This window comes from Alcaligenes nematophilus, assembly GCF_026344155.1.
GTDB lineage: Bacteria > Pseudomonadota > Gammaproteobacteria > Burkholderiales > Burkholderiaceae_B > Alcaligenes > Alcaligenes phenolicus.
In genome coordinates this window covers 1-55822 of the sequence record NZ_JAPKMZ010000005.1, presented here as the reverse complement: position 1 = coordinate 55822, position 55822 = coordinate 1, and the positions used below count along the sequence as shown (strand labels likewise).

55 protein-coding genes and 1 other RNA gene (1 of these 56 cut by a window edge) are annotated in these 55822 nt (G+C 56.3%); 28 read left to right on the top strand and 28 right to left on the bottom strand.

What is annotated here, in order from left to right; all coding sequences use genetic code 11:
- The 4 genes from iaaH to OSH04_RS13955 all read right to left on the bottom strand — a co-directional run.
- Positions 1-248 carry the beginning of an indoleacetamide hydrolase gene (gene iaaH, locus OSH04_RS13970; protein WP_266108708.1) on the bottom strand. The gene continues 1171 nt to the left of window position 1, outside the view, so 248 of the gene's 1419 nt are visible here — the first part of the coding sequence; the start codon lies at positions 246-248; its stop codon lies beyond the left edge, outside the window.
- A 122-nt stretch (positions 249-370) separates the two neighbouring features.
- Positions 371-1516, bottom strand: a complete 1146-nt coding sequence (locus OSH04_RS13965; RefSeq protein ID WP_035273354.1) for a GGDEF domain-containing protein — start codon at positions 1514-1516, stop codon at positions 371-373.
- A gap of 132 nt (positions 1517-1648) precedes the next feature.
- A complete protein-coding gene (locus OSH04_RS13960) occupies positions 1649-1849 on the bottom strand; it encodes a hypothetical protein (protein WP_009454811.1) in 201 nt (66 codons plus the stop codon).
- 515 nt (positions 1850-2364) lie between these two features.
- Positions 2365-3066, bottom strand: coding sequence for a pirin family protein (locus OSH04_RS13955; RefSeq protein ID WP_060186610.1), 702 nt, complete (start codon positions 3064-3066; stop codon positions 2365-2367).
- Between the two features lie 97 nt (positions 3067-3163).
- Here OSH04_RS13955 and OSH04_RS13950 point away from each other — a divergent pair, with 97 nt between their 5' ends.
- The 4 genes from OSH04_RS13950 to OSH04_RS13935 all read left to right on the top strand — a co-directional run bounded on the left by OSH04_RS13950 (position 3164) and on the right by OSH04_RS13935 (position 7044).
- Positions 3164-4081, top strand: coding sequence for a LysR family transcriptional regulator (locus OSH04_RS13950; protein WP_266108707.1), 918 nt, complete (start codon positions 3164-3166; stop codon positions 4079-4081).
- A 61-nt stretch (positions 4082-4142) separates the two neighbouring features.
- On the top strand, positions 4143-4610 hold the full coding sequence (locus OSH04_RS13945) for a nuclear transport factor 2 family protein (RefSeq protein ID WP_266108706.1): 468 nt from the start codon (positions 4143-4145) through the stop codon (positions 4608-4610).
- 260 nt (positions 4611-4870) lie between these two features.
- Positions 4871-5857: a phosphate acetyltransferase gene (locus OSH04_RS13940; protein ID WP_009454816.1), complete on the top strand. Its 987-nt coding sequence runs from the start codon at positions 4871-4873 to the stop codon at positions 5855-5857.
- Positions 5857-7044: an acetate/propionate family kinase gene (locus OSH04_RS13935; RefSeq protein ID WP_115634351.1), complete on the top strand. Its 1188-nt coding sequence runs from the start codon at positions 5857-5859 to the stop codon at positions 7042-7044. Before OSH04_RS13940 ends, OSH04_RS13935 begins: the two co-directional genes overlap by 1 nt.
- 15 nt (positions 7045-7059) lie before the next feature.
- On the opposite strand, the gene OSH04_RS13930 is transcribed toward OSH04_RS13935, so the two are convergent.
- From OSH04_RS13930 to OSH04_RS13915, 4 genes are all read right to left on the bottom strand, one after another.
- Positions 7060-8361 carry a sulfate adenylyltransferase subunit 1 gene (locus OSH04_RS13930; RefSeq protein ID WP_266108704.1) on the bottom strand — a complete coding sequence of 434 codons (1302 nt, stop codon included), beginning with the start codon at positions 8359-8361 and terminating at the stop codon, positions 7060-7062.
- Complete coding sequence (gene cysD / locus OSH04_RS13925; protein WP_009454833.1) at positions 8361-9272, bottom strand: sulfate adenylyltransferase subunit CysD; 912 nt, start codon at positions 9270-9272, stop codon at positions 8361-8363. The genes OSH04_RS13930 and cysD overlap by 1 nt, the downstream gene beginning before the upstream one ends.
- Before the next feature lie 9 nt (positions 9273-9281).
- Positions 9282-10019, bottom strand: a complete 738-nt coding sequence (locus OSH04_RS13920; RefSeq protein WP_035273336.1) for a phosphoadenylyl-sulfate reductase — start codon at positions 10017-10019, stop codon at positions 9282-9284.
- 187 nt (positions 10020-10206) lie between these two features.
- Complete coding sequence (locus OSH04_RS13915) at positions 10207-11097, bottom strand: DMT family transporter (protein WP_226349426.1); 891 nt, start codon at positions 11095-11097, stop codon at positions 10207-10209.
- A 152-nt stretch (positions 11098-11249) separates the two neighbouring features.
- Between OSH04_RS13915 and OSH04_RS13910 the strand changes: the two genes are divergently transcribed.
- From OSH04_RS13910 to ahpF, 3 genes are all read left to right on the top strand, one after another.
- On the top strand, positions 11250-12686 hold the full coding sequence (locus tag OSH04_RS13910) for an aminotransferase-like domain-containing protein (RefSeq protein WP_083054464.1): 1437 nt from the start codon (positions 11250-11252) through the stop codon (positions 12684-12686).
- A gap of 191 nt (positions 12687-12877) precedes the next feature.
- The gene (ahpC, locus tag OSH04_RS13905; protein ID WP_009454841.1) at positions 12878-13441 is read left to right on the top strand and encodes an alkyl hydroperoxide reductase subunit C; all 564 of its coding nucleotides are present in this window, start codon (positions 12878-12880) and stop codon (positions 13439-13441) included.
- Positions 13442-13557: 116 nt separating this feature from the next.
- Complete coding sequence (gene ahpF / locus OSH04_RS13900) at positions 13558-15150, top strand: alkyl hydroperoxide reductase subunit F (protein ID WP_026485487.1); 1593 nt, start codon at positions 13558-13560, stop codon at positions 15148-15150.
- 1287 nt (positions 15151-16437) lie between these two features.
- Here the strand turns inward: ahpF and OSH04_RS13895 are convergent.
- Positions 16438-17346, bottom strand: a complete 909-nt coding sequence (locus tag OSH04_RS13895) for a LysR family transcriptional regulator (protein ID WP_083054460.1) — start codon at positions 17344-17346, stop codon at positions 16438-16440.
- 263 nt (positions 17347-17609) lie between these two features.
- Here OSH04_RS13895 and OSH04_RS13890 point away from each other — a divergent pair, with 263 nt between their 5' ends.
- From OSH04_RS13890 to OSH04_RS13855, 8 genes are all read left to right on the top strand, one after another.
- Positions 17610-19133 carry an acetyl-CoA hydrolase/transferase family protein gene (locus tag OSH04_RS13890; RefSeq protein ID WP_060186617.1) on the top strand — a complete coding sequence of 508 codons (1524 nt, stop codon included), beginning with the start codon at positions 17610-17612 and terminating at the stop codon, positions 19131-19133.
- Positions 19134-19279: 146 nt separating this feature from the next.
- Positions 19280-19915 (top strand): leucine efflux protein LeuE, encoded by a 636-nt coding sequence (gene leuE / locus OSH04_RS13885; RefSeq protein WP_026485490.1) that lies wholly within the window; start codon positions 19280-19282, stop codon positions 19913-19915.
- 63 nt (positions 19916-19978) lie between these two features.
- Complete coding sequence (locus tag OSH04_RS13880) at positions 19979-20965, top strand: diaminopimelate dehydrogenase (RefSeq protein ID WP_009454851.1); 987 nt, start codon at positions 19979-19981, stop codon at positions 20963-20965.
- A 134-nt stretch (positions 20966-21099) separates the two neighbouring features.
- A complete protein-coding gene (locus OSH04_RS13875) occupies positions 21100-21291 on the top strand; it encodes a YqaE/Pmp3 family membrane protein (protein ID WP_009454854.1) in 192 nt (63 codons plus the stop codon).
- A gap of 86 nt (positions 21292-21377) precedes the next feature.
- Positions 21378-22964 carry an ABC transporter ATP-binding protein gene (locus tag OSH04_RS13870; protein WP_266108700.1) on the top strand — a complete coding sequence of 529 codons (1587 nt, stop codon included), beginning with the start codon at positions 21378-21380 and terminating at the stop codon, positions 22962-22964.
- On the top strand, positions 22951-24012 hold the full coding sequence (locus OSH04_RS13865; protein ID WP_026485492.1) for an ABC transporter permease: 1062 nt from the start codon (positions 22951-22953) through the stop codon (positions 24010-24012). Before OSH04_RS13870 ends, OSH04_RS13865 begins: the two co-directional genes overlap by 14 nt.
- On the top strand, positions 24012-24929 hold the full coding sequence (locus OSH04_RS13860; RefSeq protein ID WP_009454860.1) for an ABC transporter permease: 918 nt from the start codon (positions 24012-24014) through the stop codon (positions 24927-24929). The genes OSH04_RS13865 and OSH04_RS13860 overlap by 1 nt, the downstream gene beginning before the upstream one ends.
- Before the next feature lie 24 nt (positions 24930-24953).
- Positions 24954-26033: a BMP family ABC transporter substrate-binding protein gene (locus OSH04_RS13855; protein ID WP_009454862.1), complete on the top strand. Its 1080-nt coding sequence runs from the start codon at positions 24954-24956 to the stop codon at positions 26031-26033.
- A gap of 229 nt (positions 26034-26262) precedes the next feature.
- Here the strand turns inward: OSH04_RS13855 and OSH04_RS13850 are convergent, their stop codons facing one another.
- Both OSH04_RS13850 and OSH04_RS13845 read right to left on the bottom strand, forming a co-directional pair.
- Positions 26263-27669, bottom strand: coding sequence for an MATE family efflux transporter (locus tag OSH04_RS13850; protein ID WP_035273323.1), 1407 nt, complete (start codon positions 27667-27669; stop codon positions 26263-26265).
- Positions 27670-27672: 3 nt separating this feature from the next.
- The gene (locus OSH04_RS13845) at positions 27673-28110 is read right to left on the bottom strand and encodes a PaaI family thioesterase (RefSeq protein WP_035273402.1); all 438 of its coding nucleotides are present in this window, start codon (positions 28108-28110) and stop codon (positions 27673-27675) included.
- Positions 28111-28255: 145 nt separating this feature from the next.
- On the opposite strand from OSH04_RS13845, the gene OSH04_RS13840 reads away from it, so the two are divergent.
- A complete protein-coding gene (locus tag OSH04_RS13840; RefSeq protein ID WP_009454874.1) occupies positions 28256-28747 on the top strand; it encodes a copper chaperone PCu(A)C in 492 nt (163 codons plus the stop codon).
- A 66-nt stretch (positions 28748-28813) separates the two neighbouring features.
- Here the strand turns inward: OSH04_RS13840 and OSH04_RS13835 are convergent, their stop codons facing one another.
- The 9 genes from OSH04_RS13835 to OSH04_RS13795 form a co-directional block, all read right to left on the bottom strand.
- Complete coding sequence (locus OSH04_RS13835; RefSeq protein ID WP_266108699.1) at positions 28814-29620, bottom strand: alpha/beta fold hydrolase; 807 nt, start codon at positions 29618-29620, stop codon at positions 28814-28816.
- Positions 29621-29710: 90 nt separating this feature from the next.
- On the bottom strand, positions 29711-30400 hold the full coding sequence (gene ybgF, locus OSH04_RS13830) for a tol-pal system protein YbgF (protein WP_022983212.1): 690 nt from the start codon (positions 30398-30400) through the stop codon (positions 29711-29713).
- Between the two features lie 216 nt (positions 30401-30616).
- A complete protein-coding gene (gene pal / locus OSH04_RS13825) occupies positions 30617-31120 on the bottom strand; it encodes a peptidoglycan-associated lipoprotein Pal (protein WP_009454878.1) in 504 nt (167 codons plus the stop codon).
- Positions 31121-31154: 34 nt separating this feature from the next.
- Complete coding sequence (gene tolB / locus OSH04_RS13820; protein ID WP_009454880.1) at positions 31155-32465, bottom strand: Tol-Pal system beta propeller repeat protein TolB; 1311 nt, start codon at positions 32463-32465, stop codon at positions 31155-31157.
- A gap of 15 nt (positions 32466-32480) precedes the next feature.
- Positions 32481-33599 carry a cell envelope integrity protein TolA gene (gene tolA, locus OSH04_RS13815; RefSeq protein ID WP_266108697.1) on the bottom strand — a complete coding sequence of 373 codons (1119 nt, stop codon included), beginning with the start codon at positions 33597-33599 and terminating at the stop codon, positions 32481-32483.
- Positions 33600-33649: 50 nt separating this feature from the next.
- Positions 33650-34096, bottom strand: a complete 447-nt coding sequence (tolR, locus tag OSH04_RS13810; protein ID WP_035273311.1) for a protein TolR — start codon at positions 34094-34096, stop codon at positions 33650-33652.
- Positions 34096-34770, bottom strand: coding sequence for a protein TolQ (gene tolQ, locus OSH04_RS13805; RefSeq protein ID WP_009454887.1), 675 nt, complete (start codon positions 34768-34770; stop codon positions 34096-34098). The genes tolR and tolQ overlap by 1 nt, the downstream gene beginning before the upstream one ends.
- A gap of 2 nt (positions 34771-34772) precedes the next feature.
- Positions 34773-35198 (bottom strand): tol-pal system-associated acyl-CoA thioesterase, encoded by a 426-nt coding sequence (ybgC, locus tag OSH04_RS13800; protein ID WP_035273401.1) that lies wholly within the window; start codon positions 35196-35198, stop codon positions 34773-34775.
- 66 nt (positions 35199-35264) lie between these two features.
- Positions 35265-37001, bottom strand: a complete 1737-nt coding sequence (locus tag OSH04_RS13795; protein ID WP_060186622.1) for a proline--tRNA ligase — start codon at positions 36999-37001, stop codon at positions 35265-35267.
- Positions 37002-37065: 64 nt separating this feature from the next.
- On the opposite strand from OSH04_RS13795, the gene OSH04_RS13790 reads away from it, so the two are divergent.
- The 3 genes from OSH04_RS13790 to OSH04_RS13780 are packed head-to-tail and all read left to right on the top strand — an operon-like array spanning position 37066 to position 39819.
- Complete coding sequence (locus OSH04_RS13790; protein WP_009454891.1) at positions 37066-37632, top strand: RNA pyrophosphohydrolase; 567 nt, start codon at positions 37066-37068, stop codon at positions 37630-37632.
- The gene (locus OSH04_RS13785) at positions 37613-38299 is read left to right on the top strand and encodes a response regulator (RefSeq protein WP_022983208.1); all 687 of its coding nucleotides are present in this window, start codon (positions 37613-37615) and stop codon (positions 38297-38299) included. Before OSH04_RS13790 ends, OSH04_RS13785 begins: the two co-directional genes overlap by 20 nt.
- Positions 38296-39819 (top strand): sensor histidine kinase, encoded by a 1524-nt coding sequence (locus tag OSH04_RS13780; protein ID WP_137431226.1) that lies wholly within the window; start codon positions 38296-38298, stop codon positions 39817-39819. Before OSH04_RS13785 ends, OSH04_RS13780 begins: the two co-directional genes overlap by 4 nt.
- A 1-nt stretch (position 39820) precedes the next feature.
- On the opposite strand, the gene OSH04_RS13775 is transcribed toward OSH04_RS13780, so the two are convergent.
- Positions 39821-40744 carry an NAD(P)-dependent oxidoreductase gene (locus OSH04_RS13775; protein ID WP_247966492.1) on the bottom strand — a complete coding sequence of 308 codons (924 nt, stop codon included), beginning with the start codon at positions 40742-40744 and terminating at the stop codon, positions 39821-39823.
- 224 nt (positions 40745-40968) lie between these two features.
- Between OSH04_RS13775 and OSH04_RS13770 the strand changes: the two genes are divergently transcribed.
- The 4 genes from OSH04_RS13770 to OSH04_RS13755 all read left to right on the top strand — a co-directional run bounded on the left by OSH04_RS13770 (position 40969) and on the right by OSH04_RS13755 (position 46062).
- On the top strand, positions 40969-42006 hold the full coding sequence (locus OSH04_RS13770; protein WP_009454900.1) for an ABC transporter substrate-binding protein: 1038 nt from the start codon (positions 40969-40971) through the stop codon (positions 42004-42006).
- Between the two features lie 83 nt (positions 42007-42089).
- Positions 42090-43175: an ABC transporter ATP-binding protein gene (locus OSH04_RS13765; protein WP_022983206.1), complete on the top strand. Its 1086-nt coding sequence runs from the start codon at positions 42090-42092 to the stop codon at positions 43173-43175.
- A 12-nt stretch (positions 43176-43187) separates the two neighbouring features.
- Positions 43188-44873: an ABC transporter permease gene (locus OSH04_RS13760; protein ID WP_266108696.1), complete on the top strand. Its 1686-nt coding sequence runs from the start codon at positions 43188-43190 to the stop codon at positions 44871-44873.
- 154 nt (positions 44874-45027) lie between these two features.
- Positions 45028-46062 carry an NAD(P)/FAD-dependent oxidoreductase gene (locus tag OSH04_RS13755; protein ID WP_266108695.1) on the top strand — a complete coding sequence of 345 codons (1035 nt, stop codon included), beginning with the start codon at positions 45028-45030 and terminating at the stop codon, positions 46060-46062.
- Between the two features lie 190 nt (positions 46063-46252).
- On the opposite strand, the gene OSH04_RS13750 is transcribed toward OSH04_RS13755, so the two are convergent.
- Positions 46253-47758: a tripartite tricarboxylate transporter permease gene (locus OSH04_RS13750; RefSeq protein WP_022983204.1), complete on the bottom strand. Its 1506-nt coding sequence runs from the start codon at positions 47756-47758 to the stop codon at positions 46253-46255.
- Between the two features lie 17 nt (positions 47759-47775).
- Positions 47776-48234: a tripartite tricarboxylate transporter TctB family protein gene (locus OSH04_RS13745; protein WP_009454910.1), complete on the bottom strand. Its 459-nt coding sequence runs from the start codon at positions 48232-48234 to the stop codon at positions 47776-47778.
- Between the two features lie 340 nt (positions 48235-48574).
- On the opposite strand from OSH04_RS13745, the gene OSH04_RS13740 reads away from it, so the two are divergent.
- The 3 genes from OSH04_RS13740 to ssrS all read left to right on the top strand — a co-directional run bounded on the left by OSH04_RS13740 (position 48575) and on the right by ssrS (position 49531).
- A complete protein-coding gene (locus tag OSH04_RS13740) occupies positions 48575-48979 on the top strand; it encodes a hypothetical protein (RefSeq protein ID WP_035273300.1) in 405 nt (134 codons plus the stop codon).
- A gap of 3 nt (positions 48980-48982) precedes the next feature.
- A complete protein-coding gene (locus OSH04_RS13735) occupies positions 48983-49294 on the top strand; it encodes a cell division protein ZapA (protein WP_009454914.1) in 312 nt (103 codons plus the stop codon).
- A gap of 53 nt (positions 49295-49347) precedes the next feature.
- A non-coding RNA gene (gene ssrS / locus OSH04_RS13730) (6S RNA) lies at positions 49348-49531 on the top strand.
- A gap of 54 nt (positions 49532-49585) precedes the next feature.
- Here ssrS and lgt read toward each other — a convergent pair.
- On the bottom strand, positions 49586-50383 hold the full coding sequence (gene lgt, locus OSH04_RS13725) for a prolipoprotein diacylglyceryl transferase (protein ID WP_026485505.1): 798 nt from the start codon (positions 50381-50383) through the stop codon (positions 49586-49588).
- Between the two features lie 84 nt (positions 50384-50467).
- On the opposite strand from lgt, the gene OSH04_RS13720 reads away from it, so the two are divergent.
- Together OSH04_RS13720 and msrA are read left to right on the top strand one after the other, a co-directional pair.
- A complete protein-coding gene (locus tag OSH04_RS13720; RefSeq protein ID WP_035275678.1) occupies positions 50468-50836 on the top strand; it encodes a c-type cytochrome in 369 nt (122 codons plus the stop codon).
- Entirely contained in the window at positions 50833-51363 is a 531-nt protein-coding gene (gene msrA, locus OSH04_RS13715; protein ID WP_060186626.1) for a peptide-methionine (S)-S-oxide reductase MsrA, read from the top strand. The genes OSH04_RS13720 and msrA overlap by 4 nt, the downstream gene beginning before the upstream one ends.
- Here msrA and OSH04_RS13710 read toward each other — a convergent pair.
- The 4 genes from OSH04_RS13710 to OSH04_RS13695 form a co-directional block, all read right to left on the bottom strand.
- On the bottom strand, positions 51360-52340 hold the full coding sequence (locus OSH04_RS13710; protein ID WP_266108694.1) for a hypothetical protein: 981 nt from the start codon (positions 52338-52340) through the stop codon (positions 51360-51362). The two genes, msrA and OSH04_RS13710, sit on opposite strands and share 4 nt — an antisense overlap.
- A 230-nt stretch (positions 52341-52570) precedes the next feature.
- Positions 52571-52735 (bottom strand): hypothetical protein, encoded by a 165-nt coding sequence (locus OSH04_RS13705; RefSeq protein ID WP_009454924.1) that lies wholly within the window; start codon positions 52733-52735, stop codon positions 52571-52573.
- 11 nt (positions 52736-52746) lie between these two features.
- Positions 52747-53853 (bottom strand): YeeE/YedE family protein, encoded by a 1107-nt coding sequence (locus tag OSH04_RS13700; protein WP_060186627.1) that lies wholly within the window; start codon positions 53851-53853, stop codon positions 52747-52749.
- Between the two features lie 11 nt (positions 53854-53864).
- Positions 53865-54830: a sulfurtransferase gene (locus OSH04_RS13695; protein ID WP_009454928.1), complete on the bottom strand. Its 966-nt coding sequence runs from the start codon at positions 54828-54830 to the stop codon at positions 53865-53867.
- Between the last annotated feature and the right edge of the window lie 992 nt (positions 54831-55822).

The window sequence follows — 55822 nt, the reverse complement described above, 5'->3', positions numbered from 1 at the left end:
GTGGTGTTCAGGTTGTCTTTCATCACCAAAGGCACACCGTCCAGCGCCAAGGCTTCGCCACGGGCGCGGCGTGCGTCAGACTGATCGGCCTGCTGGTAAAACAGCTCTGAATCCAAATGTGCCAGACCGCCCAAATGGGCCATTTCTTGTGATTGCTTGAGCAGCTCGTCGGCAATCTCACGGGCGCTGAACTGGCTTTTTTCCAGACCTGCCAGCAGTTCGCTGGCGCTAAGTTCGGTAAGTGACATGGGGTCTCCTGGGGAGGCGTGAACGCCCCCGGCTTTTGCTGTGATAGTCCTATCAATCAGCCTCTAACGGGGCTGTCTTGAAAAAAGAGACTGTAAGGGTATCAGCAAGCAGGAGGAATAACTCAGGACGCCTTCCAAACGACCTTGTTGCGGCCAGCATGCTTGGCTTCGTACAAAAGCCGGTCAGCTTGCTCAATGGCCTGGTTGATGTCGCCATTGCTGTTTAGCTGAACCACACCGAAACTGGCCGTCAGCGTATGCGCCGTGGCGGGGATATGCAGATTCATCACACTGCTGCGCAAACGCTCGGCAACCAGCACGGCGGTATGCAAGCTGGTGCTGCGTATCAGCAAGACAAACTCCTCGCCCCCAAAGCGGGCTGCCAAATCGTCCTGGCGAACCGTGCGAGCCAGTAAGGCCCCGAATTCCTTCAAGGCCCGATCGCCCGCCACATGGCCCCAGGTGTCATTGACCATCTTGAAGTGGTCCAGATCGCAGGTCATGACCGCCCAGCCGCTATGTCCATACAGCTCCAGCCGTTTTTTGACCTGCTCGAAAAAAGCACGACGGTTCAACAAACGGGTCAAAGGGTCCCGGCTGCGCTCATGATCCAGCGTCTGCACAATCGACATGGCCGTACTGGTCAAAATAGCCAGCGCGACCCAAATGCTGATGAACATATTGGTCGCCAGCATCAAGAGCCAAAAACCGGAGCGGGTCAGCTCTGGCTGCATCTCGCGAGGGATCAGTGTGGCCAGCGCAAATACACGAACAAAGGCATAAAGCAAGGCTGTCAGGTAAGAGGCCCGCAACAGCGTTGCCAAAGGAATCGTGCGTGACCTGCCGGACAAGATCGACTTGATGGGCAAAGCAACCAACAAGGCCAGGCCCCAGTTCAGAATTTGTAAACGCAGCCAGAGATCATCATCAATCTGGGAAAAATAAAAAAGCAGCCCCAGCGTGACGAGGACGATTGCTCCAGCCAATCTGGGATGAGCACGTCCGCCAAAACGTAAAGCGACCCCATGAGACAAAGCCCAGACACCATATAAATACATAGCCGACAAGGGCAGAGTCCAGCGGGCGAGTTGCTCATTGGGCATCAGGCTATGGATCCCCATAGGAATAGCCGTGGAGATATACCCCGAGGCAATCCAGAGCAGGTAACGGTGATCGCGTAGACGGCTCCAGCAGTAAATCATCGCGATGCCCAGCAATGCCGCGCAGGCAGGGACGATCAGAACGAAATACTGGTTGGGAGAGGACACGGTGTGTTCGCGTGCATTAAGAAGAGTTGAAAACTGGCGTTACAACAATTGTAACGATATTGCTGCAGGGCAGACGCTTATCGATTGAGAACAAACAGTTTAATCAGAGAAAAGAAGAAGTTTTGATCTGCTTTATGAGCCGGTTTCCGTTAAGGGAAGGCTGCGCAGAATGAGAAGGACAGACAAGGGGAAGGATTGTTTACCTAAGCTAAACAAAAAATCAGGAATACTTTTCAAAACCACACCGAAAACAGACAGTTGAGACAGCCCACCTCCAACTGTATTTTTCATGGCAGGAAATTGAGCCACGAAAAATACCCCTGAATCCATCATCAATTAGCTCATATAGCGGCATCACAGTTACGTTTCGCCCTTAAATTGCTCATGATGCCAGCCACTTGGAGCCCTGCCTGGGTGTCGGGGCGATTCAGAGTACTTGCTGCGGTCAGGAGATAGCGTAGGGATGCAAGCGCCCTGTTGTTTGACCGGGGCGCTTGTGGTTCGTCCGGGGGACGAACCACCCCGGGAGTTCAGGGTGCGCCCGTAGCTATCTCCTGACAAGGGCACCGGTGCGCAGCACCGGCAAGTGCTCAGCCCGGACACCCAGGCAGGGCTCCAAGTGGCGTCTTTCTGCCAAGGTGGAGTACTGAACAAACAACATTACGCCAGCAAACGGCAAGGCAACCCAAGCGTTCTATTGGGTTGTTTAATTTCCGAGCTGACATATGACCTTAAAAAGACATATATCTTCTCTTACCTGCGTTTATTTTCAGAGCACCAGAACAGCAAAAAGAAGCGGGGGGAGCGCTCAAACGGCCCCCCCCATCTTCAAAACAGCCCTTCCGCAATTACTGCGCCGTCTCAACCAGCACCAGCTCCGCATCCTCCAGCGCCTGAATTTCCAGCGTCGTTTCATTGCGAATCGCCGCCCCATCACGGGCATTCAACTCCAGACCATTTACCGAAACCCGCCCTGTGGCAGGCACCAGATAAGCCAGATGCTCGGCAGGCAAAGACAGAGTCGTGCTTTGACCTTTCTTCAAGGTCGCTCCCAGCACACGGGCCTGGGCACGAATCGGCAAAGCCTCTGCGTCACCTTCAAAACCACTGGCCAGAGCGACAAACTGCCCCGAACGCCCATCCTTGGGGAAAGGCTTGGCCCCCCAGGCTGGCGGTAAACCACGACGCTCTGGCTGAATCCAGATCTGGAAGATCCGTGTCGTCCCGCTTTCCAGGTTGTACTCCGCATGGCGAATACCCGTGCCGGCACTCATCACCTGCACATCACCGGCTTCAGTACGACCCTTATTGCCCAAACTGTCCTGGTGGCTGATCGCCCCTTCACGCACATACGTAATGATCTCCATATCGGCATGATCGTGAGGTGGAAACCCGGTGTTGGACGCAATCGTGTCGTCATTCCAGACACGCAGGGCACCCCAGCTCATGCGAGCGGGATCGTAGTAATTAGCAAAAGAAAAATGGTGCTTGGCGTCCAGCCAGCCGTGGTTGGCGCCGCCCAGTTCATTAAAAGGCCGATGTTCAATCATGATGCGCTCCTTAATATTGGATACTAAAAAGAATTCTAGGCGTCTTGCTGATTGAATAAAATAGAATCAATAGCATAGAATTCATTCCAAAAACGACATGAAAACATTACCGGATCTACAAGCCTGGGCCATCTTTGCCACTGTGGCGGAAACCGGCTCCTTTGCCCAGGCAGCCGAAGTTCTGGGCCTGTCACAACCTACTGTCTCCAAGGCAATCACCCGGCTGGAAAAACAGCTGCATGTGTCCCTGTTCCACCGTACCTCCCGACGCCTGTCCCTGACAGAAACCGGGCAGGCCAGCCTGGAACAGGCCCAAGCCGTTCTAGCTGCCGGACAAAACGCGGAAGCCCTGGCACGCGACCAGAAAGAAAGCCTGCAGGGACGTATCAAGATTGCTGCCCCCATGTCCTTCGGGCTGGAGAATCTGGCCCCTTTGCTGCCCGCCTTCATGGAAAAGCACCCGGCCGTGCTGCTGGATCTGCACTTTAACGACGCTCAGGTGAACATCGTGGAACAAGGTTTCGACATGGCCTTGCGTATCTCGACCATGGATGATTCCAGCCTTCTGGTGCGCCGTCTGTGCAATTTGCGCCTGCGGCTGGTTGCCGCCCCCAGTTACCTGGCCAAGTACGGCAGACCCTCACACCCCAGCGACCTGGCTCAGCACATGAGCCTGCGCTACGCCTACGAGCGACGCGGCAGTGTCTGGCGCTTTCAGCAAGGGCAGGAGTATTACTCCCAAACCGTGCCCTGTGCTTTGCAAGTCAACAATGCCCAGGCCCTGATCCCACCCTTGCTTGAGGGCCTGGGGCTTAGCGTGCTGCCTCAATTCCTGCTGGGCGATATGGTCGAGCAAGGCCAGTTGGAAATCGTGTTACCGCAATGGGATTTGCCCAGCCTGACCTTGCATCTGCTGACGCCTCCGGGCCGCTCGCGCTCGGCTCGTGTGCAAGCTTTTATCGATTTTCTGGTCGCGGGATTTGAACAGGCCGCCTGGGCCGATACCGGCCAGTAAGAGACTGCTTACGTTTTGCCGCTAGACTGTCTGGTCCACTCTTGTTTTCTAGGAGACCACTATGGATACACGTCCTCCCTTGCCACCTTTCGATCTGGAGAGTGCCCGCCAGAAAGTGCGTGCCGCCGAGGATGCCTGGAATAGTCGTGACCCGGTCAAGGTTTCGCAGGCATATACCGTGGATACGCGCTGGCGCAATCGCAGCGAGTTTCCGCAGGGGCGAGATCAGGTTCAATCTTTTTTAGAACGCAAATGGCAAAAAGAGCGTGAATACCGCTTGATTAAAGAAATCTGGGCCTGGCAGGAAAATAGAATTGCCGTGCGCTTTGCTTATGAATGGCAAGATGAATACGGTCAGTGGTGGCGCAGTTACGGAAATGAAAATTGGGAATTTGACGAGCATGGCTATATGGCGGTGCGCCATGCCAGCATTAATGATGTGGCCATTACAGAATCCGAACGCAAGTTCCGTTGGCCCTTGGGGCGGCGCCCCGATGAGCATCCGGGTTTGAGTGATCTTGGCCTTTAATTAGACCTAGGTGGCTGATCCTGGATACGCTCAGATTGCGGTGGTTCGGGACGAATAAGCCACCACGGAAATAAAAATCCGGTTTGCATTTGGCTAAACCGGATTTTTTTAATATTTAATCTTTATGCTTCATTCTTCATGGTCTGGAAAGAATAAAGAGCGAAATATTGAAGTTTCCCTGTTCGCAATCAAAGACACACGCTTGGATAAATGGTTTAGTGTTGGGTTAGCCTTCGTTCATCTCCAAGGAGTCTTCTATCATGAATCACCCTGCTGGCCCGGATACGGCCGCCGTGGATCGCACTGGGCCTTCCAGTCATTATTCCCGATTGATCGAGCAAGCTCGCAAAGAGCACAGTCGAATTTGTGTGGTGGCTCATCCCTGCGATGATGTGTCCCTTGGAGCCGCCTTGCAGGCACGGGCCCAAGGCCTGTTCGAGATCGTGCTGGTTGGCCCGCAGGCCCGTTTGCATTCCGTAGCGGCAGAGCATGGTTTAAGCCTGGAAGGGGTCACCTTGATTGATACCCCCCACAGCCATGCCTCGGCAGAGCGAGCCGTAGAGGAAGTGCTGGCCGGCCGTGCCCAGTTGCTGATGAAAGGCAGCCTGCATACGGATGAGCTGATTCAGGCCGTGCTGTGCACCCAGGGCAAGGGCTTGCGGACTGGTCGCCGTTTGAGCCATGTTTTCATCATGGATGTGCCCAGCTATCCGGAGCCCTTGTTTGTGACGGACGGTGCCATCAATATTTTCCCCGATCTGAGCACCAAAGCGGATATTGTGCAAAACGCCATTGATCTGCACCACGGCCTGGGCTTGGGCAAACCGTTGGTCGCCATCCTGTCTGCGGTCGAGCAAGTGACCGAAAAAATCCCGACCACGCTGGAAGCGGCGGCCTTGTGCAAGATGGCTGATCGCGGCCAGATTACGGGCGGTGTGCTGGACGGCCCCTTGGCGCTGGATAACGCTATCAGCCCCGAGGCGGCGCGCATCAAAGGAATTGTGTCGCCCGTTGCGGGCAAGGCGCAGATTCTGGTGGCCCCCGATCTGGAGGCCGGCAATATGCTGGCCAAAAATCTGACCTTCCTGTCCGGCGCCCAGGCTGCCGGTATCGTGATGGGGGCTCGTGTGCCTATCATTCTGACCAGCCGAGCCGATAGCGCCCAGACCCGTATGGCCTCTTGCGCCGTTGCCAGCCTTTACGCGGGCTATCTGGAACGTAAAGTTGCTGTGGAGGCTGCGCACTAATGAGCGAGCAGATTCTGGTCATTAACGCAGGCAGCTCCAGCCTGAAGTTTCATATGTACAAGGTCCAGCCGGGCGACCATCTGGATTTTGAGTTTGGCGGTCAGGTTTCGGGCATTGGCAGTAGCCAGCCAGCCTTCAAAGTTAAAGATGCCCAGGGCCAATCCATGGTCAAGCAGGATCTGGATGGCGAGCAGGCCAAGGACCTGCATACAGCGCAGGCTTTGGTGGCGCGCTGGCTGCTGGAGCATGTGGATGGTCGGCCTATTGCCGTTGGCCACCGTATTGTGCACGGGGGCGCCCGCTACGACAGCAGCGTTCCCTTGACCCCGCAGGTGCTGGAGTATCTGGACAGCCTGTCACCTTTGGCACCACTGCATCAGCAGAACAATCTGGCTCCTGTTCGCGTGATCTTCGAGCACTACCCGGAGATCTTCCAGGTAGCGTGTCTGGATACGGCCTTCCATCAAGGACATGCCCCGCATTTGCAGCACTTTGCCTTGCCTGGTCGGTTCTTTGAACAGGGCGTGCGCCGCTACGGTTTCCATGGCTTGTCCTATCACTATATTTCCCAGCACCTGCGTCGCGAAATTCCCGAACTGGCTGACGGGCGCGTCGTCGTTGCCCATCTGGGTTCAGGTGCATCGGCTTGCGCCTTGAAAGAAGGCCGCAGCGTTCACACCACTATGGGCTTTACGGCGCTGGACGGCTTGCCTATGGGGACTCGTCCGGGGCGTCTGGATGCCGGTGTCGTGCTGTGGATGCTGGAGCAGGGCATGGAGCACGACGAGATCCAGTCCGTGCTCTACACCCAATCCGGCCTGAAAGGCTTGTCCGGCGATCAAGCGGATATGCGAGCGCTGGAAGCTTCCGATGATCCTCGTGCCAAGCTGGCGGTGCAGTACTTCTGCTATCACACGGCAGAGAATCTGGCGGGCTTGTGCGTTGCCTTGAAGGGGCTGGACACCTTGGTCTTCACGGCGGGGATTGGCGAGCACAGCCCGTCTATTCGGGCAGGCATCGCCAAGCACCTGGAGTGGATGGGGGTGGAGATTGATCCGGCTCGTAATCAGGCAGGGGAAACCGTGATTTCTACCGACAGCAGTGCCGTGCGTGTATTGGTGATTCCAACCAACGAGGAACTGATCATTGCTGAACAGTCCCTCGCCTTGGTGCGTGCCAAACAGTAGGCCCGCTACACGTTTTTAGGCGGTTTTTTGAACCAGACCGGCAGCCACGGTCTGGTTCGTGCTGGGGTCGATCAAGATAAAGGAGCCCGTGCTGGAGTGATCCTGATAATCGTCCAGCACCAGCGGGTCACGGCTGACCAGACTGACACGACCAATATCATTCAGGGATAAGCTGCCAGTGGCTTGCTGCTCTTGCAGGCTATGTACATCGCGCAAGGCATGAACGGCTTGCACCTTGGCTTGGGTCAGGCGTGTGCCTTGTTTTAACCAGTAAGAGCGGGTGGTGTTCAAGGCCTGCTCGTCCAGCCAGCACAGCTGCGCATCAAAGTGTTTGCTGGTGCTTACTCCTTCATGGGCCAGTGTCAGCAAATCGCCCCGTGAAATGTCCAGTTCACGATCCAGCACTACAGTCACGGCGTCCCCGTCGCTGACAGAAGTTTGTTCTGTGCCCGCGCGAAACAGCTGTGTGATCACCGCCGTTTTTCCGCTAGGCCATACCTGAACGCTATCGCCCACCTGGATGCGGCCGCCACTGAGCTGACCGGCGTAGCCACGGAAGCCATCAGCACGGCTGCCGCCATGCCGCGCCACCCATTGCACAAATAGACGGGCAGGGCGCTGAATGTTCTCGCGCAGATCCAGCGATTCCAGTAAAGGCAACAGCGGCAAGCCTTGATACCAAGGCGTGTGTGGCGAAGCCTGGGTGATGTTCTCGCCCTTCAGGGCCGAGAGCGGAATGATATGAAAGTGTTCAATCCCCAGCTGGGTAGCCAGTTGGCGATAGGCTTCATGGATACGGTCGAACACGGCTTGGTCCCAATCGACCAGGTCCATCTTGTTCACCGCCACCACGATATGGCGTAGGCCCAGCAGCTTGGCAACGGTGCTGTGGCGCTTGGTCTGGGTCAGCAGTTCACCGTCCTTGGCGCGGTGCGCATCAATCAGAATGATGGCGGCCTGGGCGGTGGAGGCGCCCGTAATCATGTTGCGGGTGTACTGCTCGTGACCGGGGGTATCGGCCACGATGAATTTGCGTTTGGGGGTCGCGAAGTAGCGATAGGCCACGTCAATCGTGATGCCTTGTTCGCGCTCGGCTTCCAGGCCGTCGGTCAGCAGGGCCAGATCGGGTTCGGCGTCCTCGCCACGCTTGTATTTGGAGCGCTGGATGGCCGCAATCTGGTCGGCAAACACGCCCTGGCTGTCTACCAGCAAGCGGCCAATCAAGGTGGATTTTCCGTCGTCCACGGAGCCAGCGGTAATCAGGCGTAGCACGCCTTGATCGGCAGCCTGCAGCCAGGCGTCATTGACTGTGTTCATTAGAAATATCCTTGTTTCTTGCGGTGTTCCATGGAGGCTTCGGACGTCTGGTCATCCATGCGGGTCGCACCACGCTCGGTAATAGTGGCCAAGGCGGTCTCAGCAATAATGTCTTGCACGGACGCGGCGGTAGAGAGCACCGGGCAGGTGCAGGAAATATCGCCTACGGTGCGGAAACGCACATCGCGCCATTCGGAGGTTTCCCCATCCAGCAAGGGAGTCAATGGCGTGATGGGTACGATCAGCCCCTGACGCTCCACCACTTCGCGCGAGTGGGTGTAGTAGATGGATGGCAGATCAATGGCCTCACGCTGGATGTATTGCCACACGTCCAGCTCGGTCCAGTTGGAAATCGGGAAGACGCGCAGGTTCTCGCCCTTGTGAATACGGGTATTGAACAAGTGCCACAGCTCGGGGCGTTGCGCTTTGGGGTCCCATTGGCCGAATTCGTCGCGAAAAGACACGATGCGCTCTTTAGCGCGGGCTTTTTCTTCATCACGGCGGGCGCCACCGAAACAGGCATCAAAGCCAAACTCGGCAATCGCTTCCAGCAAGGTGACGGCTTGGGCCCCGTTGCGGCTGGCGGTTTCATTGCGCAGCACCACGGTGCCGCGCGCGATGGAATCCTCCACGCTGCGCACAATCAGTTCGGCGTTCAGCTCGGCGGCGCGGCGATCCCGAAATTCGATCACTTCCGGGTAATTGTGGCCGGTGTCCACATGCATCAAGGGAAACGGCAGCGGGCCGGGCGCAAAGGCTTTCTGGGCCAATTGCAGCAGCACAGCGGAGTCCTTGCCGCCGGAGAACAGCAGCACGGGTTTTTCAGCTTCAGCCGCGATTTCACGCAGAATAAAAATGGCCTCGGCTTCCAGCCAGTCCAGATGAGTACGGGTAGAGAGTGGTTCGCCCATGGGGTTCCTTCAGGTGTTGACACTGCTATTCAGATTGCTGGCATGCAGGCCGCATTCCAGGCTGTCGCGCTGTTCCCACCACCAGCGCCCGGCGCGCACGTCCTCACCGGGGCGAATGGCGCGCGTACAGGGCTCGCAACCTATGGAGGGGTAGCCCTGGTCGTGCAGCGGGTTGTAGGGGATGCTCAAGCCACGGATCACGGCCCAGACATCGTCCTGAGTCCATTCGATCAAGGGATTGAATTTCTGCAGTCCAAAGACGCTGTCGTATTCCTTGCTGGACAGTTCGGTGCGGCTGGCTGTTTGTTCGCGGCGCTGACCGGTAATCCAGGCTGATCGGCCTTGCAAGGCACGACGCAGTGGCTCTACCTTACGGATCGCGCAGCATTCCTTGCGTAGCTCCACACTTTCGTAAAAAGCGTGTGTGCCATGAGCGCTGACGTGTTCCTGCACCCGGTCCGGATCCGGGTGAAAAAACAGGATAGGGCGTTCGTAGTGTTGCTGGATGTCCCGCCCCAGCTGCAAGGTCTCTTCGTGCAGACGACCAGTATCCAGGGTGACGGTTTGCAGCTCGGGGGTGTAGATGGACATGGCATGAAACAACACCATGTCTTCCGCAGCCAGAGAACTGGCCAGAACGGCATCCGTGTGTTCGCGCGCGATATATTGCAGATCGTCGCGCAGCTGTTTCCACAGCATCAGTGGCCGGGCGCTCAGGGCAAGCGCGGCAGGGGCTTGGGCGGGCATGATCAGATGTCCTTGCGGCAATACCAGTACCGGCCCTGCTCAAAACGGAGTCACGTGGGCCGCGCTATCGCCTTTACATGGTTCATGAAGTGATGAGCCAGTGTGCTTGCGCGAGCCCTCGCTGGGAACGAAGTATTAGTTAGGTGAATATGCCCTTGCTGTATTTAGCCGCCTTGTCATTGTGTTTTCAGGCCCGTCGGCTGGCGGCAATAATGGCGATGATGACGATGCAGGACAGCCAGGTCAGCAAGTCCACTTGCTCGCTTAACCATACTGCCGAAATCAGTACGGTCAGGAAGGGTTGGGCCAGTTGTACCTGACCAATACGGGCCACACCACCCATGGCCATGGCCTTGTACCAGGGGAAGAAACCCAGCAAGGAAGAGAACAGGGCCAGGTAGAGCAGAGCCATGACAGATTGGGAAGAGGGCATTTCTGTCATGGGAAAAGTCAGCCACAAGGTGGCAGGAATGGTCAGCGGCAAGCTGGCTGCCAGGCACCAGCAGATGGTGCGCCAGCCACCCAGGGTACGGGCAACACGCCCCCCTTCGGCATAGCCTACGCCAGACATGAATACCGCCAGAGCCAACCAGATATCGCCGGTTTGCAGGGCGCCTTCACCGATATAGAAAGCGTAGAGCAGCACCAGGATGGCACCCAGCAGGCTCAGCATCCAGAAGCGACGGCTCAAGGGTTCACCGCTACGGGCGGAGGCAACAATGGCGGTTGCCAAAGGAATCAGCCCGCTCAATACGGCCCCGTGCGAGGAAGGCACGGTCTGCATGGCAATCGAGGAAAACACGGGCCAGCCTACGATTACACCCGTACAGGACAGGGCGATGCCGCGCCATTCCGACGCCGTGGGGCGACGGCTGCGGGTCGCCAGCAAGATGATGGCCGCAAACACCCCCGCGATACTGGCTCGTGCCATTCCGACCAGCCAAGGGTCAAAGCTTTGCACCGCCAGCCGTGTCATGGGCAAGGTGAAGGCAAAGACGGTAACCCCGATAAAAGCGTAGAGATAGATCAGCAATGCTGGGGCGGTACTGGGCATGGGAAGACTAGTGCTGCGGCTCATGAAAATCACCACGGATAAGAAATAGGTTTATCACAGCTTTGAGCTTAAAATAAATAAACAATACAGTTGCGATACAGTTCATCAATCAGTCGGTCAAGCTGTACTGGTCAAACTTCCGCTACAGTCGGTTTTCTCGCTTGGAGCTCAGCATCATGGAATGGTTGGATTGGCAGCCCGTGCGCGGTTCGGACGTGACACTTAGCGATCAACTGGTCGCCTGGGTGCAGCAGGCCCTGCATTTGCGGTATCGGGGCGGCAGTCGCTTACCCTCTGTGCGCCGGTTGGCGCAGTCTGCCGGGGTCAGTACGCATACTGTTGTGGCCGCGTACGACAAGTTGATGGCCTTGGGCTTGGTGGAGTCCCGGCCCGGTTCCGGTTTCTTTGTGCGGGTGCGCAGCCCTCGACGCCTGCGTTCCGAATCCCTGCATGTAGAAAAGAATGAGCCGCGCAAAATAGATGTGAACTGGATGTTGAACAGTTTCATGGGGCATAGCGACAGCGCGGGCATTCCCAGTCAGTGGCTGGATAACGAGATGATTCTGGCGGCCTTGCGGCAGGTCAGCCGTAGCGCCGGCTCCAACTTGCTGGGCTATGGGCATTCGCATGGCTACCGGCCCTTGCGTCAGCACATTGCGGGACAGCTGGAAGATAGCGGCATACAGGCAGATCCTGATACGCAGCTTTTATTGTGCAGTGGTGTTACGCAGGCGCTGGATTTGCTTCTGCGCCATTGGCTACGGCCTGGTGATGCGGTTGTTGTGGAAGATCCGGCCTGGTATCTCTTGTTTGCTCGCCTGGCGGTGGTGGATGTGCGAGTGCTGAGTGTGCCACGCCGCGCAGATGGCCCGGACCTGGCGGTACTGGAACAACTGGCGCGCGAGCATCGTCCACGTCTGGTCATTTTGAATACCGTGGTGCATAACCCCACCGGCTTTAGTTTGAGTCCGGCGGTGGCGCACAGCATTCTGACTTTGGCCCAGACCTGGGACTTTCACATTATTGAAGACGATACCTATAGCGAGCTGCACGCCAATCCTGCCTGCCGTCTAGCGCAATTGGATCAACTGAACCGGGTGACATTGGTGGGCGGCTATTCCAAAGTCATGGCAGCTGGTTTGCGGGTGGCTTATATGGCAGCAGCTCCTGAACTGCTGCAGTCTTTGGTGAATCTGAAAATGCTGGCAGGGCTGACGTCACCGGAGCTGGGTGAGCGGGTCATTCACCGGGTGCTGGTAGATGGACCCTATCGCAAACACCTGGAGCGGTTGCGCCGTCACGCCAACGCCGACAGGCATAAAACCCTGGAGCAATTGGCGCATGTAGGCCTGGCGCCGGACGCACCACCCCAGGCGGGCATGTTTGTCTGGGTGGATACGGGTGTGGATACGGAAAGTCTGGTGCGTGCTTTGGGGCGACCAGGGCATTTATTGGTGCCGGGGGCCTTGTTTTCCCCGCAACAGCAACCATCTACATATATGCGTATTAATGTTTCTTTAGGCGACGATGCGCAGTTTTGGCAGGATTTTGCCCGTTGTTTGTTCAACGCCAAGCAGTCCTCCAGCCCCGTGCCCAGCGAAGTAGCCTTATAGCTTGAACGCTGATAGTTGCACTGTCATCTAGCTCTGTTAGCATAAGTCTGTGCGACGCATAGAAAGAAGTTTTTATGCGACGCGCGATAGCTAATAGCAATGAACGTTATTGCATTAATCAATTTTACTAATCGGCAGTGGCTTCCTATAATGGCTTTACTGTCAATGATTAATCACTCACCGGAGCAAATATGTCTTTGATCAACACCGTCATCAAACCTTTTAAAGCACAAGCTTTTCACAACGGCAAATTTATCGAAGTCAGCAACGAAACCGTTGCCGGTAAGTGGGCTGTTTTCGTTTTTTACCCAGCCGACTTCACGTTTGTTTGCCCAACCGAACTGGAAGACCTGGCTGACCACTACGCCGAATTCCAGAAAATGGGCGTAGAAATTTACTCGGTGTCCACCGACACTCACTTTGCTCACAAAGCATGGCACGACACTTCGGAAGCCATCAGCAAAGTTAACTACCCAATGATCGGTGACCCAACTCATCAGCTGTCGCGCAACTTTGACGTGCTGATCGAAGAGGAAGGTATCGCTCTGCGCGGTACGTTCGTGGTGAACCCAGAAGGCGAAATCAAGGTCCTGGAAATCCACGACAACGGTATCGGCCGTGTGGCTTCCGAACTGCTGCGCAAAGTTAAAGCTGCTCAGTACATCGCCGCTCACCCCGGTGAAGTTTGCCCAGCTAAATGGGAAGAAGGCGCCAAGACGCTGACTCCTTCCCTGGATCTGGTTGGCAAGATCTAAGACCTTTTAAACACGGGTCTTTAGCGGTGGTCGGCGCGCTGCGCCGCCACCCCGGTGCCTGACCGGTTCAGGCACCTCAAGTTGTTTCGTTCAGTACAGGATAAAGGGCGTTTCACATGTTAGATGCAAACATCAAAACTCAATTGAAGGCATACCTCGAGAAGATCACGCAACCGATCGAGATCGTTGCGACGCTGGATACTGGCGCCAAGTCCGTCGAGCTGCGCGAACTGTTGCAGGAAATTGATGGTCTGTCCGACAAGACCAGCTATCGCGAAGATGCGGATGCGCAAGAGCGCAAGCCTTCCTTCCAAATTAATCGTCCCGGTACCGACATTAGCGTGAGCTTTGCGGGTATCCCGATGGGACATGAATTTACCTCTTTGATCCTGGCCCTGCTGCAAGTGGGTGGCCACGAGATCAAACTGGATGCCGCTGTGATTGAGCAGATCCGTAATCTGCCCGGCGACTTTGTTTTTGAAACGTATTTCTCGCTGTCGTGCCAGAACTGTCCTGACGTGGTGCAGGCCTTGAACGCCATGTCCGTGATCAACCCACGTATCAAGCACGTGGCGATTGACGGTGCCCTGTTCCAGGACGAGGTTCAGCAGCGCAACATCATGTCGGTTCCGGCTGTGTTCTTGAATGGCGAAATGTTCCATCAAGGCCGTGCCAGTGCTGAAGAGTTGCTGGCCAAACTGGATACGGGCGATAACTCGGCTCGTGCCGAAGCCTTGAATGCCAAGGACGAGTTTGATGTGCTGATTGTGGGTGGTGGTCCTGCAGGTGCTGCCGCTGCTGTGTACGCCGCTCGCAAGGGTATTCGTACGGGTGTATTGGCCGAGCGTTTTGGTGGTCAGGTTCTGGACACCATGTCTATCGAGAACTACATCTCGGTGGTTGAGACCAATGGTCCTGCGTTTGCAACGGCGCTGGAGCAGCACGTCAAAGCCTACGATGTGGACATCATGAATCTGCATCGTGCCCAAGGCATTCGCCGTGAAGGCAAGCAGGTCATTGTGGATGTGGATGGCGGTGCTCAGCTCAAGGCCAAGTCCGTGATTCTGGCTACTGGTGCCCGCTGGCGCGAACTGAATGTGCCTGGTGAGCAGGATTACCGTAACCGTGGTGTGGCGTACTGCCCGCACTGTGATGGTCCTTTGTTCAAGGGCAAGGATGTGGCGGTGGTTGGCGGTGGTAACTCCGGCGTTGAGGCGGCAATTGACCTGGCTGGTTTGGTCAAGCACGTTACCTTGATCGAGTTCGGTGATGCCTTGCGTGCTGACCAGGTCTTGCAGACCAAGCTGCGCAGCTTGCCTAATGTGACGATCATCATGCAGGCTCAGACCACTGAAGTTCTGGGTGATGGCACCAAGGTGGTGGGTCTGAATTACCTGGACCGTGCTACTCAGGAAGCCAAGAGCCTGAAGCTGGATGGTGTATTTGTTCAGATTGGTCTGGTGCCCAACACGGAATGGTTGAAGGGCAGCGATGTGGGGCTGTCGCGTCATGGCGAGATCGAGGTTGATGCTCGCGGTGCGACTTCGCTGGCTGGTGTGTTTGCCGCTGGTGACGTAACGACCGTTCCTTTCAAGCAGATCGTGATTGCTGCTGGTGAAGGTGCCAAGGCTGCGTTGAGCGCTTTTGATTACCTGATCCGTAGTTCGGCTGAAGTTGAAGAGCCGGTTGCAGAGAAAGTGACTGCTTAATTATTTCTGATTGTTGGACCTGGCTGTTCAAGAGGGCCACCCTGTTTGGGGTGGCTCTTTTTTTTGTCTGTGGGTGGGGCAATAAGTAGTTGTTGTGTATCAGGAGTGCTTCAGCATAGATCCCGTTCTTTGAGAAAAGTCGTCTCAGGAAAGACGCCGCTCAAGCCGTCTGCCCCTGCCTCGGGGCTTGACTACTTGCCGGTGCTGCGCACCGGTGCCCTTGTCTGTTCTGGAATCCGGGCGCCCTGTGAACTCGCGGCGTACTTGGTCCCCCGGACCAAGTACAAGCGTCCCGCTCAAACAGCACAGGGCTTGCATCCCGGATTCCAGAACAGCCCGCGGCAAGCAGTCTGAATCGCCCCGAGGCAGGGGCAGACGGCTTGAGCGGCTCGATGCATGAGATGGCGCGATTTTTCAGTCGTTTCATGTACGAGAAATTGGCAGGGATGTGGAACAAAAGAGGTATTTGATTTCCTACGTTCCATGTGGAGACAACTGGCGGTTTGTGATGTGTTCTGAGCAGATGGTCATGAGCCTGCCAACTAGCTGTTGATGGACGCTAAATTGGCGGGGTTTTTTGTTTTCTGTTGGTCTATCTACCTACCTACCTACCTACCTACCTACCTTCCTTCCTTCCTTCCTGTCTGCTTGCCTATTTGGCTGTCTGTCCATTTATTTCTTCGTGTTTACTTGTCAGTCGATCTGCTTGTCTGGCAACTAAGCACCTACCCGCCCACATATTTTTTAATGCAGTGGCCAATCATGATCATCTTGCTCTAATTTGAATGTGCTGATGCTGATTTGTGATTCAGCTCTACATGTAAATACTTCCTCACTGCATACACCGTCTCAGGCTTAGAAGTTGGCTTAATGCTTGCTGACGCTATAAACCACTGCTGCGGCCTGCAGGGGCGCGGGGCGATTCAGACTACTTGCCGCGGGCAGAAAGACAGGACGGGATGCAAGCATTCTGCTGTTTGAGCGCGACGCTTATAGCTCGTCCGGGGGACGAGCTATCGCGCGAGTTCAGAATGCGCCCGTCCTGTCTTTCTGACAAGGGTACCGACGCGTAGCGTCGGCAAGTGGTCAAGCCCGGCGCCCCTGCAGGCCGCAGCAGTGGTGCTTTACAGAGATTGTCTATGCATTAATCCAGGCTCTTCCAAACCGAAGCGACGTCACATAAGAAAGACATGCTCCTGCATGTACATAGCAATTCAATGCGATTGGGCCGGCCTTGGCCTAGTGTCGAGTACACGATGAGTATTCAAGGGCTAATAAATAGTCCTGCTATAAATCCCCTTCAAGCTCAGGCCAGTTCCCGCCCAATACATCCGCACAGACCTGTAGCCATGCTCTGGCCGCCTGCGACAGATACCGCCCATTCCACAGCAGTGCTACTTCCCAGTTCAAGGCCGGTTCCACTACTTCTTTGGCAACCCAATCCCCCGGTTCCAGCCGAGAAAGAAACGGCTGGGGCAACAAAGCGACTCCCATTCCCGCCTGTGCCATGGAAGCCACCCAATCCCATTGATTGCTCTGGGCAGCAATATTCGCCCGCAAGCCCGCATGGGCGAAAGCACGCCGCAACATACGGGTCAGGGCATAGTCTTCGCCCAGGAAAATCAAAGGATGCTTTTCCAACTCCCGTAGCTTGATCTTCTTTTGCGCACCGGCCAGCGTATCTTTATGGCCAATCGCCCAAACCGCATGCTTGGCCACGGGGGTAGCCGACACATTCAGCTCGGGCCCCAAAGGCAGAATACTCAGCCCCATTTCAACCGTGCCCGCCGCAACCATGCGCTCAATCCCCATGCCGGTTTCTTCATGCAGAATCAACTCGATCTGCGGATGCCGGTTTTTGAAGGTCTTGAGCACTTCCGTAAACAGCACATTAATCATGGGCGGAATACCCAGATCCAGGCGGCCGCGTTGCAAGGCCTGAACTTCGTGAACCTCTCGCAGCAAGCCCTGCATGCTCTGCAGAACTTCCTGCCCCCGCTCCAGCACCACCTTGCCACAATCAGTCAGCTGTAATTGACGGTGATCACGAATCAGTAGGGGCTCGCCCAGCTCATCTTCCAGCTGCTTCACCATCTTGCTGATGGTCGATTGCGTCACGTTCAGGCTCTGCGCAGCTTGCGTAAAGCTTTGATGTTTAACGGTTTCAATGAAGTATCGCAAGGATCGGATGTCCATGATTGGCAGGCCTTTTGTTTATGACTTTTACGACTTCTTAGGAGTTATTTTATTCATTATGGCGATGCTATGCTGGCTTTGTTCAAAAAACATAAACGCCTGTTGTCAGGGCGATTTCGGCTTTTTATCTCCGGCTTGTACAGCCCCTATTTTTAAAGCGTGATGTCGTTCTGTTGCGTGAAGATTTCGCCTGGCGCTTTCGGCCCTGGCTCCTTCCGAAAGCAACAACAGGTAGATCAATGACACAGAGACAGGAGCACACGATGTTCAAGGATCGCATTCGTTCCCCCGAATTGGAAGGCAAAGTCATGACCGCTCAGGAGGCAGTCGCCTTCTTCAAAGACGGGATGAATGTCGGGATGAGCGGTTTTACCCGTGCAGGGGACTGTAAGGTCATGCCTCGTGCATTGGCCGAGCGCGCCCAGACCGAGCAATTAAAACTGAATGTGGTTACCGGCGCTTCGCTGGGTAATGATAGCGACGGCATGATGGCCGAGGCCGGTGTGCTGGCCCGCCGCTCGCCGTTTCAAGTGGACTCGGTGCTGCGCCGTCATATTAATGAAGGCAAGGTCCTGTTTACCGATCAGCACTTGTCCCTGACGGTGGAGCACATGCGTTCGGGCAACCTGCCCGCCATCGACATCGCTGTCATTGAAGCGGTTGCCATTACTGAAACCGGCGCAATTGTGCCGACAACATCGGTAGGTAATTCGGCCAGTTTTGCCCAGCAAGCCAAACAAATCATTGTTGAGCTGAACCTGAGCATGCCAGTGGAAATGGAAGGCTTGCACGATATCTATGTGCCCGAGGCTCGCCCCAACCGTCAGCCTATTGAACTGACGGATGTGGACCAGCGTATTGGTACCACCGCCATTCAGGTGGATCCTTCCCGCATCGTGGGTATTGTGGTGACCGATGCTTTGGACAGCCCCTCCAGCGTGCTGCCACCTGATGAAGAAACCCAGGCAATTGCCGGGCACATTATTGAATTCCTGAAAGGCGAAGTAGACGCTGGCCGTATGAGCCACTCCTTGCTGCCCTTGCAGGTGGGAATCGGTACGATTGCCAATGCCGTCACTTACGGCCTGCTGGATTCTCCCTTCACCGACCTGAAGATGTACTCGGAAGTCTTGCAGGACAGCGCGATTGCCATGTTGGACTCCGGCCAACTGAGCTTTGCCTCGGCTTCGTCCTTGACGCTGTCTGCTCCCAAGATGGCGCAGTTCCTGGAAGGCCTGGAAAACTACCGCGACAAGCTGGTGCTGCGTCCACAGGAAATTAGCAATCACCCTGAGCTGGTGCGTCGTCTGGGCATTATCGCGATCAACACCGCCCTGGAATTTGATATCTACGGCAACGTGAACTCCACGCACGTCTGTGGCACCCATATGATGAATGGCATTGGCGGTTCCGGCGACTTCGCCCGTAATGCGCACCTGTCCATTTTTGTCAGCAAGTCCGTCGCCAAGGATGGCGCCATCTCCAGTGTGGTGCCTATGGTGTCGCACGTCGACCACTGCGAGCATGATGTGGCCGTGCTGGTCTCCGAATGGGGCCTGGCTGATTTGCGCGGTTTGGCTCCTCGTGAACGTGCCCGCGTCATCATCGAAAAATGTGCCCACCCCGACTACCGTCCTGCTTTGCTGGACTATCTTGAGCGCGCCAGCCAACGTGGCGGTCATACGCCCCACATTTTGGAAGAGGCCTTGTCCTGGCACGTTCGTTTCCAGCAAGAAGGCACCATGAAACAGGAGCAGTTCCAGACCCAGGAACTTGCGACTGCGTAGTCCATCAGGTCTGGTAATGCGTAGCCGAGTCAGTCCGGCAGCGTAGACCTTACAAATTGACCTGATCGCCCCTGGCATTCCACCCGTGCCAGGGGCATTTTTTTAGCGCTAAAATTGCGGATTCTGCTGCGTTTAGCGAGGCCGGCGTGTTCGAACAAATCGGTATTGTCAATTTCTGGGCCTTTGTGGTGGGTACGGTGTTTATCGTGCTTTTGCCCGGACCCAATTCTTTATACGTCCTGGCCAGTGGCGCCGGACATGGCGTGCGCGAAGGCTATAAAGCAGCCTTGGGCGTGGTCGTGGGCGACGGCATTTTGATGACGCTGACGGCCCTGGGCGCTGCCTCGCTGCTCAAGACGCTGCCCATGTTGTATATGGGCATACGCTGGCTGGGGGCTGCCTATTTGCTGTATTTGGGTGTGCGGCTGTTACAGTCGGCCTTCAGGCAAGGCGGCCCGGTTCAGTCTGTGGACACGCGCTTGCGTCACGAAACCCGCTTTCGCAAGGCCTTGCTCCTGAGTTTGTTGAACCCCAAGGCCATCTTGTTCTTCCTGTCCTTCTTCGTGCAATTTGTGGACCCGTCCAAAGGTCACACGGGCCTGGCCTTTATGTTGCTGGGCCTGGTGGTGGAACTGATCAGCATTTGTTATTTGTCTTTGCTGATTTTTGGCGGAGATCGCCTGGCAGGAATTTTCCGACGCCATCAGCGTCTGTCCCGGATGGGCAATGGCTCGGTGGGGCTGCTGTTCATGGGCTTTGCCGCCCGTATGATCAGCGACTAAGCCAGTTGATTCAGAGCGCAGCAGTTCTGACAGCACTTATTTATCAGTTTTAAGGAAAACACCATGAGTAGCAAAATCCGTGTCGGTATTGCAGGTTACGGCAATTTAGGGCGAGGCGTAGAGCTGGCCCTGGCACAAAACCCGGACATGGAGCTGGTCAGCGTTTTTACTCGTCGTGACCCTGCTTCCCTGCGTCTGCAAAGTGCAGGCGTGCCCGTGCGCGCCCTGGACCAGATCGAACAGTACCGCAATGATATTGACGTGCTGATTCTCTGTGGTGGCTCTAAAAATGACCTGCCCGAACAAGGCCCGGCCTTGGCCCGCTGGTTCACAACGGTAGACAGCTTTGATACCCACGCCCGTATCCCTGAATACTACGAAGCCGTGGATGCCGCCGCCAAAGGCGCAGGCACGACCGCCTTGATCGCGGTGGGCTGGGATCCAGGCCTGTTCTCGCTGAATCGCTTGTATGGCGAGTGTGTCTTGCCTGTTGGCCAGACGTACACCTTCTGGGGCAAAGGCTTGAGCCAAGGCCACTCCGATGCCATCCGCCGTGTGGCCGGTGTAGCCGGTGGTGTGCAATACACCTTGCCTATCGAAGCAGCGGTACAGCGTGTGCGCAACGGGGAGCAGCCCGAGCTGAGCACCCGTGAAAAACACAAGCGTCAGTGCTTTGTGGTCCTGGAAGAGGGCGCCAGCGCCGACGCCGTACGTGAAGCCATTGTGACCATGCCCGATTACTTCGCGGACTACGACACGGAAGTCAACTTCATTGACGCTGAAACCCTGGCACGCGATCACGCGGCCATGCCACACGGTGGTTTTGTGATTCGTAGCGGTCAGTCCGGCGCGGGTTCGCAACAAGTGGTTGAATACGCCTTGAACCTGGGCAGCAACCCGGAATTTACCTCCAGTGTGCTGGTTGCCTATGCGCGTGCGGCTTACCGCATGAACCAGCAAGGTCAAATCGGTGCCCAGTCCGTGCTGGACGTGGCTCCTGGCCTGTTGTCGCCTAAATCGCCTGCGCAATTACGCAAAGAATTGCTGTAAATCCTGGTTTCAGGCTGCGGCCCGGCTCAGCTTGCCTGAGTCGGGCCGCAGGTCTTGCTGGTTTGCGCACAAATGATTCAGTCGGTCAATAAAGGGTAAAATAGCGCCCATTCCTCACTAAATTGAGTGTTCTCATGCGCTTATTGATCGCACTGCTCCTGCCCTGGTTGGTCTTTTTCACGATCGGTCGGCCTGTAGCGGGCATTATTTGCCTGATTTTGCAGTTGACCGTCATTGGATGGATACCGGCCGCTATTTGGGCGGTATATTCTCTTAGCCAATACAAAACTGACAAGAAAATCGAGCAAGCCCTGGGCAAGCGTTAAGCCCTAGGTTTTCCTTCCTTTTTGCACGTCTGAGCAGGCCATGATGCGCTTGCTCGGGCGTTTTATACTTTTTTGCTGATACAGCCATGACCCTATCGTCTCCCGTGGGCCATTCTTCTGAGTCCGGTGAGCAAACGGTATCCGTAGACCCCAAGGCTGTGCCACGCCTGGAACTTCGCAATATCACCAAGGCCTATCCGGCGGTGGTAGCCAACGACAATATTTCCCTCTCTATCCTGCCGGGGCAGATTCATGCCGTGCTGGGGGAGAATGGCGCGGGTAAATCCACCTTGATGAAGATCATCTACGGTGTGGTCAAACCCGATCAGGGCCAGATTCTGTGGGACGGCCAGCCCGTCCAGATCAGCAGTCCGGCGGCGGCCCGACAGTTGGGCATCGGTATGGTGTTCCAGCATTTTTCCTTGTTTGACACCCTGACTGTCACGGAAAACATTGCATTGGGTCTGCCTGCTTCGACCAATATGCAGGAGCTGGCTGGTCGAATTAGTGAAACGGCCAGTCAATATGGTCTGGATCTGGACCCCCAACGTCATATCCATACTTTGTCCGTGGGCGAATGCCAGCGGGTTGAAATTGTGCGTGCCTTGCTGGGCAAGCCCAAGCTGCTGATTCTGGATGAGCCAACCTCGGTATTGACCCCACAGGCAGTACGCCGCTTGTTTGGCACTTTGCGTCAACTGGCTGCTGAGGGTTGCAGCATTGTCTATATCAGCCACAAGCTCGATGAAATCCGTGAGCTGTGCAATGCCTGTACGGTCATGCGTATGGGCAAGGTCACCGGCTATTGCGACCCTCGCGAAGAAACCACGGCCAGCCTGTCGCGCCTGATGATTGGTGCCGAGCCTCAGTCTCTGGGTGAGCGCAGCATGCAACAAGGCGGGACGCTCTTGCAGGTGCGTAATCTGCAGTTAAGCAAATCCCATCCTTTTGCCTGTGAATTGCAGGATGTCAGTTTTGATCTGCACCAGGGCGAAATTCTGGGGGTGGCCGGTATTTCCGGTAATGGTCAGCAGGAGTTACTGGCTGCCTTGTCAGGTGAAGATACCCGCGCACGGGCAGACATGATTTTGCTGGATGGTCAGGCGATTGCCCAATGCGATGCGGCTTGGCGACGAGATCAGGGCATGGGCTTCGTACCTGAAGAACGCTTGGGACGCGGTGCTGTGCCGGAATTGTCATTGGCTCAGAACCTGCTGCTGTCTCATCAGAACCCGGAAACGGTGAAGCGCGGTTTTCTGCGTTTTCCCAGCATTCGCCGTCTGGCAGGCGGGATTATCAAGCGTTTCCGCGTCAAGACTTCCAACGAGCAGGCCGCTGCCAACAGCCTATCAGGCGGGAATCTGCAAAAATACATTATTGGCCGTGAGGTCACCCGTCAGCCTCGCATTCTGGTGATTGCCCAGCCAACCTGGGGGGTGGACGTAGGGGCTGCCGCCCAGATCCACGCCGAGCTGCTGGCCCTGCGCGATGCGGGCTGTGCCTTGCTGGTCATCTCTGAAGAGCTGGATGAATTGTTTGCGATTGCCGATCGCCTGATTGTTATCTCCAAAGGTCGTATGTCTCCCTCTATTCCCGTGGCGCAAGCCAGTGTTGATCAGATTGGGCAATGGATGAGCGGTTTGTGGGAGGAGGGTGAACATGCTCAGGCTTGAGACTCGTGCCACGCCCTCTACCTTGATGGCCTGGTGCTCCCCTTTGCTGGCTGTCTTGCTGACCATGGTGGTCGCCGGAACCTTGTTCTGGTCGCTGGGCAAGAACCCTCTGGCGGGCTTGAACGTATTTTTTCTGGAGCCTTTGCGTGACCTGAATGGTTGGGCTGAGGTGGGCGTCAAACTGGTGCCCTTGCTGCTGATCTCGGTCGGTCTGGCCATCTGTTTTAGAGCCAATATTTTCAACATCGGGGCGGAAGGGCAGTTGGTGATGGGCGCCTTGGCAGCCGGGGCCTTTATTCTGCAAGTGGACGATGGCGATAACGGTGGTTTTTTCCTGATTACCGTGGCTTTGGCCTGCGGTATGCTGGGCGGCATGGCCTGGGCTGCTATCGTGGCTTTCCTGAAAGATCGCTTCAATGCCAACGAGATTCTGGTGTCCCTGATGCTGGTCTATGTGGCCCAGCACTTGCTCAGCTATCTGGTACACGGTGCCTTGCGCGATCCCGATGGCTTTGGTTTTCCGCAGTCCAGCCTGTTCTCGGACGGCTTTTTGTTGCCCGCGGTCTTGCCCGGCACGCGCTTGCATAGCGGTATTGTGCTGGCAGTGATCGCGTCGGTGGCGGCCTGGCTTTTCCTGACACGCAGCATGGCCGGTTTTCGCTTGCGCGTGGGGGGTATGGCCCCATTGGCTGCTCGCTACGCCGGTTTTTCCTCCCGTAAAGCCTTGTGGAGTTCCTTGCTGATTTCGGGGGCATTGGCCGGTCTGGCTGGTGCAGCGGAAGTCATGGGCCCGGTTGGGCAACTGACTCCTTCGATTTCTCCCGGCTATGGTTTTGCGGCCATTATTGTGGCCTTTGTGGGGCGACTGCACCCGCTGGGACTGATTTTTTCCTCTTTTGTGATGTCCTTGCTCTATATCGGTGGGGAATTGGCCCAAAGTCGTTTGGGCTTGCCCAATGCGATTACTGGCATTTTCCAGGGCATCCTCTTGTTTTCCTTGTTGGCTTGTGACGTGCTCATCACCAAGCGTTTGGTCTGGAGAAAGTAATGGACGCGATTGCACCTTTGCTCGCCGCAACCATCAACGCAGGCACCCCTTTGCTCCTGGCAGCCTTGGGTTTGCTGATTAATGAAAAGTCGGGCGTCATCAATCTGGGCTCGGAAGGCATGATGCTGATGGCGGCCATTGTGGGCTTTGCGGTGGCCGTGCAAACCGGTAGCCCTGCTTTGGGCTTTGTGCTGGGCGCGGTGGTTGGCATGGTCATGGCAGCCGCCTTTGCCTGGCTGACCGTCTGGCTGGGCGCGAATCAGGTGGCTTGTGGTTTGGCCCTGTCCTTATTCGGGGTAGGGGCCTCGGCCTATATTGGCTTGCCCTTTACCGGCAACTCCCTGGTCGTGACCAAGCTGTCCATTCCCGTGCTGAAAGATATTCCCCTGATCGGGCCTGCTTTTTTCCAGCAGCATTACATGGTCTATGTGTCCTGGGTGCTGTGTATTGCCGTGGCCTGGTTCCTGACTCGTACCCGCTCCGGTCTGGTGCTGCGCGCGGTGGGTGAATCGCCTGCCTCGGCGCACTCGCTGGGCTACAACGTGCGCTACATTCGCCTGGGTGCCTTGATGTTTGGTGGTGCCTGCTGCGGTCTGGCCGGTGCCTTCATCTGTCTGGTTTACACGCCCATGTGGGTCGAGAATATGGTTGCCGGGCGCGGCTGGATTGCGTTGGCGCTGACGACGTTTGCAACTTGGCGTCCCTGGCGCGTCATGCTGGGCGCTTACTTGTTTGGTGGGGTCACGATCCTGACCTATCATGCGCAGGCTCTGGGTGTTCCGGTAGCCTCGCAATTGCTGGCCATGATGCCGTATCTGGCCACGATTATTGTGCTGGTTTTAATTTCCCGAAACGCTAACTGGATCAGGTTGAATATGCCTGCATCGCTTGGCAAAAACTTCAATCCCAACAACTAGAGGACTGACATGACTGGAAACTTTATGCGCAAGGCTCTTTTGGCCGCTGCCATCGCTTCCCCCCTGGCCGCCTTGCCTGTGTCCGCTCAGGCAAACGATCAAGAACCCCTGAAAATCGGTTTTGTGTATGTCAGCCCTATCGGTGAAGCCGGTTGGACTTGGCAGCAAGACATTGGCCGTCGTGAAATGGAAGAGGCCCTGAAAGGCCGCGTGGTCACTCAGTACGTAGAAAACGTGCCTGAAGGTGCAGACGCAGAGCGCGTCATTCGCGATCTGGCCCAGCAAGGCAACAAGCTGATCTTCACCACTTCGTTTGGCTACATGAACCAGACGCAGAAAGTGGCCAAGCAGTTTCCAGACGTGAAGTTCGTGCACTCCACCGGCTACAAGACGGCTCCTAACGTGGCCACCACCAACGCCCGTTTCTACGAGTCCCGTTACCTGGCTGGCGTATTGGCCGGCAAGATGACCAAGTCCAATGTGGTCGGTTACGTGGGTGCTCACCCCATTCCTGAAGTGCTGCAAGGCATCAACGCCTTTGCCATCGGTTTGAAGAGCGTGAACCCCGAAGCCCAAGTGCGCGTGGTTTGGGCCAATAGCTGGTACGACCCAGGTAAAGAGCGTGACGCAGCGGTCACGCTGCTGGGACAGGGCGCGGACGTGGTGACTCACCACACCGACTCCACCGCCACCGTGCAAGCGGCTGAAGAAGCTGGCAAGTACGCGATTGCCTACCACTCCGACATGAGCAAGTTCGGCCCTAAAGCTCAACTGGCTGCCGTGACCCACCACTGGGGTGATTACTTCACTCGCAAAGCCACTGAAGTTCTGGATGGCAAATGGCAGAACGACAGCACCTGGGGTGGTCTGAAGTCCGGTATGGCTGCTTTGGAAGGCTTCGGTCCTGAAGTGCCGGCTGACGTGAAAGAGTTCGTTCTGGCCAAACAGGCCGAGATCGTGGCTGGCACACTGCAACCCTTTGCCGCTCCTATCAAGGACAACGATGGCAAGGTGCGTCTGGAATCCGGTTTCCTGGATGACGATGCCTTGAACCGCATGGATTACTACGTGGAAGGCGTGGCCAGCAAACTGCCCAAGCAGTAAGCTGCCCCGCAGTCTGTAGATAAACAAAGCCCCGTGTCGGACTCTCCGACACGGGGCTTTGTTATAAGTGGCCCGTGTGGCTTTTCAGGCTGCTGCTGGGATCAAGCCCGAGCTTGTTCGGTGTTTGTTCCGGGGCTGGTTTGTCATCCGTTCAGGAAGACAAAGCTGACGCACAGAGCTGCAATACAGAGTCGCCATGCAAAATTGATCTATGGAACCGACCTCAGAACTATGCTGCCTGTGCAGGCCGCTTGCGGCCCAAGCGTGTCGATGCCCGCATCCAGCGCAGCGTCATCAGCACGGCAACTACGGACAAACCTGTCACCAGCCCGATCCAGATTCCCATCCCACCCATATTGAACTGGAAGGCCAACAAAGAGCCCGTAGGAACGCCCAGCACCCAATACCCTAGCAAGGCCAGCAGCATGGGTATGCGCGTGTCATGCAGGCCGCGTAGCATCCCTGCAGCCACGGCCTGAGCACCATCACTGATCTGAAACAGCGCCGCCAGCGCCAGGAAGGTAATGGCCAACTGAATAACGGCCTGGTTTTCGGCGACATCCAGATCCAGAAACAGGCCAATCAGGGTCAAGGGGGCGAACCAGAATACCAGAGCCGCCAGCCCCATGAAGCCCACCCCCAGAATGTAGGAAATCCAGCCGGCACGGCGGGCACCCAAAGGATCGACCCGGCCTGCAGCCAGCCCCACACGGATAGTGGCAACCTGACTGAAGCCCAAAGGAATCATGTAGGACACCGAGCAGATCTGCATGGCAATCGCGTGTGCGGCCAGATCAGATTGCCCCAGTACGCCCATCATCATGACGGCGGCGTAAAACACCAGGGTTTCCAGGGTGAAGGTAATCGCAATGGGGATGCCCAGCGCCCACATTTTCCACAGACGCTTCACACTCCACTGCCAGGCATCGTTGAACAGGTAGTAGCGTCGGAAGCGCGGATCGCGCAGTACCACCCAGCTTAAACCTGCGAACATGAAGATGCTGGACAAGGTGGTGGCCAGACCTGCGCCTGCCAGTCCCATGGCGGGCATGCCCAGATTGCCAAAGACCAGGAGCCAGCCCAGCACGGCATTGATACCGATCGCGGTGATGGCCACCGCCAAAGTCCATCCCGGCTTTTCCATGGCGGCCAAGAAGGAGCGCAGCACGATGTAACCCAGATAGGGCAGCAAAGCCCATTGCAGGGTGTGCATATAGGTCACCGAGCGCGCCGCGACAACGGGGTCCTGGCCCATCATCAGCAAGATATGCTCGGCATTCCACAACACAATCCAGGCAGGCAGGGTAATCAGTAAAGCCGTCAGAAATCCGTGACGGATGATTTGCTGGGATTCGCGTACATTGCGCAGTCGTCGGCCCAGCGTTGTGGCCAGCATGGGAACGACAGCGGACACCAGCCCCATGCTGAAAATCATGAAGGCCTGATACAGACTGGCGGACAGTGAACCGGCAGCCAGCTCATCAGGGCCCAGTCGGCCCATGTAAATCAGGTTGGTTGCCAACAGGCTGACTTGAGCCAGGTTGGTCAGAATCAGAGGGCCGCCCAATCGCAGGGAGGATTGCAGCTCCGCCAACCAGAGCTGGCTCGGGCTGGTAGTTTGAGACTTTGCAAACATGGTTTATTTGGCGCGAGGCAGGGACCAGGTGCTGATAACTTGTGCGACTGCCGGGCCACCGTTGGCCGGTTCCAGCAGCACATCGCCCGCGCAGGTACGGCCGGTCTTGTGAATCCGGGCATGAGCCAGAATATCGCCGGGAGGGGCCTTGCGCAGGAAATTGATGGTCAGGCTGGAGGTGACAGCATCGGGGTTGCCCGTGGCTCCGACTACAGCGGCATACAAGGCCAGATCAGCCAGCCCCATCAGCATGGGGCCTGCCACCATGCCGCCCATGCGCTGGTGGGCGTTGCGCTCGGGCAAGCGCAAACAGGCGTTGTCGTGGCCTATGTGGACAACATCAATACCCAAAACGGCGGCAAAGGGATGCAGACGCTCTAGAAGATCACGAAACTGGACAATATCGATTTTAGGCTCGGGTGCAGAGTGTGTGCTGGTCATGACGTCGTCACTGAAAAGAAGGCCGTTGTAAGAAGGGCATACTGGCTGGTACTGTATCAGATCGTCCCGCGTATCGGGGTAGTTCGGCGCCCGGCTGTTCAGGACTGGACCCATTCCAATCGATCAACAAGAAGCGAGGAGCATCATGAAACGCAGCGCAATTGTGTTTGCCTTGAGTTTGCTGGCATCAACCGGCACCGTGATGGCACAGGGGCATGGAGGCCATGGTCATGGCACGCCCGAACCGGTACGCGCCTTGAGCACGCAGGTCCATGCCAGCCAATGCTGGGTGCGCATGATGCCCGAGCCCACACCTTCCGCCGCCTATCTGGAACTGGAGAACAAGGGTGAGCAGTCCGTAGCCGTGACAGGAGCCAGCTCATTGTCCTTTGGGCATGTGATGTTGCATCAAACTAGCGAGAGCGAGGGGATGGCGCGCATGTCGCATGTCTCCGAGGTGGAGATCCCGGCAGGGGGAGTATTAAGCCTGAAGCCGGGGGCTTTCCACGTGATGCTGGGTCAGGCCAAAGAAGACTTGGCCCTGGGGGAGCGCATTATCTTGAGCATTCATCTGTCGGACGATACTCAGGTCCAGGCCGAGTGCGAGTTGCGACCTGCCAAGACACAGGCTTATTAAACGTAATTAGCGTTTGGATAGAGACTGGGAACTGGCCGCTGGATGCGGCCAGTTTTGCATTGGGCTTCAGGCTTGCAGCGCGTCCAGTACCGCCTGGTTGAACGCCTTGGGATTGGCCAGATTCATACCGTGGGCAGCCAGCGGGATGCGATGCATCTGGTTTTCGCGTCGGTGCTGACGAATGATGTCCATGCAATGGTGATAGCGTGTGGGGCTGTTTTCGCCTGTGATGAAACTTAAGGGCGCCTTCATCTGCTTGAGCCACTCCAGGTCCGGACCTTGATTGGGCTCTTGCTGCTGATCCAACATGGTGTGGGCGTTGTCCTGAATCATCTCGCGGAACCAGCGTGTCATTTGCTTCCACGTCCCCGAGCCATTGACCGTATCCACAAACAAAGCCATGGCACCATCGCGGTCGCCCTGTTCCAGGCGTTCGGCCACTTGCTGGAACAAGGGAGCATAGGAGTAGGCACCGGGAGTCGGAAAGCCGGGATCCGCCAGGGTCAGGCTGGCCACCTGCTCGGGCATTCTTTGAGCCAGCAGCAGGGCTACATGACCACCGCGAGAGTGCCCCACGATATGCACTTTCTCATCAGGAATATGCTGATCCAGCAGGGCCTGCAGGTCCTGGGCGTGTTGCGCCGTACTGAAGTGGCCGGGGCTGGGTGCTCCGGGCCAGTAGGAGCGCAGGCTGGGAGCCAGAACCCGATACTGGGTAGCAAAGGCGGGGATCTGCCAGCGCCAGTAGCGCCAGTCGCACAGGGAACCGTGGATCAGCAAAACGGGTGCGCCTTGTCCCTGATCCACAAAGGTGTGGCGATAGCCTTGCGCGGTCAGTTCAAGCGTGGAGAAATCGGCAAAAGGGTTTGTCATGGCAAGCAGTAGAGGTCAGGCAAGGATGGGCCACCTGAAAAAAACAGACCGGGTCTGAACCCGGTCCTTGTGGCACTGCGCGCTGGGTGATTATTCCAGCAATTTCAAGCGGCTGCGCGCGGTCTCGGCTGCCTCGGATTGTGGGTAGTCCTTGACGATACGCTGCAAGGTGGTTTTGGCACCGCTCAGATCGTTCAGTTCGATCTGGCTGGAGGCTGTCACCATCAGGGCATCAGCCGCGCGTGGGCTTTGTGGGGAGGCCTTCACAAAAGCCTGGAGTTTCTGAATGGAGGTCTTGAAGCTTTTGACAGCGTACAGGCTGCTGCCTTCGTAAAAGCGCACTTCGTCAGCCAGAACGCTGGATGGGTAGGCGGCCAGAAAGCCGGCAAAGGCATCGGCGGCGGGCTTGTATTGGCCAGCGCGGTAAGCGTCCATGGCACTATCAAAGACGGCTTGTTCTTGTGGGTCGGCGGCATGAGGGCTTTGCTGGCCGGGAGCCGGGCTATTGGCCTGGCCTTGGCCGCTGGCTTGCCAGCTCAGTTTTTCTACCTGGCCGCGCAGCGACACCACTTCGGAGCGCAGGGTATCAATTTGATCAGCCAATTGCAGGCGAGCCTGGGTGTTTTGCTCGTTCATCTGACGAATTTGCTGCCGCAGCTCCAAAATGGCGCGTCGGGCCTCGTCATCGGCAAAGGCCTTGGCCGGCAGGCTGGCGAACAGGGCGGCCGTAGCGAACAGGGCAACGGTCGCGAGACGAAAAGGCTTTTTATAAGCGTGCATAGTGAAGTCCGTTAAAAAATGTGCATCCGCAATGCGCAGGCTCCTCACCTGCCGGTTTCCCCTCTGTTGGGGGCTGTGATCTGGGGGCTTTGTGCCGGCCTGGCGAGCCCGCTGTCCAGCATAACGAATTTTCAGTGGATCGGGCACAGCGCCGATAAAAAACGCCGCGGCGTTAACAACCGCCACGGCGTCGGAACCACTTGGTCGATGCAGAAATTATCGTTGGTAAACGATGTCTGCGCGACGGTTTTCAGCGTAATCAGCTTCGGTGTTACCCAATGCTTTTGGACGCTCTTTACCAAAGCTCACAGCTTCGATCTGGCTGTTGCTTACGCCCAGCAGACCCAGCATGCGTGCCACGGCGTCGGAACGACGCTGACCCAGAGCCAAGTTGTACTCGGCACCACCGCGCTCGTCGGTATTACCTTCGATGCGTACGGTTTGCTGAGGATGGCTGCTCAGGTACGAAGCGTGCATTTCTACCAGGCCACGGTACTGGTCGTTAACCACGTAGCTGTCGTAGTCAAAGAACACCGAGCGTTGTTGTGCCAGTGGGCTTTGAGGGTTGAAGGGGTCCATGATCTGGCCTGCGCTGGCAGAGTCCGATCCTGTACCGCCGGTTGAACCGGAGCCAGATTGATCCAGAGGAACCGAGCTGCAAGCAGCAAGGGCGGCAGCCATAACGGCGAGGGTAAGACTTTTAAGAATGCGCGAGCTCATTTGAATTCCTTTTGAAAAAGAGTCACACAGGATGTCAGTTGGTAAATGGTCCCCAGGTGGGTTCGCGTACTTTGCCATTCAAAGACGAGAGGGTCTGACGAACGCGACCGTCCACGGATGTCACAGCTAGGACACTGCGGCCCCCCTGAACAGAACTATATAAGATCTGCATCCCATTAGGGGCGAAACTCGGAGACTGATCGTCGGGACCTGTCGTCAGCAGTTGCTCAGCTCCTGATGCCATATCTTGAGTGGCAATTCGGAAAGCACCGTTTCTGCGTGTGACGTATACAAGCCTAGTACCGTCTGCAGAGACCTCCGGTGAAATATTGTAACTCCCGTTGAAGGTAATGCGCTGTGCATCGTCACCACCCAGGCTTACTTTGTAAATATTGGGAGCGCCACCACGATCGCTCACAAATACAAGGGAGTTGCCATCGGGCATAAAACTCGGTTCAGTATCGATCAAGGGAGAACGCATCACGCGGCGCAATCCGGAGCCGTCCGTATTTAGCGTGTAAATCTGCGAAATACCGTCTCTGGAGAGCACAACAGCGACCTGATTGCCGTTGGGAGCCCATGCGGGACTACTGTTATTACCCTTGAAATTAGCTAACGGTTCGCGGTGACCGGTGGCCAAAGTTTGCACATATACAACAGGTTTGTCGTTTTCGAAGCTCACATAAGCCAGCTTTTTACCGTCAGGAGACCAAGCTGGGGAGATGATTGAGTGTCGAGAACGCAACATTACTTGCGGATTTTGCCCGTCCGCGTCAGCAATTTGTAACTCGTAGTTGTTGCCTGTTTGCAACACGTAGGCCAGTCGAGTCGAAAAAACACCGCGCACGCCGGTAATTTTTTCATAAATCCGGTCTGCAATCTGGTGGGAAATACGGCGCAGTTCTTTTTCACTGCCCGCAAAAGCCACCCCATCCAGTTGTGTTTGACGGACCGAATCCACCAGGCGATAGCTGATGGAATATTGGCCGCCGGTCTGGGCAACCGAACCATAGGCCAGGTAATCGGCACCGCGATTGCGCCATTCGTCGTAGGCAATCGTGCTTTCTGCATTCAGACCAGCACCAGTGGCATTGATCAATTGGAATTGACCCGAACGGGTCAGGTCGGCACGGATAACTTCAGCTAGCGATTGGCTGGCTGGGTTGTCAGCAAAATCGGCGATCGCGATGGGGTACTGGGTAGCACCCACACCCGATATATCGACCCGCAGTTGGGCCTGGGCCGGTTGGCTGGCGAACATGCCAGCGGCCAGGGCAAACGCTCCAGTGGCCGTGGCGCGCCAATGACGACCTAAGGTCGCCAGGGCTGGGGTAGCGGCGGTCATTATGCAATCTCCTGATTAATCGAACATGCGGTATTCGCCATCAATATACGATGGATACTGCCCGCTAGGCGGTTTGGGGAAAGGGCTGCAACGGGCAAGACCCTTGGATACGGCATCATCGAACTGCGCGATGCCGGACGATCGTTTGATTTGAACGCGGTTAGGCGTGCCATCGGCATTCAGGTCCACGCGGTACTGCAGTGCAGGGTTGCCACGTACTTCAGAGCGGGCAGGGGTGCTGTAGACCACGCCAGGCTGCACGCAAGCGCGCACCTTGGCGGCGTAGCCACCGTCACCACCACCGCCTCCGGCCTGGTTGCGGTCTGCTGTACCACCGGCACGTCCGGGGGCACCTTCACGCATGGCACGGCGGAATGCTTCTTCCTTGGCCTTGCGCTCGGCATCGGCACGGGCTTTGGCGGCGGCCTCGGCACGGGCTTTACGTTCCGCGTCTGCTTTGGCTTTAGCTTCGGCATCCGCCTTGGCTTTGGCTTCTGCATCGGCTTTGGCCTTGCGTTCGGCATCGGCCTTGGCTTTCGCGTCGGCTTCTGCTTTAGCCTTGCGCTCTGCGTCTGCCTTGGCTTTGGCTTCAGCTTCAGCTTTTTCCTTGCGTTCCTGTTCCTGCTTTTCCTTTTGTTCGCGTTCGCGACGTTCAGCAGCTAGCTTGTCCTGACGCTGTTTCTCCTGACGCTCCTGTTCCAGCTTTTCTTCACGCTCTTTCTTCTCGCGTTCCTTGCGAGCCTGCTCCAGGGCGATTTCGGGATCAACCTCAGGTTCAGCAGGTGGGGTGACCTTTTCAGGCTCTGGAGGCGGCTTGGCAGCCTGAGGAGGTTCAGGTTTGGGCTCGGGCTTGGGTTCTGGCTCTGGAGCCGGCTCAGGCTCAGGCTGCGGCTCGGGTTCGGCCTCGGGGGCTTCGGGATCAGCATTGACGGCCGCATCGGGTGCGACACCGTCCATCCACAATTCGACCTGCACCGCATTGGGGGTCTTGGGCGCAGAAAAAAGGGCTCCCGCCAAAATGGCGAGCAGCAACAGCCCGTGCAGACCCAGGGCGATGAGCAAGCCGCGCCGATCTTCCTTTTGCTCAGGCGAGCGCAGCGCCTGATTGCGGGTATTGCGTGTTCTGTGCTTCATTCAGTTCAGGTTTTTCGCGCCGGACGGCGAGCACGCTATCCGGCCAGAGGTTATTTGCGAGCGTCAGGATCGCTGTTGCGATCGACGATCAGACCCAGGCGGTTAATGCCATTGGAGCGCAGTTCATCCATCAAGCCCATGACGGTCTCGTAGGGAACCTTGCCGTCGGCGGCAATGACAACCGGGCTGTCGGCCTCCATACGCGAGCGCACTTCATTGAGCAGTGTGGACTTTTCGATGTTCATGAACTCGGAGCCCGCATCGCGCAAGCGAATGGCCAGTTTGCCGTCCTTATCAACCTGGATTTCCACCGGCTTGGCAGGCACTTCGGAGGCTTGGCCTACCGAAGGCAATTCCACCAGACCGGGGGTAATCATGGGAGCGGTGACCATGAAGATCACCAGCAGCACCAGCATCACGTCGATATAAGGGACGACGTTGATTTCATTTTTCATGCGCCGGCCGTGACGGCCGGTGCTTCCACGCATCGATGGCATCAGTTCACCTGCCGCTGCAAGATGTTCAGGAATTCGTCGATAAAGCTGTCAAAGCGGATCGAGATACGATCGAGCTCGTTGGTAAAGCGGTTGTAGGCAACCACGGCAGGGATAGCGGCAAACAGACCGATAGCTGTGGCGATCAGGGCTTCGGCGATACCGGGAGCCACCGAGGCCAGGGTGGCCTGCTGCATGCCGGACAAACCGATAAAGGCGTGCATGATCCCCCAGACGGTACCCAGCAGCCCGATGTAAGGGCTGACCGACCCGGCAGAGGCCAGGAAGTTCAGGTGTGTTTCCAGTGTGTCCATTTCGCGCTGGTAGCTGGCGCGCATGGCACGGCGTGGACCGTCCAGCAGGGCTGGGCCCGAGCTTTGGCTGCGACGGGCCTTGATGAATTCGGTCATGCCGGCTTCAAAAATACGGGCCAGTGCACCGTGTTCGGCGCGACGCGAGGAAATGGATTGCTGAAGCACGGCCAGATCGCCACCTGCCCAGAAGTCGTCCTCAAAGCGGCGGGTCTGTTCCAGCGTGCGTTTAAGTGCAGCCCGTTTACTGAAGATATAGGCCCACGAGAGAATCGAGATTCCCAACAGAATCAGCATGACAAGCTGAACGGGAATACTGGCATCGAGAAGTAGCGAAATCAGCGACAGGTCGCTAGTAGCTTGCATGGTCAGTCCTGAACCTTTTCCAAGAGGGTACGTAAATCAGAGTCCAGCTTGCTTGGACGAAGCGTGTTGGCGTCAACGCAAACAATTTGGATGGTGCTTTGGCATAACAGTTCCTCACCTCGCAGGGCACCTTGTTCGAAATGGATGGTAGCCGAACCCAGCTGGGTAATACGGCTGCGCACCGAGATCAAATCATCGAGCCGGGCAGGTTTGAGATATTGTATTTCAACCTTCTTGACTACGAACAGGCGTTGATTCTGCTCGGCCACATCGGATTGGTTTACGCCCAGGTTCCTGAGCCATTCTGTGCGCGCACGCTCAAAGAATTTCAGGTAGTTGGCGTAATATACGATCCCCCCAGCGTCGGTGTCTTCGTAATATACGCGAATATCAAGCCGAGCCTGGGTGTCCCACTTGTCATTAAGCATGTCGTTCGTAAAAGAGTTTATGTTGACGGGCAGGGCATGGCGCACGGCCAGCCCTGCTTGGAGTCCTTACAGCGTGGCCAAACGCTCCAGGCTGACCTGGGCAATCTGGTCCACCGGCACGTTGGTGCTACTGGCGTCACGGCGTGCCTGCATTTCAACCATGCCTTCTTTCAGGCCGCGCTCGCCAATGGTAATGCGCAGTGGCACACCAATCAGCTCCCAGTCGGCAAACATGATGCCGGGGCGGGCGTCGCGGTCGTCCAGAATGACATCCACACCTTGCTCTTTGAGCTGGGTGTACAGATCAGTAGCAGTCTGACGCACAGCATCGCTTTTGGTAAAGCCGATCGGGCAGATCACCACTTCGAAAGGAGCTAGGGCACGAGGCCAGATCATGCCGCGTTCGTCGTGGTTTTGTTCAATGGCAGCAGCGGCAATACGGCTGACGCCAATGCCATAACAACCCATTTGCATGACAGCCGGTTTACCATCAGTTTCCAAAAAGGTGGCGTTCAGCTTCTTGGAGTAGACATCGCCCAGGAAGAAAACGTGACCCACTTCAATGCCGCGCTGGATGGCCAGCTTGCCGCCTTCGGGGGCTGGGTCGCCGTGAACCACGTTGCGCAGGTCTGCCTTGATGGGCTCGGGCAGGTCACGACCCCAGTTCACGCCCGTGTAGTGGAAGCCTTCTTCGTTGGCACCGCACACAAAGTCGCTCATGTTGGCTACGGTCAGGTCGGCAATCACTTGCACAGGCTGACGGGTGCCGATCGGACCGAGGTAACCGGGCTTGCAGCCAAAGGTGGCCACAATTTCCTCTTCCGTGGCCAGACGGTGGCCTTTTTCAAAGCCGGCCAGCTTGGAAACCTTGATGTCGTTGACTTCATGGTCGCCACGAACCAGCAGCAGGTGGACGGTGCTCTTGGTCTTGCCGTCTTCTTCGACGTCCGTTGCCAGCACAACCGACTTGACGGTTTGGCTCAGGTCACAGCCCAGGAATTGGGCCACCAGTTCACACTTGGGAGCATCAGGCGTGGCGGTCTTGACCAGGGCTTGGCCAGGAGCGGCACGCTCGGCCAGCAGGCAAGGGGCGGGAGCCAGCTCGATATTGGCAGCGTAGTCGGTGTCAGGGTTGTAAACCAGCAAGTCTTCGCCGGTATCGGCAATCACCTGGAATTCATGGCTGCGCGAACCGCCAATGGAGCCGGTATCAGCGGCCACGGCACGGAAGTTCAAGCCCAGGCGCCCAAAGATGCGCATGTAGGCGTCGTACATATTGTCGTAGCTGGCTTGGGCGTCCTCGGCATTGCGGTCGAAGGAGTAAGCATCCTTCATGGTGAATTCGCGGCCACGCATCAAGCCAAAGCGGGGACGGCGCTCGTCACGGAATTTGGTTTGAATGTGGTAGAAGTTGATGGGCAACTGGCGCCAGCTGTGGATTTCGTTGCGGGCAATGTCCGTGATCACTTCTTCGGAGGTAGGCTGCAGCACGAAGTCGCGCTGGTGGCGATCCTTGATTCGCAGCAGTTCGTCACCATATTTTTCCCAACGGCCCGACTCTACCCAGAGTTCGGCAGGCTGGACGACTGGCATCAGCAGCTCAATGGCGCCGGAGCGGTCCATTTCCTGACGGATGATGTTTTCAATCTTGCGCAGCACGCGCAGGCCCATCGGCATATAGGTATAGATACCGCCGGCGGCTTTACGGATCATGCCGGCGCGCGTCATGAGCTGGTGGCTGGCAACTTCGGCCTCGGTAGGCGCTTCTTTCAGGGTATTAATGTGATACTGGCTAGCATGCATGGTAGGGAACTCGTCAGGTACGTATAATCAGATCTAATTGTATTGAATTCGTTAGAGGTGGCCTATGTTAGATCGTGAAGGCTACCGTCCTAATGTCGGAATTATCCTCGTTAATCGCAAGAACGAGGTTTTTTGGGGCAAGCGTATTCGGGAACATGCCTGGCAGTTCCCGCAAGGCGGTATTAAATACGGTGAAACACCCGTACAAGCGATGTACCGCGAACTGCATGAAGAAGTGGGCTTGCTGCCTGAGCATATCCGTATATTAGGCCGGACGCGAGATTGGCTTCGCTACAACGTGCCCAATCATTTTGTACGTCGGGAGGCGCGTGGCCATTACAAGGGCCAGAAACAAATCTGGTTCCTGTTGCGGCTGGTAGGGCGAGACAGTGATGTCTGCCTGCGTTCCTCGTCGACGCCGGAGTTTGATGCATGGCGCTGGAGTCAATATTGGGTGCCACTTGATTCAGTGATTGAGTTCAAGCGGGAAGTCTATCAGCAAGCGCTGAACGAGCTGTCGGATATTTTGTTCCGACGACGGCAGGAAAATCGTTATTTACGTCAGCGCCTGCAAAGCGCAGTTGATGCCGATACCTTAGATAGCAGGGATCATGCGCATATTATTGGTTGAAGATGAGCGGGAAATGGCCGCATGGCTGGAGCGGGCCTTGGCGCAAAGTGGTTTTTTGCCCGATCCCGCTCATGACGCCCGCTCGGCAGAAGTACTGTTGGCGGCCCATGAGTATGATGCGGTCGTGATGGATTTGCGCCTGCCCGACAAACACGGGCTGGTGCTTTTGCGCGAGATGCGCGAACGCGGCGATCACACTCCTGTGCTGATTCTGACCGCTCAAGGTGCCTTGCAGGATCGCGTTCGTGGTCTGAATCTGGGTGCCGATGATTTCCTGACCAAACCCTTTGCCCTGGAAGAGCTGGAAGCTCGCCTGGCGGCACTGGTACGGCGTAGCCGTGGCCGTGTGGCTCCAGTGGTCAGCTGTGGCTCTTTGGAATACAACCCTGAGAGCCGAGCATTCCTGCTGGACAATGCCATTGTGCATTTGACGCCGCGTGAACATGCGGCCTTGCTGGTTCTGATCAGCCGCTCTGGCATGCCTGTAGAAAAGTCTCAGCTATTTGCCCGAGTATTCGAGCACGATAGTGATGCCAGCCCTGATGCTATCGAGGTGGTCCTGCATCGCTTGCGAAAGAAGCTGGCCAATAGCGATGTGCACATCGTGACGGTGCGCGGTCTGGGCTACATGCTGGAAGTGCTTGAGGCGGAATCCGGCGTTTCATGACGGCCCCTTCTCCACCCCCCGCCAATGCCTGGCAAGGCAGTTTGCGCTTTTGGCTGCTGGTACTGCTGATACCGGGGGTGGTGGCTTTACTGCTTTACGACAGCTGGGAAGACTACCTGGCCATGAACGCGGTCACGGAAAATGTCTACGACAGCGCCTTGCTGGAACCGGCCAAAGTGCTGGAGACCAGCGTGGAGTTCAATACTGACGGCAGTTTGCGTATTGATCCGCCTTTTTATGCGCAGGTCATGCTGGAATCCCGACCGGGTAATCGCAAGTATTTCCGTGTCGAAGAAATTACCCCTTTGGTCCGTAACCTGGGCGGTGTTGATGCCAATCAGTTGAAAGGGCGCACCTTGCTGGGGATGGAAGGGCTGCCGCGTCCTTCCAATCTGGCCGACCATGAAGGCGTGCCGGTTTTCTACGATTCGTATTTCCGCAATGACACCGTGCGCATGGTGGCCTTGTGGCGCGATCTGCACTACAAAGGCCAGCATAGGCAGGTTCTGGTCATGGTGGGCGAAAGTCTGGATTTGCGTTTGCGCACTCAGCAAGAAGCCTGGCGCGAAGGCATTTTCCGCAATTTGCGTATGTTGCTGCTGGCTGTGGCGTTGGTGTGGTTTGCCGTAGCGTGGGCCTTGCGCCCCCTGCAGGCTTTGCGACAGGAAGTGCGTAACCGTAGCGTGGACGACTTGCAGCCTTTGGACGAACGTGATGTTCCTCGTGAAGTAGTGCCTTTGGTGCGTTCGGTCAATCACCATATTGAGTTGTATCGTTCCGTGCTGGATCGGCAGGCCCAGTTTCTGGCCGACGCCTCGCATCAATTACGCACCCCTTTGGCGATCATTCATACCCAGGCCCAATACGCTCGCCGTGAACCGGATATCGAGCGTGTACGCGAATCCCTGGGGGCGATCATCAAGCAATTGGGGCAGGCCACTCGCCTGACCGAGCAGTTGCTGGCTTTGGCTCATGCCAGTCATACCACCACCATGAGCCAGGGGCAGGTTGACCTGGCCAGTCTGGGGCGTGAGGTGGTGTTGCAATATCTACCTTTGGCCCGTGAGCATCGTCAGGATCTGGGCTGGATCGGGCCAGGAGAAGAGGGCGAGCAGGCACCTTTGTGGGTGTATGCCAGCGATGCCGAGATTCACGAGTCCGTTTCCAACCTGATTCACAACGCCATCAATCACGCTGGTAGTGGCAGTGCAATTACGGTTTCTGCCGGGCATGACGACAAGCTGGCCTGGATCAGCGTTACCGACAACGGCATGGGCTTGGCCGCCAGTTTGCGTGAAAGCGTATTTGTACGTTTTGACCGGGGCGGCCCGGCACGCAAGGGTGGACGGGGTTCTGGCTCCGGGCTGGGTCTGGCCATTGCGCTGGCTTACGCCGAGCGCAATGGCGGCACGATTGTGCTGACCGATGGGGAGCCCAACGATATGGGCGGCTACGGTTTGAAGGCGACGCTACGCTTGCCCTTGCTGCAGTCCGAAGCGCCTAAACCAGAAAACACGTGAATTAAGCCGCGTCGTTTGGACGGGCCAGCAGATTGAACAGGGTAGAAATATCCCAATCGCGATGGCCCTGCTGGGCAATCTTCGCAAACTGCTCCTGAATCAAGCGGGTTGCGGGAAGCTGGGCCCCATTACGCTGTGCCTCCCGCTGCACCAAATCCAGGTCCTTCAACATCCAGTTCACGGTAAAGCCGGGCTGAAAGTCTCTGGCCAGCATTGTGGGGCCTTTAGTTTCCATTTGCCAGCTGCGCGCCGCGCCCTTGGTCAATACAGACAGGGCCTGCTCCATATCCAGTCCGGCCCGTTCACCAAAAGCCATGGCTTCGGCCAGACCTTGCAAGAGTCCGACAACGGCAATCTGGTTCACCATCTTGCACAGCTGCCCGGACCCCAAGGGCCCCATCAGGGTGCAGGCCTGGGCGTAGCTCATCATCAGCGGGCGGGCGCGTTCCATATCCTCAGCTTGCCCACCACACATAATGCTGAGCATGCCTTTCTGGGCACCCGCCTGTCCGCCAGAAATGGGGGCGTCGATAAATGCAACTTCTTGCTTGGCCGCCTGTGCTCCCAGTTCCTGGGCCACTTCGGCGGAGGCAGTGGTGTGGTCGATAAACAGGCTCCCTGCCCTCATGCCTGCCAGCACACCGTTCGGCCCCTGAAAAATCGAGCGCAAGTCATCATCATTGCCCACACAGGCCATGACAATGTCTGCTTGGGCAGCGGCAAGGGCTGGTGTAGCGGCCCATTCCTGTTTGAACTCCTTACTCCATTGTTCCGCCTTGGCTGGATTGCGGTTGTACACCGTGACTTGATGCCCTGCCTGGGCCAGATGTCCTGCCATGGGATAGCCCATCACCCCCAGACCAATGAACGCCACTTTTTGCGGGCTGGCGGGTTCATAGTGTTTAGGCTGAATGGATGGGGTCATGGCGCGGGCCTCCTTGAAAATAATCTGTTCGATCGTACAGCTTAGCGCAGCTTTATCGGCTTGATCTTTGCCTGCCCGAATAAGCGGCAAAACGTTTTAGGCTTGACGGCGTCAGGCCCCTCATGTTCTAAACCAAACATAGATCTGTAATAAATGGAATTTGCCTGTCTGGATTATGATGGGCGCACATAATTTCCTGGCTAATTAACTGGAACTTGAATCCTATGACCACTTTTGATCGTCGTCGTTTCTTGAAGCTGGCAGGTGCCACCGGACTGGCGTCTATGAGTACCTCTTTGCCATGGGCGGCGTGGGCGGCAGACGCAGCCGTACTGGAAAAAGCAAAGGCTCAAGGCCAGGCTGTTTTCTACGCCAACATCACGGCGGTAGAGCCCATCATGAAGGCCTTGCAACAAGCGCAAGGCATTGAAGGCAAATACACCCGTATTTCCAGCTCCAAGTTCATCCCCACCATCCTGACCGAGTTCAATGCCGGCAAGTTGATGGCGGACGTGGTTCAGGCTCCCTTGCCCATGCTGCAACTGCTCAAAGAGCAGGGCGTGCTGATTCCCCATCAGTCCGAAGCCGTGCAGGGCTACCCCGAGTGGGCCATTCAAGACGATTCGATTATTCAATTTGGCATCGAATATGTGTCTTATATCTATAATACGGACCACCTCAAGGCCGAGGATGCGCCACAACGCTACGAAGATCTGGCCGATCCCAAGTGGAAAGACAAGATTGTGATGGCCAACCCTTCCAACCACCCCTCCACCATTGGCTGGCTGATTGGTTTGAAGGAAAAGGTCTTTAGCAGTGAAGAGCAGTGGCTGGACTTCCTGAAAGGCCTGGCTGCCAACAAGCCCATGTTCGTGGCCTCGTTTGGCCCAACTCCGGCTCCTATTGAAAGTGGCGAGAAGTTGATTGCCATTTCCATGCCCAAGTACATCGTGACCAAGTCGCCTGCGCCATTGGCCTGGGGCCCCATGTCGGATCAGCCCTTGCTGGGCTCCCCACGTGCCATCGCCCTGACCAAGAATGCCCCGCATCCTGATGCTGCTCGCGTGTTCCTGGACTACTGGCTGGGTAATGAAGCCATGGGCATTCTGGCCAACAAGGTTGGCGAATACGTCCTGGCTCCAGGGGTACACCCTCCGGTTGCGGGGATCGATAAAGCCAAGGTCGAGCCTATTCGCGACCTGAGCGACGAAGAACTGGTCCGTTGGGGCCGCGAATTCAGCCGTATCTTCGCCGTCCGTTAATCGGGACGACAAGAACGACAGGTTCGTCTAGAACGGGGCGCCTTGGCGCCTCGCCTTATTTTTATTGAAAACATTTACTCATTATGCAAATTGAAATTACCGGCCTAAGCAAGACCTATGTCTCAGAGGGCAAAACCTTCAAGGCTTTGGACAATATCAACCTGACGATTCCCGCTAATGAGTTTTTCACACTGTTAGGGCCCAGCGGCTGCGGCAAAACCACGCTGCTGCGGTGCATTGTTGGTCTGGAAACCCCAGACGAGGGTGAAATCCGCATTGGGGACGAGATCGTCTGGTCCAGCGCCAAGAATATTGCTGTGCCGGTGGAAAAGCGCGGTTTGGGCATGGTGTTTCAGACATACGCCATCTGGCCGCACATGACGGTGTTCGACAATATCGCTTACCCACTGCAAGTGCGTGGCGAGCGCAAAGAGGTGATTCGCGAAAAAGTGGCGAACATCCTGAAGTTTGTGCAGCTGGAAGGGGTGGATCAGCGTTCCGCAACGCGTCTGTCCGGTGGTCAGCAGCAGCGTGTGGCATTGGCCCGAGCCCTGGTGGCCGAGCCTAAAGTCATTTTGTTTGATGAGCCGCTCAGTAACCTGGATGCCAAGCTGCGTGAAGAAACCCGTAAAGAACTGCGCGAATTTCTGAGCCGTCTGGACATTACCGCTGTGTACGTGACGCATGATCGCGTCGAGGCACTGGCCTTGTCCAACTCCATCGCCGTGATGCGAGGTGGCAAGATTCTGGAAATTGGTACGCCAGAAAAAATTTACTTTGATGCCGATCACCGCTTTGTGGCCGACTTTATTGGTCGTGCCAACCAGATCAGCGCCAAAGTGCTGGAGCAGCGTGCAGACTCCACCATTGTGGAGTGCGAACTGGGCCAACTGCATTGCAAGAAGCGTGACCTGCCCGTGGGCACCGAAGTTACCTTGTGCATTCGCCCGGAATTTATTCGTGTCAGCAGCCAGGCCAATGAAGTGGGGCAGAACCTGTTCCACGGTCAGGTCCAGGCCCTGGAGTTCGTCGGTGAGTCCTACGAGGCCGAGGTCAAAGTGGGTAAAGAGCAGCTTCTGGTGTGTATTGATCCAGACGTGAAGGTGAAAGAGGGCGATACCGTACGCTTTAACCTGCACCCTGAACACTGCATGCTGTTGTCGGCATAAGGGCGGGGCATCATGAATCACACACGCAGACCACTTAGCTGGTCGCTTATTCTGATCGTCGGCTTTCTGACGCTGTGCCCGGTCCTGATGTTGCTGCTGGGCAGCTTCTCGCAGGGCCTGACGGCTTTTGGCTCCTTTACCACGGCTAAATACGTAGCCGCCTACACCGATCCCTTCTTGCTGGAAGTCACCTTCAATACGGTGGTTTTCGTGCTGGGCTCGTCCCTGTTCTCTACTGCGCTGGCTGTTTTCCTGGCCTACCTGAATACGCGTACGAACATGCCCATGAAAGGGGTGTTCACGGTGCTGTCCATCGTCCCCATGATGATTCCGCACTTGCTGTTCTCGGTGAGCTGGGCATTGTTGCTGAACCCGTCCAACGGCCTGATCAATATGTTCTTGCAGGACACATTGGGCCTGCAGGAAGCGCCGCTGAATATTTATTCCCTATGGGGCATGATTCTGGTTGAAGGCTTGTTGAACATGCCCGTGGCCTATCTGATCATTGCGCCTGCCATGGCCTCTTTTGACGTTTCCATGGAAGAGTCCTCGCGTGTGTTCGGGGGCGGTCTGTGGCGTACCTTGACGCGGGTTACCCTGCCGATTCTGCGTCCAGCCATCATGGCGGCTTTCATTCTGGCGATTGTGCGGGCCTTGGCTTCCTACGCCGTGCCACGTGTTCTGGGTACCCCAGGTCGTGTGGATGTGCTGGCCACTTATCTGTTCGAGATGATCTCTACCGGCTTCGCTCCAGATTACGGAAAAGCGGCAGCGCTGGGCATGAGTGTGCTGTCGGCCTCTATTGCCCTGATCGTTCTGTATCGCTACATGACGAAAGAAAGCAGCAAGTATGTGACGATCTCCAGCCGTGGTTTCAAACCCACTCAGCTGGAGTTGCGTCGCGCGAAAATCCCCTTGTTCATCATTGTGGGCATTATCAGCTTGCTGATGGTGGTGCTGCCTGTGGCCGTGCTGCTGTACACCTCCATGATTCCGTATTCCATGGTGCCTAGTGCTCGCGCCTTCTCCTTGATGAGCTGGGCGAACTGGATTGATGTCATTCAAGATCCGATCTCCAAAGTGGCCATGAAGAACAGTTTGTTCCTGGCTGTGGTCGGAGCCAGTCTGGGTGTATTGCTATCGCTGTTTGTGGCCTATGTGGTGGTCAAGTTACGAACGCGGGCGGCGGCGCTGCTGGATACCTTGAGCTTCCTGTCCTTTTCCTTCCCGGGGATTGTGATCGGGATCGGCTTTATGTGGTTCTTTGTGCAAACGCCTTTGTATGCCACGCTGACCGCCTTGCTGCTGGCCTATATCGCCGCTTATCTGCCTTACGGTATCCGACCGCTGTCGGCCGCTTTTGTGCAGGTCCATGCCCACCTGGAGGAGTCCTCGGCCGTTGCCGGGGCCAGTTCCTGGACCACCATGCGCCGCATCATTATTCCTTTGCTGATTCCTGGTGTGGTGTCGGCCTGGATCTTGATGGCAACCATGTTCATTCGTGAGCTGACGGTGTCGGTGGTGCTGTCCCGTCCCGGTACGGAAGTGCTGGCGGTACAGGTGCTGGGTTATGCCGAAGATGGTTTGTGGGGCAAGCTCTCGGCGCTGGGGATCATCATGATTCTGATCTCTACCATGCTCGTGCTGCTGGCCATGTATATCGGTAACTTTTACAAGCGCCGCCAAGGCACGATGTAAGTTGGACTGATCTCAAGGGCCTGAATTCCGCAAGGGATTCAGGCCCTTGTTGTTTTTGCTGAGAGCAGACCGTATCTTGTTGCCTGGCTGGTTGTTCGCTTGTTCATGCGCACAAGCGGCTGGCTGTTTTTTGTTTACTCATTAGTAGAAAGCTATGACGCATAAATGCAAAGTGCTGGTCGTCGGTGGTGGCGTGATGGGGGCGTCGGTCGCCTGGCATCTGACTCAAGCGGGTGCCGCAGTCACTTTGATCGATCAGGGTTCGGGTAGTGTGCCTAGCGCAACCGCTGCCTCTTTTGGATGGGTAGGAGCCAGCGCCAGTACACCTTCTGATGACACTGACGCCTTTGCCTTGCGTCTACACGCTCTGGAAGAGTACACGCGTCTGAAGCAGAGCTTGGGGGCATTGCCTGTGACCGTGCGTGGAGCCTTGTCCTGGGGGGAAACGAAGGACGAGACAGCCGCCTTGATTGCCGAGCATCTGGCAGCCGGTTCCAGGGTTGAAAGCCTGTCAGCCGCGCAAGTGCGTCAGAAAGAACCGTCGTTGGCAGCCGTACCGGATTTGGCAATGTGGGCGCCCGATGATTTCGCCTTGGAGCCAGTAGATCTGGCACGTTGTTTTATTCAAGCGGCGCAAGCGAATGGCGCTACGGTTCTGTCCGGTACGGTACAGCGTGTGTTGTCGGCAGGAGGGCGAGTGAACGGTATAGAAGTGCAAGGGCAAGTCATCGAGGCCAACAAGGTGGTGCTGGCCAATGCTTATGGTGCCTTGGCTTTGGCAGCCAGTGTAGGGGTAGCGTTGCCTATAGAGCAACAGCCCGCCGTGTTACTGCGCCTGGATGCTGATAGAAATCGGGTCCGGCATTTACTCTGTGCTCAGGATCTGGAGTTGCGACCGGGCAAAGAAAGAGGGTTGATGTCGGCGTTGGATTATCCTTTGGAAGGAGAGGCAGGTTTGCAGCGTCTGGCCGAGCAAACCTGTCAGTCCATTGCCCAGTTGCTGCAACTACCTTCTGTCCCGCGCATCTTGTCGATAGAGGTCGGGCAGCGCCCCATGACTAGTAACAAGCAGCCATTGTGTGGGCCTATTGGGACTGTAGATGGTTTGTTCGCCGTCGTGGCTCACCCCGGTGTCATTCTGGCTCCCCTGCTGGGAAGCTTGTGTACGCAGGCAGTTCTGGCTGCCTGAGGCTTGTTTCCTGACGTAGGGCTGTGCGCTCTTTCAAAGATTTGGCTGTCTTGAAAGCAGGCAGCGAAATCAGCTGACAAAGAAAAAGGCCTGATTTCGTGGAGAGACGAAATCAGGCCTTCTTGTTGACTGCGCCGGTTTGAATGCTCCCTTTCAGCGGGAGCGTTCAAACCAGAGAACGGACGGTGTTTTAGTCCTCTTCGACGAAGGTCTCTTCGCGTTTCTTTTTCACCGAAGGCAGGGCCACAACCACAACCAGGAAGGCAGCCAGGACCAGCAGCGACAGGGACAGAGGACGTGTCACAAAGGTGGTGTAATCACCGCGGGACAGTAGCAGGGCACGACGGAAGTTTTCCTCCATCATTGGTCCCAGGACCAGACCCAGCAACAGCGGAGCACCTTCACAACGCAGCTTGGACCAGACGTAGCCCACCAAACCGAAGGCGGCGGTGACCAGAATGTCAAACACGTTGTAGTTCAGCGAGTACACACCCACCGTGCAGAACACCAGAATGGCGGGGAACAGCAGGCGGTAGGGCACTTTAAGCAGTTTCACCCACAGGCCTACCAATGGCAGGTTCAGGATCACCAGCATCAGGTTACCAATCCACATGGAGGCGATCAGACCCCAGAACAGTTCAGGGTGGCTGGTCATCACTTGTGGACCAGGCTGAATGTTGTGGATGGTCATGGCACCAATCATCAGCGCGGTCACAGCGTTACCGGGGATACCCAGGGTCAGCAGCGGGATGAAGGAGGTTTGAGCGGCAGCGTTGTTGGCAGACTCGGGACCGGCCAGACCAGCAGGGTGACCTTTACCAAAGCGTTCCGGGTTCTTGGAGATTTTCTTCTCCAGTGTGTAAGACGCAAAGGAGGACAGCACCGCGCCACCACCGGGCAAGATACCCAGGCAAGAACCCATGGCGGTACCACGCACGACAGCAGGCCAGGACTCCTTGAACTCTTGCTTGTTGGGGTACAGCGAGCCGACCTTGCCAGTGATCTCCACGCGTTGATCGCCCAGCTCCAGGTTGTTCATGATTTCGGAGAAACCAAACACACCCATGGCCACCACGGCGAAGTCGATACCGTCTTGCAGTTCTGGAATACCAAAGTCGTAACGGGCAACACCGGAGTTCACGTCGGTACCGACCATACCCAGCAGCAGACCCAGCAAGATCATGCAGATAGCTTTGGGCAGGGAGCCCGAAGCCAGCACCACAGCACCGACCAGGCCCAAGACCATTAATGAGAAATACTCCGCAGGTCCAAACTTGAAGGCGACTTCAGCCAAGGGCGGAGCAAAAGCGGCCAGCAGCACGGTGGCCACACAACCGGCAAAGAAAGAACCCAGAGCAGCAATCGCCAGGGCAGCACCGGCCCGGCCATTACGGGCCATCTGGTGTCCGTCCAGCACGGTGACTACGGCCGAAGTTTCCCCCGGCAGGGCAACCAGAATGGCGGTTGTAGACCCACCATATTGGGCGCCATAGTAAATACCGGCCAGCATGATCAGACCAGCAACGGGAGGCAGCACATACGTAATGGGCAGCAGCATGGCAATGGTTGGTACAGGGCCAATGCCTGGCAACACGCCAATCAAGGTGCCCAGTATGCAACCGAGCAAAGCGTAGGCCAGGTTCTCGGGCGTGATCGCCACCGAGAAACCCAGCATCAGGTTGTCAAATAATTCCATATTCGTTCACCCCCTAATCAGGCCAGAAAACTTGGCCACAGGGGGAACACCAGCCCCAGGCCCTTGATGAATGCCAACCAGACGAACAGCACCAAAAAGACGGCTGCGCCCAGTGCAACAGGCCAGCTAAATTCATGGCTGGCAAAGCTGCTGATCAGTACAAGCAGGAAAATGGAGATGTAAACACCCAGCGAGTTCAGTGTCAGACCGCAAAGCACGACCGCGCCGATGATAACGAAGAGCACTTTCCAGTTAAACTTCTCTACCTCGGTGCTTTCTGCTTTGGCAGACATCGAGCCCAAAGTGACAACCGCCCCTAACAAGCTCAGGCATACACCAAGCCAGAAGGGGAAGTAGCCGGGCCCCATGCGGGCGGCTGTTCCCATCGAGTAGCTGGTGGCCCCGAGCGCGAAAGCGGCGCCCACGACCACGAACATGACCCCGGACCAGAAGTCCTGTTTATTTTTAATTTGCATAAGGTGGATTCTCCTTGTCTGCCTTGCGCATTGGTTTTCCTTTTTCCTGTGTCAGCTTCTTTATAGTGGAGCGGGCTCCATACTCTGCGTGTGCCGACTGCATTGAACAGAGGTGACGCATGGTAATGGAGCACTTGAAGACTGGAAACCCTGAGATGACCCTAGTTTTTAAGGGTTTTCCCGGTAATTCCGGAAATTTAGGGTTTTTTGGGAGCGTGTTCGTAGGTGGATGGCAGGCTTTGAAAGAAGTTTGAAAGGTAATGGAAAGATGGGTGAAAGGTTATCATTAGTATGAAATTCCTCTACCCAGTAACGCTAGCAATGGTTTACGATAAGGCCCATGTTGCAAGATCTCGACTTTCTCGCTGACCGTATCGGTCAACTGGTAGAGCAATCTCGTCAGCTCAACGCTGAACGCGCTCAATTATTAGCTCGTCTGAAAACTCAGGATGCCGAGCTGGACGCCTTGCGCCAGCAAAATCGTCGTCAACAAGATGAGTTCGAGTCCCTGTCCACCGGTGTTGCTTCGCATCAGCGTCAACTGGATGTGGTGCAGCAACAAGCGCAGGCTGATCAGGCAGAACTGAAAAAGCTGCTTGAACAGGAACAGGCCCAGGTAGTTGCCTTGCGTCGCGAGTTGGACAGCGCACGCGCGGGTATGGGTGTGTTGCGTGATGTAGCAGGACAGGCTCGCGACCAGATTGGTTCGATCCTGATGCGTTTACCCGGTGCCGTACAGGAGTAAGTCATGGAACGAGTCGATATTTCCCTGTTGGGCCGCGATTACTCTCTGGCATGCCCTCCTTCCGAAAAAGCGCGCTTGCTGGAAGCTGTCAAACTGGTAGACCAGCGCATGCAGTCTATCAAGGGTTCGGGCCGTGTCTCTGGCAACGAACGTATCGCCGTCATGGCCGCCATTCAGATCGCCAGCGAGTTTTTATCCGCTAAAGCACCTGATGGTCCTCTGGCTAATGTTGCTTTTGGCGATTTCAAGCGTAAAATTGAAGACATGCACGCAATGATTGACGAGGTCATCGAACCTTCGGGTACCGCGCGCTAAACCAAATTTGAAAGCAGTCCCTTGTTGTCCCTCGCGGGCTGCTTCATCCCAGTAAGTCCCTGCCGTGTTCGTGACACGACCATACATTCCTTGAACCAATGCTTTTGGCATACAGGTTGTTGGATTAGCCAGTAGGAGCGATCGTCCTCGTCGACGAACCCGAAGCTGGCTTGATGACAGCCGATCTTGGACCCTCGGTTCCAGGATGCCGGTCTTGACGGCAATGGTGGGGCACCTACAAAAAAAGCCCGTCCAGATCTGGACGGGCTTTTTTCTTTTCTGCTGTTTTGTTTATTTCTGACTGCCAGGCGCAACGTCTCGTTTGCTGGCATACGCAAACAGAGCCAGGCCAGCGACAATCATGGGCAAGGACAACCACTGCCCCATCGACAAGCCTGCGCTGAGCAGACCCAGGTAGCCGTCGGGCTCGCGGGTGTACTCCACCATGAAGCGGAAGAAACCGTAGCCGATCAGGAACAGGGCACTGGTCTGACCGACGGCGCGTGGACGACGCGTGAACCACCACAGCAAGATAAACAGGGCAATGCCCTCCAGGGCCATCTCATACAACTGCGAAGGATGGCGGGGGGTTGCATCCACTTGCGGAAATACCATGGCCCAGGGCACATCACTGGGGCGACCCCATAGTTCGCCGTTAATGAAATTACCCAGGCGGCCCACGGCCAGCCCCAGGGGAATCAGGGGAGCCAGAAAATCGCTGACTTCCAGAAAACGCCGTTGACGGTTTCGAGCAAACAGCGCAATTGTCACCAGCACACCGATCAGACCACCATGAAAGGACATGCCACCTTGCCAGACATACAGAATCTCCAGCGGGTGCGACAAGTAGTAAGAGGGTTGATAGAACAGGGTGTAGCCCAGACGCCCACCTGCCACCACGCCCAGGACGCAGTAAAAGATCAGGTCTTCCAGGTCCTTGCGGGTCAGCAAGTCATAGCCCGCACGGATACGTGCTGTGCCAGCCAGCCAAACCAGGCCAAAGCCCACTAAATACATCAAGCCATACCAATGAATGGCAAGGGGTCCAAGTTGTATGGCGACGGGATCAAACTGCGGGTGAATTAACATGCGTGCCCATTACAGAGATGAATATCAGATAATAGCGTGACTGCGAGCCCAGACCAGGGCTGGGTAAATTGTAAGGGAAGGATCATGCTGCATTCAGTCTCTTGGGCCAGACGTTTACCATTAGTAGTTTTTTGTGGATTGATGATCTTTAATCCGGTGGCAAAGGCTGATACGGTAGCGCTGATGGATATCGTGCAGGCGCAGTGCTTGTCCTGTCATCAAATTGATCGTAAACGGGTCGGGCCCCCTTTTCGGGAGATCGCCCAACGCTACGCGTCAGGTCCGGCGCAGGAAACTCAGGCGTATTTGCAGCGACAAATTCAACAGGGTAGTCGGGGGAACTGGGGAGCTATTCCCATGCCCGCTCAAAACCGGATCAGCGCCGAGCAAGCACAAGCTATTGCAGCCTGGTTGCTGAGTCTAGCCAATTCGTCAACAAAGGAGAATTCATGAAGGAAACAGCCATATTAGGTGGCGGATGTTTTTGGTGCACTGAAGGGATTTTCAAAGCCTTGCGAGGTGTGCAGTCTGTGGTGCCCGGATATTGTGGCGGCCATGTAGAGCATCCCACCTATGAACAGGTTTGCGGCAAGCAGACCGGCCATATTGAAGTGGTCAAAGTGGAATTCGACCCTTCCGTCATTTCCTATCGGGATTTGCTGGAGGTATTTTTCCTGACCCATGACCCTACCACGCCGGATCGTCAGGGCGCTGACCAGGGACCACAGTATGCGTCGGCAATTTTTTGTCAAAATGAAGAACAGCGCCGCCAGGCCTTTGAAGTCATCGAAGAAATCAAATCGCAGTTTGATGCACCAATCGTGACCCATGTGCTCGACAGTTCCACTTTCTGGGAGGCCGAGGATTATCACCACGATTATTTTGCATTGCACCCCGAGCAAGCCTATTGCCAGATGGTCATTGCGCCCAAGCTCAAGAAGTTCTACCAGCGTTTTCAGGATCTGCTGGTCAAAAGCTAAGCATCCTGAGGGTGCGAGGCAGAAGCAAGGTAGCGTCTGTACAGGGCGCTACCTGGTAATGTCACACGGGCCATCAGGCCAATAACCAACAAGGTCAGAACAAGTCGGCCGACCAGGGCCACCCAGATGTTGGCACCCAGAGCCAGAATAAGAATGGTGTCTTCAATCAGGGAGTGGCTCAATGACAGCCAGGACAAGGCCAGCAAGCGTGTTCTGGGACTGTAGTTCTGCTGGCGGGACTCATCAATAATCAAGGCACCGCCGTAGCTCAAGCCCAGCAATACGCCAATCGTGGTGGTGGGGGCGACTCGTTCTTCCAAGCCTGAAAAGCGGAGCAAGGGAAGCAGGAGTCGAGTCAGCAATCGGGTGAAGCCGATTTTCTCCAGGACTGACAGGATCAGGAGCAGGCCAAGAATAATCAGCCAAGTCATGAATAGCGAGCTGGCCGTTCCCCACAACCAGTCTACCCAGCCTTGCCAACCGCCTTGTGTGGCATTGGATTGCCCATAAAGCCAGGCAAGGGACACGGGTTCCTGTAACAGCCCGGCGCTATTCAAACCCCAGGCCAGCAGGCCACCGTAAAGCAGGGCGCAGACAATCCGCAGCGTGGCGGTAAACCAGAAGCTGGCTCCGGCCCGACGCACAATTGCCTGTTCCATAGGCATATTGTGTGCAAACAGCATCATGGTGCCCAAGACGCTGATTTGAGCCACGTTGAAACTCAAGCTGTCGCCCAAGGCCGCCATTGATCCTATGCCAGCGTAAATACCGGCCAGAGCCGTGGTTGCCCAGACAATACCGGCTTCGGCTGGCAGGCCAACCAGTGCCATGATCGGGCCTATCAGTTTACCGACTTGCTCGATCAGACCCAACTGCGCGGCAATACGCACCGCAATCATGATGGGGAGCATGATGCGCGCAACGGTATAAAACATGCGCAGGCTGCGGCTAAAGGTGGTGCGAAGGAAGGTCAGCATGACAACAGAGGGTTGGGAAATCTGATTGATGCTAGCACGGCTCTGTGCTTGCTTTGTCGTGCTCTGGCGCTTATGTGGGGGCGGGCAATGCAGGCTGTCGGTTTGTCACTATAAGCCGATGCGCTTTCCTTCACCCAAAAGAAAACCCCTGATGGTGAAACCCGATGCAGCCAAGTAAGGCTGCCAGGTTTTCTCCCATCAGGGGTGTTACAGGCCGGGTAGGCCCCGGCTTATCGACCCGAGCAGTGGCCGCCGCTAGCGGCTTGTCCACTACCCCAGGCAATGGGGGCGGGCTCGGGGCGGTAGGGATAGTCTTGCAGGCTGTCCATGACAACTAGCAAGACAACGACCAGCCAGAAGGTACTGGTAATAAGGCGGAAAGTAGTTTTGCTCATGCTTGCACGACTCAAGGATTAACGCGGCGACGAATGCGCACGCCTATGATGGACCCGGCAAAGGCCAGTGCAAACCAGACCCAGCCATGGATGCTGGCCGAGGCGATGCCTCCCAGGAATGCGCCCACATTACATCCGAAGGCCATACGGGCACTGTAGCCCATCACCAGGCCCGCAATTGCGCCTACCCACAAAGTGCGGGCATTGGGGGATTTGAAATTGGCAGGATGATTCCAGCGTGAGGCTGCCATGGCGCCCAAAATCAAACCAAAGTTGGTGACCGAAGTAACATCAGCCAGGACGGGTTCAGCCAGACGTTGTGCATGTGGAGCCACGCCCCAGAACGCGTCGCCAACCGGGGACCAGCCCAGAGCCGAGAATACTTTTGCGCCCCACAAGCCAATACCATAGACGATGCCCCAGGGTTGGCCTGCGACGATCATGTGAATGGCATACAGCACGGCCAGCAGCAAAGCGCCCATCCACCAGCGCATTTCCCATTTGGCAGGTGGGCTGTTTTGCTCTTTCCGATGGCGACGTGCACCTCGGCCGACGAACCAGGATACGGCGGCGCAGCCTAGTACGGTAATCAACAAGGCAGTGGGCCAGCCCAAGGACACAGTCAGGTCGATAGCGGGTAGGCCACCCAGCGCAATCCAGCCTGGCTGGTGCGATGCACCTAGAAAGCTACCGATAGCAAAGGTAGGCAGAACCGCAAAGGAAATCGGTGCGCCTGCGCCTGCTTTATAGAGAGTGCCGGAACCGCAGCCATCGGCCAGTTGCATGGCAGCGCCAAACAGAAAGGCGCCCAATACCAGGCTGATGGTCAATGGAGCAATCGCGCCAACCAGCTCACCACCGCTATCGGCGATCAAGGGTAGGGTGAAGGCGGCGGCCAATACCAGCAGGAGCATTTGTGCCCAGATACCTTGAGGGTCACGGCGCTCGATATAGTTGCGCCAGCCGGTCGTGAAACCGAAACGGGCTCCTTGCAGTACGGCACCAAAGCCAATCCCCAGCAGGGCGAGCAGGCCTTGGCGCAGTCCACCTACCAGAGCGACCCCAACAATCAGGGCCAGGCTGGCCAGGATAAAGCCCAGTCTAGTCAGATAAAGCATGATCGATTTCTTTAGTTAATGGCGCGTTTGGCATCGAGTTTCAGAACTTCGAAACGGGAGGGCTGGTTATCCATAGGCAAGTTGCTGCGGCTCCATTCCACGACGGACTCGGGGTAGAGCTTCACGTTAGGGTTGCCGGCCAGTTCGGACAGGACAAACCAGTTCGTGGCAGCCCAGTGGCCAGTATTGCAGAACGAAACGGTGGGTTTGTCGTCCAGGCCTTGTTCTTTGACGATCTTGACGAGTTCTCCGGTGTCTTTCAGGACAGGTTTGTCGCTACGGAAAAAGCTGTTGAAGTCCAGCTCGCGTGCGCCGGGCAGGGTGCCGTAGCGGGCGGCGGCGTCAACGCGCTTTTCGCCTTTGAAGAATTCGGTTGGGCGAGCGTCCAGCAGGACGGGAGCCTGGCCGTTCTTGATGTAGTCAGCGACTTCTTGTGTGCTGACCACCATGTCTTTGTTGTAGTGGTAGCTGAATTCGGTGGGGGTGACAGTGGGGGTGTCTTTGCTCAGGGCTTTGCCTTCGGCTTCCCAGGCTTGCAGGCCGCCGTCCAGAATGGATAGCTGGGTCAGGCCGCCAGCTTTCAGTGTCCAGTACACGCGTGCTGCTGCGCCGAAGTCCGTGGGGTTGGCGCCCGCGTAGGTGACGACAACGTAGCTGTCCTTGGAAATGCCGGCTTTGCTGAACAGGGCAGACAGCTCGGCTTCGGAGCGCAGGGCACCGGCGTTCTCGGCTGGGCCGCGGTAGGCACCATATGGAGTGTGGACGGCACCTGGTACATGGCCTGCTGCATATTCTTTGTCTGTGCGGATATCCAGAATGCGCAGATTGTTTTGATCCAGCTTGGTGGCCAGGTCGCCAGCCGAGATCAATGCGGCTGGTTTGGCTGCCGTGTCGGGTGTGCTTGGCTCTGCGGAAGCAGTCGGTGCCAGGACCGCGCTGAATGCAAATGCCAAGGAGATGAGGATTGGTTTGATCATTATTACTCTCTTGAGTAAGCAGAGGCCTGCTTAGAGGATTAAGTGCATAAGGAATGGTAATGAACGTCGCTACAGAAAATAACAATGAATTGGGGATTAGCTTATTGCTTGGGGGCGTAAGGGGGGAGGATCTCTCTATATATAGAGTAGATAGGAGGGGGAGCTGTGTTTGTAGCCCTGCCTTGGGTGAGCTTGTGTCTCTGTAGTTGCTTTCTGCAGGTGTGTCTTTGTCCTCTATATAGAGAGAGCGTGTCGGTGTAGAGGACGTTCTATCGGTGAGAGAAAGCTGGGTTTTTTCTACTAGAGAGGATGTGTTGAGATGATTGGTGTTCTCATGGGTGCAGACTTAGAGACTTAGAGACTTAGAGACTTAGAGACTTAGAGACTTAGAGACTTAGAGACTTAGAGACTTAGAGACTTAGAGACTCGGAGAATCTAAGAGCTAAGCAAAGAGACTGAGAACCAAAGGGCTATTGAAGGTCAGTGAGGATAGCGGGTGGGGGGATTGGATTACTTCTTGGGGAGGCTCACCACCCAACTATATATAGAGGGTTGAGTCGCAACAATGAATGGCCTTTCTATATAGAGAGGGCGCTCATTGTTTCAACCGCTCTACGTAGGTCGCCACTCGAGGCCCCGGGACCGGGTGTTGGGGCGGACTACTTGCCGGCGCAATGCGCCGGTCCCCTTGTCGTAGTCATGATCGGGGCGCAGTCTGAACTCGCCCAGTGATTGGTCCCCCGGACCAATCACAAACTTTGGGCTCAAACAGCAGACTGCTTGCATCCCCGATCATGACTGCGACTGCGGCAAGTACTCTGACTCGCCCCAACACCCGGTCCCGGGGCCCCGAGCGGCTAGCAGCCCTGCATAATGCTCGATCTTGGAGGCCATTTAACTCGCTATCTATATAGAGACACTGTTGATTGGAGGCATAGGGCCGATGCAGTGTTCGTGTGGTCGTTCTTTTGTCCGTTATCCATCCATCCATC

Excerpts from the sequence above, each read along its gene's own strand:
- OSH04_RS13945 (WP_266108706.1), top strand. The coding sequence starts at position 4,143 with ATGGATACACGTCCTCCCTTGCCACCTTTCGATCTGGAGAGTGCCCGC.
- ahpC (WP_009454841.1), top strand. The coding sequence starts at position 12,878 with ATGTCTTTGATCAACACCGTCATCAAACCTTTTAAAGCACAAGCTTTT.
- OSH04_RS13890 (WP_060186617.1), top strand. The coding sequence starts at position 17,610 with ATGTTCAAGGATCGCATTCGTTCCCCCGAATTGGAAGGCAAAGTCATG.
- lgt (WP_026485505.1), bottom strand. The coding sequence starts at position 50,383 with ATGTTAATTCACCCGCAGTTTGATCCCGTCGCCATACAACTTGGACCC.
- tolQ (WP_009454887.1), bottom strand. The coding sequence starts at position 34,770 with ATGCAAGCTACTAGCGACCTGTCGCTGATTTCGCTACTTCTCGATGCC.
- OSH04_RS13760 (WP_266108696.1), top strand. The coding sequence starts at position 43,188 with ATGAATCACACACGCAGACCACTTAGCTGGTCGCTTATTCTGATCGTC.
- OSH04_RS13710 (WP_266108694.1), bottom strand. The coding sequence starts at position 52,340 with ATGCTGACCTTCCTTCGCACCACCTTTAGCCGCAGCCTGCGCATGTTT.
- OSH04_RS13790 (WP_009454891.1), top strand. The coding sequence starts at position 37,066 with ATGTTAGATCGTGAAGGCTACCGTCCTAATGTCGGAATTATCCTCGTT.
- OSH04_RS13910 (WP_083054464.1), top strand. The coding sequence starts at position 11,250 with ATGGAATGGTTGGATTGGCAGCCCGTGCGCGGTTCGGACGTGACACTT.
- ahpF (WP_026485487.1), top strand. The coding sequence starts at position 13,558 with ATGTTAGATGCAAACATCAAAACTCAATTGAAGGCATACCTCGAGAAG.
- ybgC (WP_035273401.1), bottom strand. The coding sequence starts at position 35,198 with ATGCTTAATGACAAGTGGGACACCCAGGCTCGGCTTGATATTCGCGTA.
- OSH04_RS13785 (WP_022983208.1), top strand. The coding sequence starts at position 37,613 with ATGCGCATATTATTGGTTGAAGATGAGCGGGAAATGGCCGCATGGCTG.
- OSH04_RS13875 (WP_009454854.1), top strand. The coding sequence starts at position 21,100 with ATGCGCTTATTGATCGCACTGCTCCTGCCCTGGTTGGTCTTTTTCACG.
- OSH04_RS13955 (WP_060186610.1), bottom strand. The coding sequence starts at position 3,066 with ATGATTGAACATCGGCCTTTTAATGAACTGGGCGGCGCCAACCACGGC.
- OSH04_RS13695 (WP_009454928.1), bottom strand. The coding sequence starts at position 54,830 with ATGATCAAACCAATCCTCATCTCCTTGGCATTTGCATTCAGCGCGGTC.
- OSH04_RS13780 (WP_137431226.1), top strand. The coding sequence starts at position 38,296 with ATGACGGCCCCTTCTCCACCCCCCGCCAATGCCTGGCAAGGCAGTTTG.
- OSH04_RS13855 (WP_009454862.1), top strand. The coding sequence starts at position 24,954 with ATGCGCAAGGCTCTTTTGGCCGCTGCCATCGCTTCCCCCCTGGCCGCC.
- OSH04_RS13755 (WP_266108695.1), top strand. The coding sequence starts at position 45,028 with ATGACGCATAAATGCAAAGTGCTGGTCGTCGGTGGTGGCGTGATGGGG.
- OSH04_RS13720 (WP_035275678.1), top strand. The coding sequence starts at position 50,468 with ATGCTGCATTCAGTCTCTTGGGCCAGACGTTTACCATTAGTAGTTTTT.
- OSH04_RS13860 (WP_009454860.1), top strand. The coding sequence starts at position 24,012 with ATGGACGCGATTGCACCTTTGCTCGCCGCAACCATCAACGCAGGCACC.
- OSH04_RS13835 (WP_266108699.1), bottom strand. The coding sequence starts at position 29,620 with ATGACAAACCCTTTTGCCGATTTCTCCACGCTTGAACTGACCGCGCAA.
- OSH04_RS13770 (WP_009454900.1), top strand. The coding sequence starts at position 40,969 with ATGACCACTTTTGATCGTCGTCGTTTCTTGAAGCTGGCAGGTGCCACC.
- OSH04_RS13915 (WP_226349426.1), bottom strand. The coding sequence starts at position 11,097 with ATGAGCCGCAGCACTAGTCTTCCCATGCCCAGTACCGCCCCAGCATTG.
- OSH04_RS13940 (WP_009454816.1), top strand. The coding sequence starts at position 4,871 with ATGAATCACCCTGCTGGCCCGGATACGGCCGCCGTGGATCGCACTGGG.
- OSH04_RS13740 (WP_035273300.1), top strand. The coding sequence starts at position 48,575 with ATGTTGCAAGATCTCGACTTTCTCGCTGACCGTATCGGTCAACTGGTA.
- OSH04_RS13870 (WP_266108700.1), top strand. The coding sequence starts at position 21,378 with ATGACCCTATCGTCTCCCGTGGGCCATTCTTCTGAGTCCGGTGAGCAA.
- OSH04_RS13930 (WP_266108704.1), bottom strand. The coding sequence starts at position 8,361 with ATGAACACAGTCAATGACGCCTGGCTGCAGGCTGCCGATCAAGGCGTG.
- tolR (WP_035273311.1), bottom strand. The coding sequence starts at position 34,096 with ATGCCATCGATGCGTGGAAGCACCGGCCGTCACGGCCGGCGCATGAAA.
- OSH04_RS13700 (WP_060186627.1), bottom strand. The coding sequence starts at position 53,853 with ATGCTTTATCTGACTAGACTGGGCTTTATCCTGGCCAGCCTGGCCCTG.
- OSH04_RS13895 (WP_083054460.1), bottom strand. The coding sequence starts at position 17,346 with ATGGACATCCGATCCTTGCGATACTTCATTGAAACCGTTAAACATCAA.
- pal (WP_009454878.1), bottom strand. The coding sequence starts at position 31,120 with ATGAGCTCGCGCATTCTTAAAAGTCTTACCCTCGCCGTTATGGCTGCC.
- OSH04_RS13935 (WP_115634351.1), top strand. The coding sequence starts at position 5,857 with ATGAGCGAGCAGATTCTGGTCATTAACGCAGGCAGCTCCAGCCTGAAG.
- OSH04_RS13845 (WP_035273402.1), bottom strand. The coding sequence starts at position 28,110 with ATGACCAGCACACACTCTGCACCCGAGCCTAAAATCGATATTGTCCAG.
- OSH04_RS13840 (WP_009454874.1), top strand. The coding sequence starts at position 28,256 with ATGAAACGCAGCGCAATTGTGTTTGCCTTGAGTTTGCTGGCATCAACC.
- OSH04_RS13850 (WP_035273323.1), bottom strand. The coding sequence starts at position 27,669 with ATGTTTGCAAAGTCTCAAACTACCAGCCCGAGCCAGCTCTGGTTGGCG.
- tolA (WP_266108697.1), bottom strand. The coding sequence starts at position 33,599 with ATGAAGCACAGAACACGCAATACCCGCAATCAGGCGCTGCGCTCGCCT.
- OSH04_RS13795 (WP_060186622.1), bottom strand. The coding sequence starts at position 37,001 with ATGCATGCTAGCCAGTATCACATTAATACCCTGAAAGAAGCGCCTACC.
- OSH04_RS13745 (WP_009454910.1), bottom strand. The coding sequence starts at position 48,234 with ATGCAAATTAAAAATAAACAGGACTTCTGGTCCGGGGTCATGTTCGTG.
- OSH04_RS13880 (WP_009454851.1), top strand. The coding sequence starts at position 19,979 with ATGAGTAGCAAAATCCGTGTCGGTATTGCAGGTTACGGCAATTTAGGG.
- OSH04_RS13960 (WP_009454811.1), bottom strand. The coding sequence starts at position 1,849 with ATGATGGATTCAGGGGTATTTTTCGTGGCTCAATTTCCTGCCATGAAA.
- OSH04_RS13950 (WP_266108707.1), top strand. The coding sequence starts at position 3,164 with ATGAAAACATTACCGGATCTACAAGCCTGGGCCATCTTTGCCACTGTG.
- tolB (WP_009454880.1), bottom strand. The coding sequence starts at position 32,465 with ATGACCGCCGCTACCCCAGCCCTGGCGACCTTAGGTCGTCATTGGCGC.
- cysD (WP_009454833.1), bottom strand. The coding sequence starts at position 9,272 with ATGGGCGAACCACTCTCTACCCGTACTCATCTGGACTGGCTGGAAGCC.
- OSH04_RS13865 (WP_026485492.1), top strand. The coding sequence starts at position 22,951 with ATGCTCAGGCTTGAGACTCGTGCCACGCCCTCTACCTTGATGGCCTGG.
- OSH04_RS13765 (WP_022983206.1), top strand. The coding sequence starts at position 42,090 with ATGCAAATTGAAATTACCGGCCTAAGCAAGACCTATGTCTCAGAGGGC.
- OSH04_RS13705 (WP_009454924.1), bottom strand. The coding sequence starts at position 52,735 with ATGAGCAAAACTACTTTCCGCCTTATTACCAGTACCTTCTGGCTGGTC.
- OSH04_RS13775 (WP_247966492.1), bottom strand. The coding sequence starts at position 40,744 with ATGACCCCATCCATTCAGCCTAAACACTATGAACCCGCCAGCCCGCAA.
- msrA (WP_060186626.1), top strand. The coding sequence starts at position 50,833 with ATGAAGGAAACAGCCATATTAGGTGGCGGATGTTTTTGGTGCACTGAA.
- OSH04_RS13735 (WP_009454914.1), top strand. The coding sequence starts at position 48,983 with ATGGAACGAGTCGATATTTCCCTGTTGGGCCGCGATTACTCTCTGGCA.
- ybgF (WP_022983212.1), bottom strand. The coding sequence starts at position 30,400 with ATGCACGCTTATAAAAAGCCTTTTCGTCTCGCGACCGTTGCCCTGTTC.
- OSH04_RS13750 (WP_022983204.1), bottom strand. The coding sequence starts at position 47,758 with ATGGAATTATTTGACAACCTGATGCTGGGTTTCTCGGTGGCGATCACG.
- OSH04_RS13920 (WP_035273336.1), bottom strand. The coding sequence starts at position 10,019 with ATGCCCGCCCAAGCCCCTGCCGCGCTTGCCCTGAGCGCCCGGCCACTG.